Consider the following 55,265-nt stretch of genomic DNA (forward strand, 5'->3'; position numbering starts at 1 on the left):
AACCCGGAAGCTAAGCCTTACAGCGCCGATGGTACTGCAGGGGGGACCCTGTGGGAGAGTAGGACGCCGCCGAACAAAAATTGAGAAAACCCCCGTACCGTTATCGGTACGGGGGTTTTCTGCGTTTCCGGTACCGTGGCCAGCATGACGTACAAGATCCGTTCCATACGTGCCGACGAGTGGGCCGACGTCAAGGAGCTGCGGCTCGATGCGTTGCGGGATCCCGTTGCGCATCTGGCGTTCCTCGAGACCTACGATCAGGCCGCTGCCCTGCCGGACTCCTTCTGGCAGGAGCGGGCCGTCGGGGGCGCTGAAGGTGCGACCGGGGCGCAGCAGATCATCGCCGAGGGGCCGGACGGTGAATGGGTCGGAACTCTGACCGTGCTCATCGAGGAGGCCGGCACTCGGGACTGGACCGGCCTCACGGTCGAGCGGAGGCAGGGGCACATCGTCGGGGTGTTCGTACGGCCCGAATACCGGGGCATCGGGCTGACCGAAGTGCTCTTCGACGCAGGTCTGCAGTGGGCCTGGGAACGCGAAGTGGAGCGGGTGCGGCTCATCGTCCACGAGGACAACGACCGGGCCCGGCGCTTCTACGGCAAGGCCGGATTCCTGCCCACCGGGCTCGTCGTGCCGCTGGGCGAGGACACCGACGAGCGCGAGCTGGAAATGGCTGTCGGGCGCGAGCAGCTGTAGAGGGCTGTCAGAGGGTCACACCGGCAGTTCGTCGTGCGGCCAGCGGGTGCGGCCCTGTTCTCGGGAGCGGAGCAGGGCCAGCGTCGGCAGGCCCCGGTCCGCTCCTGTGGCCAGTAGCTCCGGGAGCTGGGGAAGCGGAGCCACCGCTGCGACGTCGTCCAGGACGAGCGTGAGTGGTGGGTCGAGGCGACCGGAGGATGACCGTTCGGCCATGCGCCGGCCACGCTCGACCACGCTTGAGACGAGGGCCGTCAGAAGGGGCATCGCGCCCGGGTTGGTCCTGGGGTCCTCGATGGATTCCCCCACCGCATAAAGCGTGCCCCCTTCATGGACGAAGGAATCCAAGGTGAGGGCATCTGTTCGGTTTGGAGTGCAGGCCTCGCGGATGTTGACAGTGAAGAGGGCGGAGAGGGCTCGGCTGGTCAACTCCTGCGCCATGTCGCGGCGTTCGGGGTGTGCGGTGAGGGCGGCCTCCAGTTCGCCCGCGGAGCCTGGGGCGGCCTTGGGGTGCGTACGGAGGATGCGGACCGCGTCCTGGACCTGGGTGCCCTGGGACCAGCGGTGGACGTGGCGGATGGTGCGGCCGTCGACGGCGGCGGCGTGCACGTAACTGCGCAGGAGCGTTTCGGCTGTTGCCGACAGGGCCTGGTCCAGCTTGGCCGTTGGGCGGATCGGGGCGAGGAGGGCGGCGGCTCTGGCCGCGGCCGTCTGCTTGTCCTCGCAGCCCGTGGTGGGGGACCAGTGGAGGCGGGCCGGGGTGTCGCAGAGGTGGGCGGGGTCGTAGAGGAGGACGGGGCCCAGTTTGGCCCTGGCGTCCTTGGTGTCCGACCAGACCGCGGGGTTCGAGGTGATGACGAGGGCGGGGCCTTCCGCGTCGCGTACGGCCTGGGTCGCGGTGGTCTGGCGGCTTTCCCTCGGGGCTACGACGAGTGTTTCCCGACCGCCGCCCACTCCGCCCACTCCGGCTACTCCGGCCACGCCACTCACGGTCGTCCGGTCGTCGGTGAACGGTGAGGGGAAGGGGTCGGGCGCAGGTGCCGCTTCCGGGAGGAGTTCCGTCGGCTGCGGTTCGGGGGGTGCTGTTCTCGGTGTCGGGACCTCGTAGTGCGTCGGTGCCGGCTCGGGCGTGGGTCCCTCAAGTGGTGTGCGTTGCTTCAGGCGGCCTGTGCGCCAGCGCGCGAACGTGCCCATCGCGAACACGGTCAGTACGAACAGCACCATCAACTGGCCGATGAACAGCCCCCAGAACAGCCCGTAGCCGGAAAGCTGTGTGTCCGGTGTCTCGGGCCAGGCGCCCGGGATGTCATGCGGTCGGCCGATGAGGTGGCGCATGGCCATGGGGGTGCGGGTGAAGGTGACGCCGGCCGGCCAGCTGCCCTTGGCGAACAGGCCGGCGAGGCCTGTGGCCGACCACACCAGCAGGGTCATGCCGAGGAGGAAGGCGAGTATGCCGAGCAGGAGCCCGTCCGGGATGCCGCCCTGCCCGTCCCGGGGTTCTCTTCGCCGGTCGTCCGGTCTCACCACGTCCTGCCTCCCCTGCTGCTACGCCACCGTCGACTCGGACGGCCCCTCGAAGTCGCTCAGGTGCTGTTCCACGAAGGCTGCCGCGCGTTCCTCCGCCTCCAGCTCGGCGGCGCGCAGGGCGTCGTCTCTCAGGTCGCGCTCGGCGGACGACTCCGTCATGGCGCGGTCGGTGAAGACCAGCGGGCGTTCCGTCTCGGTGATCAGGTGTTTGACGACCTGGACGTTGCCGTTGACGTCCCAGACGGCGATGCCGGGGGTGAGGGTGGGGATGATCTCCACCGCCCAGCGGGGCAGCCCCAGGACGCGGCCCGTGGCCCGCGCTTCGTCGGCTTTCTGGGCGTAGATGGTCCTCGTGGAGGCCATCTTCAGGATGGCCGCGGCTTCCTTCGCCGCCGCGCCGTCGACGACGTCCGACAGGTGGTGGACGACCGCCACGAAGGACAGGCCGAGCCGTCGGCCGAACTTCAGCAGCCGCTGGAACAGCTGGGCCACGAACGGGCTGTTGATGATGTGCCAGGCCTCCTCGACCAGGAAGATGCGCTTCTTCCGGTCGGGGCGGATCCAGGTGTGTTCCAGCCATACGCCGACGATCGCCATCAGGATCGGCATGGCGATGGAGTTGCGGTCGATGTGGGACAGATCGAACACGATGAGGGGTGCGTCGAGGTCGATGCCGACCGTGGTGGGACCGTCGAACATGCCGCGGAGGTCACCGTCGACCAGGCGGTCCAGGACCAGCGCCACGTCCAGGCCCCAGGCCCGTACGTCCTCTATGGCGACGTTCATCGCCTCGGCCGACTCCGGTTCGGGGTGCCGTAGCTGCTCGACGATGTCGGTGAGGACCGGCTGGCGTTCGACGATCGTCTCGTTGACGTAGGCGTGCGCGACCTTGAGGGCGAAGCCGGAGCGCTCGTCCAGGCCGTGGCCCATCGCGACCTCGATGATGGTCCGGAGCAGGGCCAGCTGACCGGTGGTCGTGATCGCCGGGTCCAGGGGGTTGAGGCGGATGCCCATGTCCAGGGCGGCCGTCGGGTCGAGCCGGATGGGGGTTATCCCCAGCTGCTCCGCGATCAGGTTCCATTCGCCGACGCCGTCCTCGCCCTGGGCGTCCAGGACGACGACCTGGCGGTCGCGGAAGCGCAGCTGCCGTAGGACGTAGGTCTTCTCCAGGGCCGACTTGCCGTTGCCGGACTCGCCGAGGACCAGCCAGTGCGGGGCCGGGAGCTGCTGGCCGTACAGCTGGAAGGGGTCGTAGATGTAGCCCTTGCCGGAGTAGACCTCGCGGCCGATGATCACGCCCGAGTCGCCGAGGCCGGGGGCTGCGGTCGGGAGGTAGACCGCCTGGGCCTGGCCTGTCGAGGTGCGCACCGGCAGGCGGGTCGTCTCGACCTTCCCGAAGAGGAAGGCCGTGAAGGCGTCGGTCAGGACGGACAGCGGATCCCGCATCAGAGCTCAGCCCCTACCTTCGGATGCCGGTGGCGAACGGGAGCGTGTTCACGAAGGCGCGATGGTGTTCCCGGTCGCACCACTCCAGCTTCAGGTACGACTTTCCGGCCGAGGCGCGGATGGTCCGCTTGTCGCGGGCGAGGGCCTCGGGGGAGCGGGAGGAGACGGTGATGTAGCCGACCAGGTTCACGCCGGCCGCGCCGCTCGCCAGGTCCTCGCCGCGCTGGTCCAGGCGGTTGTGGGCGGCGACGTCACGGGGGTCGACCGTGCGGTTCATCTTGGCGGCCCGGGAGGCCTCGGCCTCGTCGTTGGTCTTCTCCGTCAGCATGCGTTCGATGGCCACCTCGGTGGGTTCGAGATCCATCGTGACGGCGACCGTGCGGATGACGTCCGGGGTGTGGACGAGGAGCGGGGCCAGGAAGTTGACGCCGACGGGGGTCATCGGCCACTCCTTCACCCAGGCCGTGGCATGGCACCAGGGCGCGCGGGTGGACGACTCCCGGGTCTTGGCCTGGAGGAACGTCGGCTCCATGGCGTCGAGTTCGGCCGGCCAGGCGTTGCGTTTGGTCATCGCCTGGATGTGGTCGATCGGGTGGTCGGGGTCGTACATGGAGTGGATGAGTGAGGCGAGACGGCCCTGCCCGAGCGGCTGGCGTACGCGGATGTCGGCTTCCTGGAGGCGCGAGCAGATGTCCGTGAGCTCGCGGGCCATGACGACCGCGAGACCCGCGTCGCGGTCCACCTTGCGGCCGTTCTGGGGGCGGGCCGCCCGTGCCATCGCCTGTGCCTCGGCCGCGAGGTCGCGGGTGAAGTGCATACAGGCGACGAGGTAGGCGCGGTGCTGCTCACTGCTCGTCGACACCATCGACTGCAGTTGGTCGTACGACTGCTGCAGCCAGCCCAGGGACTTCTCGTCCCCGCGGATGGCGACGTCCTTGGCGTGGGCGTCGGGGTCGGCGGGGAGGGTGCGGGCGAGCATCTGGAGGCGGGTGACGAAGCCGTCGCCGTTGGCGACGTGCTTGAGGAGCGTGCCGAAGCGGTCGACCAGGGCTTCCTGGTCCTCCGAGTCGCGCAGGCCGACGCCGGGGCCTTCGATCTCGATGGCCGCCGTCACTGTGCGGCGGTCCGCGTGGAGCAGTACGGCGATCTCGTCCGGGCCGAAGGGGGCGGCCAGCCAGGTGATGCGGCCGATCCCCGGAGGGGGGCCGATCTCGACCTCGCGTCCGTCGAGCCGGGTGCCGGCCTCGACGACGCCGCTGCGGTAGAGGGTGCCCTGCTTGAGGGTGCGCTTGTAACTGCGGTTGATCTCGAACCACTTGTAGAACGTGCGGTGCTTGTACGGCACGTAGACCACCATCAAGGCGATCAGCGGGAAACCCATCAGCAGCACGATGCGCAGGGAGAGGACGGGGACCAGGAGCCCGCACATCATGCCGAGGAACGCGCCCGCGATGATCAGCGCGATCTCGCCGGACTCGCGGTTCCGGCCGACGATCGCGTTCGGCCGGGCGCGGCCGATGAGATACGTACGGCGGGGCGTGATCGGATGGGACAGGTGGGACTCGGTCGTCAACGCCCTTCACCTCCCGTGCGGTTGGTACTGCTGTTGCGGGTGTTGCTGGCGTGCGGGGTGTTCACCGGGTTCGACGAACGGGGTGCGGGTGCGGCGGAGGGGACGGATCCGCCGCCACCGTTCGAGGGGCGCGTGCTGTGGGCGGCGACTCCGCCCGAGGCCGGGTTGGCAGGGCGGGGGCCGCCGCCCGAGGACGACTGGCCGCCGCCTCCGTTGTCGTTGGCGCGGGCGCTGTGTGTCTTGATGCCCTGCGCGACCATGGTCGCCGGGGAGCTGATGACCGCGGCGGCCTTGCCCTCGGCGCCCTGCATCATGCGGTTGTTGCGGCCGCTGGCGATCTCGTCGCCGAAGCCCGGGACGAACCTGTAGATCATCGCGCTGGCGAAGATGGCGAGCAGGATGATCGCGAGGCCGGAGACGACCGCTGAGAACGAGTCCGGGCCGTTCGCGGAGGACAGGGCGCCGGCCAGGCCCAGCACGATCACGATGATCGGCTTGACGAGGATCACCGCGATCATGATGCCCGCCCAGCGGCGGACGTGGCCCCACAGGTTCTTGTCGACGAGGCCGGCGTAGACGACGGTGCCGAGCAGGGCGCCGACGTAGAGCAGGGCGGCGCGGATGACGAGCTCCAGCCAGAGCACTCCCGCGGCGAGGATGCTGACCAGGGACACCACGATCAGCATGATGGGGCCGCCGCCGATGTGCTCGCCCTTGTTGAGGGCGCCGGAGAACGTGCCGAAGAAGGTGTCCGTCTGGTTGCCGGTGGTCTTGGCGAGGACGTCGGTGACGCCGTCGGTGGCCGATACGACGGTGTAGAGGATCAGGGGTGTGAAGGCGGAGGCGAGCACCGTCAGCCAGAGGAAACCGATCGCCTCCGAGATCGCCGTCGTGAGGGGGACACCTCGGACGGCTCGCTTGGCCACGGCCAGCAGCCAGAGCAGGAGGGTGAGGATCGTGGAGGCCGCGAAGACGACTGCGTACTGCTGAAGGAACTTCTGGTTGGTGAAGTCGACGTTCGCGGTTTCTTTGACGGCCTCGCTGAGCTTGTCGATGGTCCAGGAGGCGGCCTTGGCGCAGCCCTTGGCGAGGGAGGAGAGGGGGTCGAGGGTGGACGTGGGGTCGATGAGGGACGGGGATCCACCGGAGGATCCGCCTCCGGAGTCACCTTCGCAGATCTGCCTGGCCTGGCCTGTCAGGAGGTCGCAGTTGCCGGTGGACTTGGTGGGGCTCGGGGTGGGCGAAGGTGCCGCTGCGGCGTGGGTGGCCAGCAGTACGGCGGCGGTCTGCACGGCGGTGACTGCGGCGGTGACCTTGAGTGTGAGGCGCTGGCTACCGGGCATAAGTGAAGCCTCCGTACTCCTCGACGGCCTTTGCCATTGCGTCAGCGCTGGAGGCCTTGTCGTCGCCGGGAACGGGCGCAGGGCCGTCCTTCTGGGACTGGCTCACGATCTTCCAGTCACCGTTTGTCCACTCGAGGCGCATCGTGGTGGTGAACCAGCTGTTCGTCACGGGGTTGGTCGAGCTTTCCCCGGCGAGTCCGAGGAGGCCGCTGCACCAGACCGCTACGGTCGCGTGGCTGTCAGTGGACTCGGTGACGGTGGTGCCGATCGGGCTCGTTCGCGATACGAACGTGGAGCCCGAGGGGGCTGAGCCGTCCTCGTTCAGGCCGACGGACTTGTCGAGTTCCGGCGTGTAGGCCTTGTCCAGGGCCGACTGGAAGTTCGCGAGTCGGGAAGGTGTGATGACGGCCTGCAGGATGGCGTCCCGCCTGGTCTTGTTGAACATGTCGGCCGAGCCGAGCGCCACCGCGTAGTTCGCCGCAGCGCTCTGCGCCCCCTGCTGGTCGTGCGCGTAGCCGGTGGGAATCCCGCCTGTCGTCGTGCGCACCGCCTTCGTCCCGCTCGCAGCCGTGGACGCGGCGTCCGGCTTGTTGCCCGACCCGCCGGCCGAAGAGGAATCGCCCCCTCCACGGTTCGCGAAGGCGATCGCGGCGATGAGCAGGACCACCACGCCGACCACCGTGATCAGGCTCCGGGACGACGATCTGCCGCCGCGCCGTGCGCCGCCGTACACATCGCCGCCGCTGTCGGGCAGCCGGGTCCGGGTCTGGCCCGTGCCGCCGTAACCGCCGGAGGCCTCGTGCTCGTCTCCGAGACTCATGCCGTGTACGCCCTCTCCAGCTCGTAGACATACGACGGTAGCCGTGCTGGTTCCCGCGCGGGCGCGGTGTGGTGACTCGACATCAGGGAAACGCAACCTCAGCCGGTGGGCACGACGGGCGGGTGGGGGTGGAGGGGACCGGGCGTGCCCGGAGGGGACTGGCGGGCGCCTGCCGTAAAAGGCCTGCTAGACGGCCATGCCGTACACGATGGTGAAGAGCGTGCCCAGCGAACCGATGATGAATACCCCGGTGAGACCGGCGATGATGAGCCCTTTGCCTTGTTCCGCGCTGAAGGTGTCGCGGAGCGCGGTCGCGCCGATGCGCTGCTTGGCGGCGCCCCATACGGCGATGCCGAGGCAGAGGAGAATGGCGACCGCCATCACCACCTCGATCATGACCTTCGCCTCGTTGCCCAGGCTGCCGAAGGGGCCCCAGTCCGGAGCGATCCCGCCGATGATGGTGTTGATGTCTCCCTTGTCGGCCGCAAAGAGCATGTAAGTCACCGCCCCTGGTGGGTAGTTCCGCAGTCCCCTGCGGGGATGCAGAGGTCAGGCTCATTCTCGCCGACAATGCTGCCTTCGGATGTCGACTTGGCGTCATTGCGTGGCGGGTTTCGTACGAATAGCTGTTAGGTCACTCTGTGTATCACGGCAGGTCACGCCGGGCAATGAGGCCTGAGCGGAACCTGTGGTGGGGTTCCGTCGTTGACCCCTCTTACGACCTGAATCGTTCCTGACGGTGGGTCGGGTGAGGGGTCGAGCCGATGTTCTCCGGGTGACGGACGAACGGATAGAAGAGTATCCGGTACGGGGAACGGGCCGCGGCCCGCTCGGTGACGGAGGGTCAGTCGTCATGCAGGTCGTGGCGCAGCTGACGTAGGAGTCGTGGACCCGGACGCCGGCGGCGGGGTCGGCGACGGCCGAGACGTCCGCGATGGTGCGTTGGTGCAGCCGGTGTCGGTCTGCCGGGTCGGCTTGGTGTCGTCGGAGGAGCAGCCGGAGCCGGTGGCCTGTTTCTGTTCCGCTAGCGCGTGGTGCACTTGGGGTAGGTCGAACCCTCGACGCAGTTGTCGTAGGCGCTGTAGCTGACGTCGACCTCCTGCTCGTCGCCGCCCTTCGGGCGGACCATCAGCTCGTACTCGGTGTGGCAGCTGCGGGTCCTCTTCGTGCCCTTCTTCTTCGTCTTGCACTCGTGGTCCGTGTTCTTGCTGACGACGGTGCCGGTGACGTTCTTCGACTTGCTGCTGCAGCCGGCCAGCGGCGCGGTGAGTGCGGCGACGGTGAGCAGGACTGCGAGCGTGCGCTTCATGCGGTTTCCCCCGGGCGTCGTGGAGCGGACGGCGACGTGCTCCGGAAGATGGTGCCCGATGCACTGTCATGTCCGAACAGCGGGGCCGTACGGGAAAACGGGCCACGGCCGGCTGCCGTGACCCGTTTCCCTTTCCGTGCCGCCGAGGAGACCCCACGTTCTCCTCACTCAGGCGGCTCCCCGTGACCCGACGGGGTGGTCCTGCCGTGTACTGCTGTCAGCTCGCCGTGAAGGCGGCGAGGCCCTCGGGGGTGCCCCAGCCGGTCGGGCCGTCGTAGCCCGACTTCGCGGTGCAGAAGTAGCTGGTGGAGCAGGAGCCGTTGCTGCCGCTGGTCACGTCGTTGAGGGCGGAGGTGCCGGCCGCGTTGTACGGGTACTGGGCCGGGTAGTCGCTGCTGCCGGGGGTGCCGGCGAGGGCGTAGACCGACGCGATGAGCGGGGACGAGGCGCTGGTGCCGCCGTAGGTGTTCCAGCCGGTGCCGTCGGAGCCGTAGGTGTCGTAGACGGAGACGCCGGTGGCGGGGTCGGCGACGGCGGAGACGTCACCGATCATGCGCTTGGTGCAGCCGGTGTCGGTCTGCCAGGAGGGCTTCGCGTCGTACGAGGAGCAGCCGGAGCCGGTGCCCTCGGTGCTGCTGGTGTTCCAGACGCTCTCGGTCCAGCCGCGGCTGTTGGAGGACGTGGAGAGCTTGGTGCCGCCGACTGCCGTCACGTACTTCGACGCGGCCGGGTACTCGGCGCCGTAGCCGCTGTCACCGGCGCTCGCGGTGATGGCGACGCCCGGGTGGTTGTAGTACGAGGAGTCGTACGTCGTGTCCGAGGAGGACTCGGAGCCGCCGTAGCTGTTGGAGACGAACTTGGCGCCGAGCTTGACGGCCTCGTTCACCGCGGTGCCCAGGTTGGCGTCGGACGCGGACTTGGCCTCGACGAGGAGGATGTTGCAGTTCGGGCAGGCCGCGCTGACCATGTCGAGATCGAGGGAGATCTCGCCGGCCCAGCCGCTGTCGGCGGTGGGGAGGGAGGTCGTGGAGCCGGTCTGGCTGACCTTGGAGAAGCAGCCGTTGTCCGTGGTGCAGGAGCTCAGGCCGTAGTAGTCGCGGTAGGTGGCCAGGTCCGCCTCGGCGTTCGGGTCGTCGTAGGCGTCGACGATGGCGACGGTCTCGCCGGAGCCGTTCGAGGAGGCGGCGTCGGTGAGGCCGTAGGCGGACTGGATGTCGGACGGGCCGTAACCGGTCGGGTCGTCGGTGGCCGCGTTCGGCTTGATGGTCTTGGGGGCGACGCCCTTGAGAGCGGCCTGCTTCTCCATGAAGGCGGTGGTGCCGCCGGTGACGCGCAGGGCGTTGCACGCGGCGTAACCCTTCTTCGGGGTCGCGCCGCAGGCCTTCGTGTACTGAACGTGCGCTTTGGCGACCTGCGCGGCGATCGCCTTGGTGCTCACCTTGTGGGCGGCAGTCGTGGCCGTGGTGGCGGCGTTGGCCTGGACGGCGCTGCCGAATCCGGCGAGGACCAGTGCTGCGGTGGCCGCGGCGGCCGAGCCGATGCGGCGCCATCTACCGGATATGTGGGGGGAGTTGGGGGTTGTCGTACGCAACGTACAGCCTCCTGGAAGTGGTGGGCAGAGGCCTGCGGTGGGGGGACTGCCGGGGGTTTACGGCAGGGGCGGCGACCCGCGTAGACCATCGCTTGTTGAGTACGCGACAAACAAGGCAGTTTCGGAATTCTGACTTCCGCATTACTGAAGGGGGTTGGGGGATTGCTGCTCAATGGCGCGGCGATGGAGGGGGGATGGGGGTGGCTTGACTTCGCCCACAGCGTTCGGACAGGTCGGAGACAGGTTTACGCGCGTCACGTCCGGCCGTGGTCGGCCCTGTCCGAGTGGGGTGGCGGTCAAGTCTGCGTCATGTGGCATCGGCGTCTGAGAGGGCGGGCGTTGTCCGACGTATGTACCTGGCATGTGGACGGCGACCTCGAAGAAGGGCACCTCAGTGATCCAGCACCGCATCGTCCTCGCTTCGGCCGCAGGTCTCGCCTGCGCGTTCATGCTGGCGGCGTGCGAATCCTCGAACGGCGGCGCCTCCGGTACGAGCGCTGCCGGCGTCGCGTCGACCGCGTCGGCTCCGGCGACCTCGGCGACCGGCGACGGCGGCCCCGCCGGCGGGCAGACGGCCTCGGCCACGACCACGGAGGTGAGGGCCGAGGCCGTGAAGGGCGGAGGCAGCGTGGTCACCGACGGGGCGGGGGCGACCCTCTACCGCTACGACAAGGACCGGCCGAATCCGTCCCGGTGGACGTGTGCGGGTGAGTGCGTGAAGACGTGGATCCCTGTCATCGTGCCGGACTCCGTGCGGACAGTGGGCGTCGAGAAGAGCCTTCTCGGGACGGTCCACCGCGACGGCAGGAAGCAACTCACCCTTGGGGGCTGGCCGTTGTATCGGTATGTGGGCGATACCGGGGCGGGGCAGGTGAACGGGCAGGGGAAGGACGGGCGGTGGTATGCGGTCGCTCCGGGCGGGGGGAAGTCCGATGTGACCGGCTGAGCATCATTTCGCTGCGGCAGGCCGGACCCCTGCGGGCGCCTCCGCCTCGGCCTCGCGTACGCCGCGTAGCACGCCGGACCAGGCGATGACCTGGTCGAGCATGTCGCAGACCGCGACGCGAGGCCTTCCGCCGGGATGAAGGCGCCGGTCGCGAAGGCAGGTATCAGGGCGACGGCGGGCTGCGCGCGGACCGTGGCCACCTGGAGCTCGGCGAGCACGAGCCGCAGCGCCTCGGCGGCTCGTACGCCCGCCGCCCATCCGCCGTAGCTGATGATGCCGGCGGCCTTGTCGTTCCACTCCCGATAGATGTGGTCCAGCGCGTTCTTGAGCGCGCCGGGGAAGGAGTGGTTGTACTCCGGGACGAGGAACAGGAAGCCGTCGAAGTCGTCGATCAGTGCGGACCAGTCGCGGGTGTGCGGGTGCCCGTACTGCTGGTGTGTCGGATTTCCGCCCTCGTCCAGGGTGCCGAGGCCGTGCTGGGCGAGGTCGATCAGCTCATAGTCGGCGCCGCCGTGGGCGCGCGCGGTGTCGAGCACCCAGGAGGCGATCGGCTCGCCCCGGCGTCCGGGGCGCGTGCTGCCGAGGATGATGCCGATGCGGAGTGCCTGCTCACCCGGGAGCTCGACCGTGGTCTGCAGCGGGACTGCGGCATCTCGAAGGCCGAGTTCAGCGTGTTGGTGACGCTGTGGCAGGCCCCCGGTCGCGAGCTGCGCGGCGGCGAGCTCGCCGAGTCGCCCGACTGGGAGAAGAGCCGTGTCTCGCACCAGCTGACGCGCATGGAGAACCGAGGCTTCGTGGAGCGGACCGAGTGCGGGGCCGGTGGCCGCCGTGCCGGGATCGGGCTGACCGGCAAGGGCCGCGGTGTCGTGCAGGGCGCCGTCCTTGTCCATGCCGGAAACATCCGCCGCTACTTCCTTGACTCGCTCACACCTCAGCAGGCCGCGGCCTTGCGGGCCTGGAGCGGGCAGCTGGCCGGCCGCGTCCCGAAGGTGTTGCGGCTGCTCGCGGGCCACGTCGGGGTCGTCGACTTTTCATGTGCCGGGGCGACCCGCCGCACACTCCTTGTCGCACACGGCCTTGTCCAACTCGCGGCGGGAAGCTGTTGGCGGCCGAATGTCAGTCCGGTGGCCTAACGTGATGATATGGGTCCGGAGAGTGACGGGAGGGTGTTGTGACGAAGGCGGAGTCGCCGCACAGGCGAGTGGCGTCGGCATGTGCGGAGCGTGACGCGGAGGCGGGGTCGGCGGCCGCACCGTACGGTGGAAGCGATGCCGAAGCGGTGGAGAGACGGAGGCAGCGAGCCATGTCCGTGTCGCCGGGCGCCCTGCCCCGTCTGCGACCCCGGCCCGGGAATCTGCGCGAGATCGCCGAGGTGATCGAGGGCGGTTCGAGTGGCCGGGCGCAGGTCGTGGTGTCGCCGGTGCGACGCGGGAAGCATGTGGGCGTCGTGTGTGGCGTTTCTCCGCGGGTACCGCAGCCGCAGGGAGGACCGTTCACGGAGAGATCCAAGTGAACGGCAGACCTTTTTCTCACCTTCGTGGGCCACAGTGGCTGCCGATGAAGCGCATCCCACGCATCAGCAGGCGTGTCACCAGTCCCCTGTGCGCGGCCGTCGTGCTCCTTGTGCCGGCGCTCACCTCCGCTTCCCTCGCCAACGCGGACGACGGGCCGGGGCCCCTCGGGGTGACCGTCGTCGCGGCGGACACCGCGCAGTCCAGGAAGGTCGGGGCCCTCTTCGACGCCGACCGAAGATCCTCGCTCGCCGGCGGGCACTTCTGCACCGCCTCCGTCGTGTACAGCCCGCACCGCAATCTCATCGTCACCGCGGCGCACTGCCTCAACGGCAGCAGGGACGGGGACCTCATCTTCGTGCCCGGGTACCGGGGCGGCCGGGCGCCGTACGGGACGTGGACGGTGCGGAAGGTGTTCCTTCCCGACGGGTGGGCCAAGGGCCAGCACGAGGACAGCGACGTCGCCTTCGCCGTCGTCGAGAACAAGGGCGGCAAGGACGTCGAGGACGCCGTCGGCGGGAACCCCTTCGTGGCAGGGATGGGGACCGGGGCCACGGCCGTCACCATCACCGGGTATCCCAGCACCCGTGAAGTGCCCGTCAGCTGCACCAACAGGCCGACCTCGCACAGCCGTACCCAGCAGCGGATCGACTGCCCCGGACTTTCCGGAGGGACCAGCGGCAGTCCTTGGGTCAACGGGGACAAGGCGGTCGTCGGGATCCTGGGCGGGCACGAGAAGGGCGGGAGCACGGACGACATCTCGTACAGCGTGGTGTTCGGCGCGGAAGCGGCCGAGTTGTATCGGGATGCGACCGGCTGACACCCGAGGGGCAAGGCGGATATCGGGCGCCATCTGGCGTGTAACCCCCTTGCTGGGCATACCTGTTGCCCGGAGGTGGGTATGGCCTCGCCGCGTGCGGTTTCTCCTTCTGTGTGATCACCCGGAACTCAGGACGCGCGCCTAGACTGACGTGGGCTATCGGACTCCCGGTGGGTGAGGGGCGGTTGACGGTGCGTAAGGCATGGATCGTGGCGACCGCCGTCATCGGCTCGGCCCTGGCCTTCGTGATGCTGCTCGTCGTCGGGGTGTTCGTCGTCGCCGGGAACCTCATCAACGGAGTGGGCGAGGGGACCAAGGCGCTCGCCAAGGGGGCCGTGCCCGCCGCGTACTCGGCCATCGTGCAGAAGTGGGGCAACCTCTGCCCCGCCCTCAACCCCGCGCTGCTCGCCGCCCAGCTCTACCAGGAGAGCGGGTTCAATCCGAATGCGAAGAGCCCCGCGGCTGCCGAGGGGATAGCGCAGTTCATTCCGGGGACCTGGGCCACGCACGGGGTCGACGGCAATGGGGACGGGGTCAAGAACGTCTGGGACCCGGCGGATGCCATTCCCTCCGCCGCCTCGTACGACTGCCAGCTCGCCTCGTACGTGAAGGACGTACCCGGGAATCTGACCGAAAACATGCTCGCCTCGTACAACGCCGGGTCATACGCGGTGATCAAGTACGGGGGCGTGCCGCCGTACAAGGAGACCCAGAACTACGTCAAGACGATCACGACGCTGGAGCAGAGCTTCGCCGCGCCCGTCACCCGGGTGGATCCCAGCAAGCAGGCCGCGGGAGCCATCTACTACGCGCAGAAGAAGCTCGGGACGCCCTATCTGTGGGGCGGCGACGGGACCGCCGCCGACAACGGGCGTTTTGACTGCTCGGGGCTGACCAAGGCCGCGTACGAGAGTGTCGGGATCACGTTGCCGCGGGTCGCAAACGACCAGTACAACGCAGGGCCGCATCCGAAGCGGGACGAGCTGCTGCCCGGCGATCTCGTGTTCTTCTCCACGGACCCCACCGACTCCCGGGCCATCCACCATGTGGGGATCTATGTGGGTGGCGGGTACATGATCGACGCGCCGAGGACGGGTGCGGTGATCCGGTTCGATCCCATCGACACCTCCGAGTACTTCGGGGCCACGCGAGTCACCGAAGATGGCGCGAAAGCGCTGCCCACCCAGGTGTGAACCGAGCGTGAACCCACCCCCTGAGCTGCGGAGATGAGTCTCTCTTCGATAACGTCTGCGTGATCATTCGGTGGAGTGTGGAACGTAATAACTGGGACCGTGCGTTCCTGTTCTCGTAGTCATCCGACAGTCATCCCGGTGGCTGTCCGCGACGTGATCTACAACCACGGGGGTGGGTAAGCGGGCGTGCGCGAGTGCGCCCGGCAGCAGACGACGAAGGGGCCGCAGCACCATGGCTGGACTCGCCGAATCCGGGTCGGACCCCGACGTCGACCTGCTCTACGACATCAATGGCCTGGCCAAGGACGCGCCGCACTGGTTCGACCGGGCCGTCTCCTTCGTCGGGGAGTACGGGCTGCTGCTGGCCATGGTGCTGCTCGTGGTGTGGTGCTGGTGGTCCGTGCGGCGGCGGGGGGACGAGGACGCCGCCTCGTCCGTGGCCGCGTTGGTGTGGGCGCCGGTCGCTGCCGCGCTGGCGGTGCTGGTGAACGTGCCGATACGGGGGTTCGTCGAGCGGCCTCGCCCCTTCCGTACGCACGACGGGCTCGATGTCCTGGTGTCAGGGAAGACCGACTACTCGTTTGTGAGCGACCACGCGACGATCACCATGGCCATCGCGGTGGGGGTGTTTGTCGCCAGTCGGAAGTTCGGGGTGGTCGGGATCGGACTGGCGCTGCTCGAAGGGTTTTGCCGGGTCTATATGGGTGTGCACTATCCGACTGATGTGGTCGGGGGGTTCGCGCTCGGGACGGCTGTGGCGTTGCTGCTTTCGCCGGTCGCCATGTTGTTGCTGACGCCTGTGGTGAAGGCTGTTGAGGGGTCGGCTTGGGGTGGCTGGCTCGTGCGAAGCCCTGGGCGGGCGGCCCTGGGGCGGGATGCGCTGATCCCGGGGGCCAGGAATGAGGCGGCGGAGGAGCGGGACCTTGCGGCATAGGTCCCGGGAGTAGGGCCGGCGTACGGGTTTCGCTTGCCCGCGCCTGCGCGGTGCCGCTCGCCCTGGGCCGGGAGCCGCCCCAGGGACAGTCGTGCCTCTGGGCCGGGAGCCGCCCCAGAGGCACGACTGCCCCGGCTACGAGGGCGGTTACAGCGACTGGGGGTAGGTGAAGAAGCGGTTCGGGTCGTACTGCTTCTTCACTGCCGTCAGGCGGGTTGCCGCGTCGCCGTAGTACGCCTTGCGCCAGTCCGTCAGTGTCGGGTCCGTGTAGTTCTGGTAGGCCGCGCCGGAGGCGTACGGGCGCATTGCGTCGTGGGCGTTGGTGAGCCAGGTCTGGGCTGCTGAGCCCGTGGTGCCGGCGCGCCACGATGCCAGGTACTGGGCCAGCATCCGGGAGCGGCGGTGGACGAAGGCCGTGGCCGTGGGGGAGACGCGGTTGACCGCGCCGCCCAGGGCCGTGAGCGCGATGCTGCCCGCGCCGCCCGGGACCGAGCTGATGCTCCTCAGCAGGGTCTGGATGCCCGCCGAAGAGATCGAGCGGTCGAAGAAGTCCGAGCGGGCCGTGTAGGTCTCCCGGCCCAGGCTGCCCTCCGGGTTGCGGTTCGGGGTGGAGCCGGGGAGGTGGCACTGGGCCTCGGTGCGGAAGGACGAGCAGCCCGCGTACGCCTCCATCGCCCCCTCGTAGGTGTGCCGCTTGAGCGTTTCGCTGCGGGCCGGTGAGCCGACCGCGGAGACCAGGCGGTCGAGGGCGTTCTGCAGTTCCCCGTAGGTGCCGATCGAGAACGCGGCGACCGAGACGGTGGGCGAGCCGCCGTTCTCCAGATGGCAGGAGGACCAGATCTCGTCGGGCTGGTCGGGGCCCCACTCCTGCCAGGCCTTCAGCACGGCGGCGGCCTTCGACCAGGGCCAGGTCAGGTAGGCCGAGACGGCCTGCGGTGCCGGGTGGGTCCTGAAGTGCAGCTCCGTCACGACGCCGAAGTTGCCGTTGCCCGCGCCCCGCAGGGCCCAGAACAGGTCCTTGTTCTCGCTCGCGTTGGCGGTCAGCTGCTTGCCGTCCGCCGTGATCAGGGTGGCCTGTGTGAGGCTGTCGCAGGTCAGGCCGTACGCCCGGGAGACCACGCCGTGGCCGCCGCCCAGAACCAGGCCCGAGACACCGACCGAGGGGCAGGAGCCCGCGGGTATCGTCACGCCCTTCGCGGTCAGGGCCCGGTAGACGTCGATCAGCTTGGAGCCGGCGCCCACGACGGCCTGGCCGCCGCTCACCCGGATCTGCTTCAGCTTCGAGACGTCGACGATCAGCTTGCCGTTGCCGGAGGACCAACCCGCGTAGGAGTGACCACCGTTGCGGATCGCGACCCGGATGTTGTGGGCGCGGGCGTAGGCAAGCGTCGTCCGTATGTCGTCGGCGTGCGCGACATAGGCCACGGCCGCCGGCTTCAGGCCGTCGAAGCGGGTGTTGTAGAGCTGGTGGGCCGTGGTCCAGGTCGCCTCGCCCGGGCGTATCAGGGCGCCGTCGAGGTCACGGGAGAGCGCGGTCCAGTTCGCGGGGGCGGCTGCGGCGGACTTCGCCCCGATCGCCGTACCGGAGGAAGAGGAGGACGATGAGGTGGTGGTGTCCGCGTCGGCGGACCCGCCCCTGCATGCCGCCGTGGCGACCGTCGCTATCGCGGCCGCGCCGCCCCCGATGAACGTACGACGTTCCATGTTCCGCCTCCCGATTGCTCTCGGGGTACGAGACGGCTCGCCGTCCACACGGGTTCCGGCGGAAGTGTCACTGCTGTGTCACCGTGGAACTGGAGACACAGCGCGGCCGGAACCTGCGTGTGCTCTCCCCGTGAGCATTCCGTGACCTAACCACAACGTCTGCAGGGGTTCACCTTGCGTTCATTTGCGGCCATCGGCGCCTTCACCTGATCTGCCTAATTTCAGCCTTACGCGATGTGGGCTGCCCCTCGGGGAAGGTGCGTCCTCCGTCGCCAGGACTTCAACCCCGCACGCCGCCGATTTTCAGGACGGCGGCTCCTGGAAGGAACTCTTTCAAGTGAAGCTTCAGCGCATGAATCGGCGGGCCGTCGCCCTCGGTGCTCTCGCCGCGTCGAGCGCCCTGGTCCTCACGGCGTGCGGCTCGGACAACACCGGCAGCGGCAGCAGTGGTGGCAGCAGTGCGTCCGCCACGACCGGTGCCAGCAAGATCAAGTGCGACAGCGCCAAGGGTCAGCTGCTGTCCGACGGCTCGTCCGCGCAGAAGAACGCGATCGACGCGTGGGTGGCGCAGTTCTCCCAGGCCTGTGGCGTGCAGATCAACTACAAGGCCGGCGGTTCCGGCGCGGGCGTCACCTCGTTCACGCAGGGTCAGCTGGCCTTCGCCGGTTCCGACTCGGCGCTGAAGCCCGAAGAGGTCACCGCCTCCAAGAAGGTCTGCTCCGGCGGCCAGGGCATCGACCTCCCGATGGTCGGCGGCCCGATCGCGGTCGGCTACAACCTGTCCGGCGTGGACAACCTGGTCCTGGACGCCCCGACCCTTGCGAAGATCTTCGACAGCAAGATCACCAAGTGGAACGACCCGGCGATCGCCGCGCTGAACAAGGGCGTCAAGCTGCCCGACCTCAAGATCCAGGCGTTCCACCGCTCGGACGAGTCCGGCACCACGGACAACTTCACCAAGTACCTCAAGGCCGCGACGCCGTCCAACTGGACGTACTCCGGCGGCAAGGCCTGGCAGGCCAAGGGCGGCCAGTCCGCCGCGCAGTCCTCCGGTGTGGCCGCCCAGGTCAAGCAGACCAACGGCGCCATCGGTTACTTCGAGCTGTCCTACGTCGCCGACGGTGTGAAGGCCGTCAGCATCAACACCGGTGCCAGCGCCCCGGTCGCGCCCAGCAGCGACAGTGCCACCAAGGCCATCGCCGACGCCAAGGTCGTCGGCACGGGCAAGGACCTGTCGCTCAAGCTGAACTACGCGACCAAGGCCGACGGCGCCTACCCGATCACCCTGGTCACGTACGAGATCGCCTGTGACAAGGGCAACAAGGCGGACACCCTCACCGCCACGAAGGCGTTCCTGCGCTACATCGCCTCCGAGGACGGCCAGGGCCTGCTCCCCAACCTGAAGTACGCCCCCATCCCCGCCGACATCATCGCCAAGGTCCGCACCACCATCGAGGGCCTGAGCTGATCTGAGTGCGGTCCGGTCCCGGGCCTCGAACCCGGGACCGGACCGCATCGTCCGGTGCACCGCCGCCACGAGCCGTATGGACCGATACGGCTTCGCAGAGCCGCACCCCGCGTGCGGTTCCGCAGACCGGAGAAACCCGATGGACACATCTACAGAGATAACCGACACGCCACCCCCCGCCCCGCAGCCCTCCGTCGAGCAGAAGCGCGCGGCGCGCGGCGCCACCCGACCCGGTGACCGGATCTTCCTCGGTCTCTCCCGTGGGTCGGGCATCTTCCTGTTGGTGATCATGGCCGCGATCGCGGTCTTCCTCACCTACCGTGCCTCCCTCGCGATCAGCAAGGACCACGGCAACTTCCTCACCACCTTCGACTGGAACACCAGCATCCAGCCGCCGAGCTTCGGCATCGCGGTCCTGGCCTACGGCACGGTGATCTCCTCGATCATCGCCATGGTCCTCGCGGTCCCGGTCGCGGTGGCCATCGCGCTGTTCCTCACGCACTACGCCCCGCGCAGGCTGCGCGGTCCCATCGCCTACGTGATCGACCTGCTCGCCGCCGTGCCGTCCATCGTGTACGGCCTGTGGGGCGCGCTGATCCTCGTACCGCACATGAACGGCCTCTTCGGCTGGCTGAACGACTACCTCGGCTGGACCGGTCTCTTCTCCTGGGACCAGGGCGCCCCGCGCTCGATGCTCACCGTCGGCATCCTGCTCGCGATCATGATCCTGCCGATCATCACCAACGTGAGCCGCGAAGTCTTCCGCCAGGTCCCGCAGATGCACGAGGAGGCGGCTCTCGCCCTCGGTGCCACGCGCTGGGAGGTCATCCGCATGGCGGTGATCCCCTTCGGCCGCTCCGGCGTGATCTCCGCCTCGATGCTCGGCCTCGGCCGTGCGCTCGGCGAGACGATGGCAGTCGCCACCGTGCTCTCCCCGGACTTCCTCATCCACGGCAGCCTGCTCAACCCGGGCGGCGGCACCTTCGCCCAGAACATCGCCAGCAAGTTCGGCGAGGCGGACGAGTTCGGCCGTGACGCGCTGATCGCCTCCGGTCTGGTCCTGTTCGTCATCACCCTGCTGGTCAACGGTGCGGCCCGCATGATCATCGCCCGTCGCGCAGAGTACTCGGGGGCCAACGCATGAGCCACGCAGCAGCCGTCACCGACCAGCGCCCCAGCACCCTGCGCGGCGCCAGCCTGCCGAAGTGGTCGCCGTGGGCGATCGCCGCCGGTTCCGTGGCCGTGTCCGTCGGCATCGGCCTCGCCGCCGGCCTCGACAGCAAGGTCCAGTGGGGCCTGATCGCCGGACTGATCTTCCTCGTCGCCACGTACGGCATCGCCGCGGGCGTCGAGGGCCGCCGTCAGGCCAAGGACCGCATCGCGACCGCTCTGGTCTGGGTCGCCTTTTTGGTCGCCGTCGTCCCGCTGGTCTCCCTGGTGTGGGTGACCGTCTCGCGCGGTGTGAAGGTCCTCGACATCTACTTCCTGACCCACTCGATGGGCATCGTCGCCGACTCCCAGCCGGGCGGTGGTATCTACCACGCCATCATCGGCAGCCTCGAGCAGGTCGGCCTCGCCACGATCATCGCCGCGCCGGTCGGCATTCTCACCGCGGTCTACCTCGTGGAGTACGGCCGCGGTGGTCTGTCCCGTGCCATCACCTTCTTCGTCGACGTGATGACCGGTGTGCCCTCGATCGTCGCGGGCCTGTTCATCCTCAGCCTCATGCTGATCTTCAACATGGAGCCCTTCGGCTTCGCCGGCTCGCTGGCCCTGGCCATCCTGATGATGCCGGTGGTCGTGCGCTCCACGGAGGAGATGCTCAAGCTCGTCCCGAACGAACTGCGCGAGGCGTCCCTGGCGCTCGGCGTCCCGAAGTGGCGCACCATCCTGAAGGTGGTCCTGCCGACCTCGATCGGCGGCATCGTGACCGGCGTCATGCTGGCGATCGCCCGTATCGCCGGTGAGACCGCTCCGGTGCTGCTGCTGGTGTTCGGCAACCGGTTCATCAACAACAACCCCTTCGAGGGTGCACAGCAGTCGCTGCCGCTGTACATCTATCAGCAGTACGCGAACAGCGCAGGCGCGAACGCGGCGTACGACCGAGCCTGGGCGGCGTCACTCACGCTGATCGCTTTCGTGATGATCCTGAACCTGGCGGCCCGCGCGATCGCGCGCTGGAAGGCCCCGAAGACCGGTCGCTGACGCGGCCATACAGCGACCAGTTCCCCCTCGAAAGAAGCAGTGATTTCCATGGCCAAGCGAATTGACGTCAGCGGCCTCAGCGCCTATTACGGCTCCTTCCGGGCCATCGAGGACATCTCGATGACCGTCGAGCCCCGTACCGTCACGGCCTTCATCGGCCCCTCCGGCTGCGGCAAGTCGACGTTCCTGCGCACCCTGAACCGGATGCACGAGGTCACGTCGGGCGGTCGGGTCGAGGGCAAGGTCATGCTCGACGACGAGAACCTGTACGGGCCCGGGGTCGACCCGGTGGCCGTGCGGCGTGAGGTCGGCATGGTCTTCCAGCGTCCCAACCCGTTCCCCACGATGTCGGTGTTCGAGAACGTGGCGGCGGGGCTGAAGCTGAACGGCTCGTACAAGAAGTCCGAGCTCGCGGACATCGTCGAGAAGTCGCTCAAGGGCGCGAACCTCTGGAACGAGGTCAAGGACCGGCTGAACAAGCCCGGTTCGGGTCTGTCCGGTGGTCAGCAGCAGCGTCTGTGCATCGCGCGCGCGATCGCGGTGGAGCCGAAGGTCCTGCTCATGGACGAGCCCTGCTCCGCCCTGGACCCGATCTCCACGCTCGCGATCGAGGACCTGATCGGTGAGCTGAAGGAACGGTTCACGATCGTCATCGTGACGCACAACATGCAGCAGGCTGCGCGTGTCTCGGACCGTACGGCCTTCTTCAACCTGGCGGCGGTCGGGCAGCCCGGCAAGCTGATCGAGATCGACGACACGGAGCGGATCTTCTCCAACCCGTCGGTGCAGGCGACGGAGGACTACATCTCCGGTCGCTTCGGCTGATCCTCCGAGACCCCTCGCGGTGCTGCATGGCGGTGCCACCGCGGGGACGATGAAGGGCCCGCCCCCGGCTCCCGGGGGCGGGCCCGTCGTCGTGCTGTGGGGGCCGCGCCCCTGGGGCTGCCGCCCCCGGACCCCCGCTTCGGCCGTGAAGGGGCCTCGTCCTCAAACGCCGGACGGGCTGGAACACCAAACCCCGCCCGGCGAAAGCCGGCTGGCCCGGCGGAAATCAGACCGCCCCGCGCAAACCAGCCCCTCCGGCGTTTGAGGACGAGGCCGTTCAGGCCGATCGGGGTCCGGGGCGGAGCCCCGGCGGGGGCGAGGGGGCAGCGCCCCCGGGGATGGGACGGGTAGGGCGGCGGGGGCGAGGAAGTGCCTACAGGAACGCCAGGTTCACGAGCCCGAACGCGCCCGCCGCCACCAGGGCGGCCGCCGGCATCGTGATGAACCAGCCCATGACGATGTTCTTGGCGACCCCCCAGCGCACCGCCTTCACCCGCTTCGTCGCCCCGACGCCCATGATGGCCGAGGTGATGACGTGCGTCGTCGAGATGGGCGCCTTGAACAGGTACGCGGTGGTGAACATGATCGACGCACCGGTCGTCTCGGCGGCGAACCCCTGCGGCGGGTCCAGCTCGATGATCTTCCGGCCCAGCGTGCGCATGATGCGCCAGCCGCCCGCGTAGGTCCCGAGGGACAGCATCAGCGCGCAGACGATCTTCACCCAGACCGGGATCGGGTCGGCGTAGGTCTGGTGGCCGGAAATCACCAGTGCCATCACCACGATGCCCATGGTCTTCTGGGCGTCCTGGAGACCGTGACCGAGCGCCATGCCGGCCGCGGACACCGTCTGCGCGATACGGAAGCCGCGCTTGGTCTTGTGCGGATTCGACCGCCTGAAGAGCCACATGATGGCCGTCATCACCAGGTAGCCGACGATCAGGCCGACGATGGGCGACACGAACATCGGGATGACGACCTTGTCGAGCACGCCGTTCCAGAGCACCTCGCTGCCGCCCGCCAGCGCCGCGCCGACGAGGCCGCCGAACAGCGCGTGGGACGACGAGGAGGGCAGGCCGAAGTACCAGGTGGTCAGGTTCCAGACGATCGCGCCGACGAGGGCCGAGAAGAGGATGGCCATCCCCTGCGAGCCCTGCGGTGTCTCGATCAGTCCCTCACTGACCGTCTTGGCCACGGCGTTGCCCAGGAACGCACCCGCCAGGTTCATCACCGCGGCCATCGCCAGCGCCGCCCGCGGGGTCAGTGCCCGGGTCGACACCGACGTCGCGATCGCGTTCGCCGAGTCGTGGAAGCCGTTGGTGTACGTGAAGAAGAGCGCGACCGCGATGGTCACGACCAGAGCCAAGGTGTCCATGGAGGGGTCAGGACTCCTTGACGGCGATGGTCTCCACCGTGTTCGCCACGTGCTCGAACGCGTCCGCCGCTTCCTCCAGTACGTCCACGATCTGCTTGAGCTTCAGCACCTCGATCGCGTCGTACTTGCCGTTGAAGAGGTGCGCGAGCAGCTTGCGGTGGATCTGGTCGGCCTGGTTCTCCAGGCGGTTGACCTCGATCCAGTACTCGGTCAGGTTGTCCAGTGTGCGGAGGTTCGGCATGGCCTCCGCGGTCAGCTCGGCAGCTCGCGCAAGGACCTCGATCTGCTGCTCGACGCCCTTGGGGAGTTCCTCGACGTTGTAGAGGACGACCAGGTCGACGGCCTCCTCCATGAAGTCCATGATGTCGTCGAGGCACGAGGCGAGGGAGTAGATGTCCTCGCGGTCGAAGGGCGTGATGAACGAGGAGTTCAGCTGGTGGAAGATCGCATGCGTGGCGTCGTCACCGGCGTGTTCCGCGGCCCGCATACGCTCTGCGATCTCGGCCCGGGCAGGTGCGTCCGCCCCGAGCAGTTCCATCAGGAGCTTCGAGCCCGTGACGATGTTGTCCGCGGATGCGGCGAACATGTCGTAGAAGCTCGTCTCCCTGGGGGTCAGACGAAAGCGCACGTGGGGTCCTCGGGGTGCTTCGGTTTCGGTCAGGCTGATGCTAGGTGCATCATCCGGCCACGGCTAATGGGCCGTCCCCCAGTGTCGCCCATCGGGCACAGTGGTCGGCACGGGGGCGGTCCGAAGGCCCGGTCCAGGCAGCGGCCAAGAGCCGTATACCCAGCAAAGTTCGATACCATATACCCACCAGGGGTATATGTCCGCATGTCTTACGGGAGGACGCGATGACGACCACCGAGGCCGGCGCGACGGCGCCCTCCGACGACAGCACGCAGAACGTGACGCACGCGACGCACGGCTACCACAAGCAGAAGGACGAGCACCTCAAGCGCCTGCGCCGGATCGAGGGTCAGATCCGCGGCCTGCAGCGGATGGTCGACGAGGACGTCTACTGCATCGACATACTCACCCAGGTGTCCGCCTCCACCAAGGCCCTGCAGTCCTTCGCGCTGCAGCTGCTGGAGGAACACCTGCGGCACTGCGTCGCGGATGCGGCCGTGAGGGGCGGTGACGAGATCGACGCCAAGGTGGACGAGGCGACGAAGGCGATCGCCCGGCTGCTGCGTACCTGAACCCGCCGGTGCGGTGCCTCCGGCTAGTCGCCGGAGGCGTTGCGCTCCTCGGCCACTTTCAGCACCTCGTCGATGCTCTCCAGGCTGAGCCGGTCCTCCGCGGCCGAGGCCGCGATGATCAGCTCTCCGCACAGCTCGATCTCGGCGAGGGCGACGTGGTCCTGAACTGCCGTACCGCCGACCGGAGCCACGTGCATCACCTCATCTCTGCCGTTACCGACTTCCTAGAGTAGGGAGCGGCCTACACACCGCGCATGGCACGGACGGGCTAGTTCTTGACGCCTGTCAATCATCCTCGGGCAGGGCGCGCTACTCGGCGATCTTGCCCGCGTAGATGTCCTTCGAGGCCGGCAGGCTTACGTCGACGGGGGCCCCGAAGTCGTACAGCAGCGTCGTCGAGGCGACCGCGACGGTGCCCTTCTGGAGGCCGTTGACGAAGCTGAACCGGTGCCGGATCTTACGGATGCGGCCCTGGTCGTCGAGGTAGACGTCGAACGGGACCTCGGCCGTGGCGAACCCTTTCGCCGCCGCGGCGAGGGCCTCCCGGACACCTTTCGAGGCGTGCCGCGAGGCCAGGGTGAGGTCGGCGGTGCCGCGGTAGTGCCGCACCTCGACCCCGGCGAACTCGGTCCGGCCGGCATACGTCGCCGTGCGCGTCCCGAGCAGCAACTCGGCCGCGGCATACGGGTCGGTGGCGCCGCCGGTCACCAGGTTGCCGTCGGAGAGGGTGGCCGTGTCGACCCGTACCCACTTGTCGGCCGGCACCCCCGCGCCCCGGTTCTTCATGAACAGGGCGCCGGGCGCGAGGAGTTCGGTGATCGGGCGGTGGTCGGCGGTGCCGGAGGGGTTCTGCGGGAGCTGCACCTTCAGCCGGCCGAGCTGCCGGCGGTAGTTGTAGTCGCCCTCGCCGCGGATGGTGACCCGGGTGCCGCCGATGGCCATCTCCATCGACGTGGTCGCCCGTGAACTGCCCGCTTCCACCAGGGTTTCGGCGGCGCGGTGCAGGGTCTCGACGGGATCCGAGGCGCGCGGGTCCTCGGCGGCGGACCCGGTGCCGGAGCACCCGCCCGCCCCCATGCAGAGACAGACCATGAGCCCTGCCGTGACGACCGTCCCCCTGTGCTGCCGCTCCGCCATCGCCTGCCTACCCCCAGCCGGTACGTCCGTCACGGGCCCCCTGTCGCTCCGGATAACGACGGGTACAGGGGGGCCGTCACGCGCATACCAGGGCTTTACGTGGGGTGGGTAACGTTGTCAGCGTGGCGCAGGAGGAACATCGCACGACGACGGTCGAACAGGGCCGGTTCTGTGTGGCCCGGTGCAGTTGCGGCTGGCGCGGGCCGGCCCGCAGGGCGCGCAGCCAGGCCCGGTCGGACGCCGAGGGGCATGTGCTGCTTCAGGCGTGACGCAGCGTCGTTAGCAGTTCGTCGACCAGGGTGCGGTCCCGGTACTGGGTCAGTCGGCTGCGGGCCGCGGCGGGGGAGAGCCACAGGATGCGGTCCACCTCGGTGGTGGGGGTGAAGGTGCCCGAGACCGCCTCGGCCGCCCAGTAACGGACCTGTTTGGGACGGCCGTTGGCGAAATAGCGCAGCGTGGACAGCTCGGCGCCCGGGTCCGCCGTGTAGCCCGACTCCTCGGCGACCTCGCGCAGGGCGCCCGTCAGGTGGTCCTCGCCCCGCTTCAGCTTGCCCTTGGGATGGGACCAGTCGTCGTACTTCGGCCTGTGGACGAGGCAGATCTCCAGCTCGCCGTCGACCGGTGAGCGTCGCCACAGGACGCAGCCGGATGCCTGGACGATGGTGTCGTTGGTGTCGTTGGTGTGGTTCACGGGTCGGTCACCGCCTCCTTCGACAGGGTTCGGGGCGCTAGGGTCACTGGCTCAGGGCGTGCTCACCGCCTGCTTCTGCCAGGACCGCTGGAAGGCGAAACGGGCCGCCTCCACCTCGTGCCGCTGGTCCGCGTGCAGTACCCCGAGCGCGTACGCCGTCGCTGGGGCGATCCGGGGGGTGCGGGCCGCCGAGGCCGCGGCCGCCGCCGCCTCCGAGGCGTCGCGGTGCCGGTCGAGGGCCTGGCCCGCGGCCAGCAGGCGGAGGTCGACGGGGCCGCCGGTGCCGTACAGGGCCTCGCGGGCGTAGCGGTGCAGGCGCAGCAGCAGGCGGACCTGGTGCCAGGGGGCGTCCTGGGGGTGCGGGGACGGGTCCGGGGAGAGGCCGTGGATCAGGGCCTCCGCGTTGTAGGGGCTGCCCGCGGTGACGAGGGGGAGCGCGGTGATGGCGTCGGTCAGACGCTCCTCGGCGGCGGTGGCGAGGGGGTGGAGGTCGGTGGTGGCGGCGGTGGGGGTGAGGGGGACCTCGCTGGCGAGTACGGCGATTTTGTCTGCGACGGCGTGGAAGCGGGAGGAGCCCAGTGCCTGGAGGGCGGTGCTGTGGGCTCGGGTGCGGGCGAGGGTGAGCTGGCGCTCCAGCAGGGCGCCTGCTTTGGCTGCGCCGACTGTGAGGTTTCCGCGGTCTGTTGTGGGCGGTGGAGGACCGGCGGTGGCTTGTGCCGTTGCGCTCACCCGTTCCGCCCCGGCGGAACGAGTGCCCACAACGGCGCCGATGGCTGAAGATGTGGCCGCCGTTGCAGACTGGGCCGGGAAAGCCGCCGCCCCGGACAGCCGATGCAGTGCCAGCAGCAGGCGTTCCTGCCTTGCCGCGTAGGCGTGTTCCAGGGACAACGTGCCGGACAGCCAGGCCAGTTCGGGCTTCAGGACCTCCGACCACTCCGTTTCCAGAAGGGGGCGGAACGTGTGCAGGCTGCCGCTGATGCGGCGGACCGAGCGGCGCAGGGCACGGGCCGCGTCGACGGGATCCTCCGTGCCGTTGGCGCTCGCACCGCCGGTTTCCCGGTGCAGCCGCAGGGCGCGCAGGAACTCCGTGGCCTGGGCCCTCAGGTAGGCCGCGAGGGCTTCGCCTGTGGGGGAGGGCCCGGCCGTGGGGTCCGTCGGGTCAAGGTGTTGCTGTGCCACGCCGGCGCCTCCGGGCGTCTATGAGCATCTCCTGGACGTTTCGCAGGGGTTGGCCGTCCGCGTCGGTGGCGTGCCGAATCCATTCGCCGTCCGGGCCGAGGTGCCAGGACGCGGTGGTGTCGGACATGCCGGTCTCCAACAGCCGGTTCAGGGCTGCGCGGTGGGCCGGGTCGGTAACCCTGACCAGGGCCTCGATACGGCGGTCGAGGTTGCGGTGCATCATGTCGGCGCTGCCGATCCACACCTCCGGTTCGCCGCCGTTGCCGAAGGCGAAGACCCGGGAGTGTTCGAGGAAGCGGCCGAGGATCGAGCGGACCCGGATGTTCTCCGAAAGGCCCGTGACGCCGGGGCGGATCGCGCAGATGCCGCGGACCCACACGTCGACCGGCACGCCGGCCTGGGACGCTCGGTAGAGCGCGTCGATGAGGGCCTCGTCGACCATGGAGTTGACCTTGATGCGGATGAAGGCCGGACGGCCCGCACGGTGGTGCTGGGCCTCCTTGCTGATCCGCGCGATCAGGCCGTCGCGCAGGGACTTGGGGGCGACGAGGAGCCGGCGGTAGGTCTCGCGGCGTGAGTAGCCGGACAGCCGGTTGAAGAGGTCGGAGAGGTCGGCGCCGACCTGGGGGTCCGCCGTCAGCAGGCCGAGGTCCTCGTAGAGGCGGGCCGTCTTGGGGTGGTAGTTGCCCGTGCCGACGTGGCTGTAGCGCCGTAGCGTGTCGCCTTCCTGACGGACCACCAGGGACAGCTTGCAGTGGGTCTTCAGGCCGACCAGGCCGTAGACGACGTGGCAGCCGGCCTCTTCCAGTTTGCGGGCCCACTTGATGTTGGCGTGCTCGTCGAAGCGGGCCTTGATCTCGACCAGGACGAGGACCTGCTTGCCGGCCTCGGCGGCGTCGATGAGCGCGTTGACTATGGGGGAGTCGCCGGAGGTCCGGTACAGGGTCTGCTTGATCGCGAGGACGTCGTCGTCCTCGGCCGCCTGCTCCAGGAACGCCTGCACCGACGTGGAGAAGGAGTCGTACGGGTGGTGCAGCAGCACGTCCCGGCTGCGCAGCGCGGCGAATATGTCGGGCGCGGACGCCGACTCGACCTCCGCGAGGTCGCGGTGCACGCCGGCGACGAACTTCCGGTACTTCAGCTCGGGACGGTCGAGGCCGGCGACACGGAAGAGGCCCGTGAGGTCCAGGGGGCCGGGGAGCGGGTAGACCTCGGCCTCGCTGATCTTCAGCTCGCGGACCAGCAGGTCCAGGACCTCGCGGTCGATGGACTCCTCGACCTCCAGGCGCACCGGCGGCCCGAAGCGGCGCCGCATGAGTTCCTTCTCCAGGGCCTGGAGGAGGTTCTCGGCGTCGTCCTCCTCGACCTCCAGGTCCTCGTTCCTCGTCAGCCGGAAGGCGTGGCTCTCCAGCACCTCCATGCCCGGGAACAGCTCCTCCAGGTGGGCGGCGATGACGTCCTCGAGGGGGACGTACCGGCCGGGGGAGCTCTCCAGGAAGCGGGACAGCAGCGGCGGGACCTTGACGCGGGCGAAGTGCTTGTGAGCGGTGACCGGGTTGCGTACGACCACGGCCAGGTTCAGGGAGAGGCCCGAGATGTACGGGAAGGGGTGCGCGGGGTCGACCGCGAGGGGGGTGAGCACCGGGAAGATCTGGTGGCGGAAGAGGGTGAACAGACGGGCCTGCTCCTTCTCCGTCAGCTCGCTCCAGCGGACCAGGTGGATGCCCTCCTCCGCGAGGGCGGGTGCGACGTCCTCGTGGTAGCAGGCGGCGTGCCGGGCCATGAGCTCGCGGGAGCGGGCCCAGATCATCTCCAGGACCTCGCGGGGCTGGAGGCCGGAGGCGGAGCGGGTGGCGACACCCGTCGCGATACGGCGCTTGAGACCGGCCACCCGGACCATGAAGAACTCGTCCAGGTTGCTGGCGAAGATCGCGAGGAAGTTGGCGCGCTCCAGCAGGGGGGTGTTCGGGTCCTCGGCGAGTTCGAGGACCCGCTCGTTGAACGCCAGCCAGCTGCGCTCCCGGTCGAGGAAACGGCCCGTCGGCAGCTGGGGCCCGTCGTACGGTGCCTCCTCGTACGCGTCGAGGTCGGCATCGATGTCGGGTTCCAGGTCGGAGACCGCGGCCGACACGGTGTGCGGGCGGTGCGCTGCGATGGAGCCCACGGAGGGCTGTGCGTGCTGGACCTTTGCCTGGGCGGTGTCTGGCTGGCTCATGAACCCATTCTTCCGCGTTCCCAGCGATACGGGCGCGTCGGAAAGCGCGGGCGGGAGTGCCTTTACGGAGTCAGGGCCGGAGCGGAGGGCGTCCCCGTTCCCCGCGGGCCCCTCGGGGGACGGCGAAGGCTGTGGCACGGAGGGCGTCATTGGGCGAGCGTCGCAAGCCTGTCTGAACCGTTGGTTACGGCGACATGGCGTGCGGGATATCTGGGGGCGGCTCCGGGGCGTCCACGTCGGCGGGACCGACGTGGGAACCCACTGGGAGCCGCCCCGAGGATACGTACGTCCATCCCGGCGTGGAAGGACGTACGCGCATCGGATGCCTCACACCGTGCGGCGGCACACAGGCGACCCGCGGGCTCCGGACCCGCGCCTTCCAGCTCGCCACCATCCCGCGGGCTGTCGGCCTGCGAAAGTCGAGCGTTGGTGGCCTGGGGGGTCTGCCGGCCGTAGCCGGTGCGGAACCTTCAGCCCGTCCGGCGTTCGAGGACGAGGCCGTAGGCCGATGGGGGGTCTGGGGGCGCGCCCCCAGGGGGTCACGTCTCCGTGCGGTACATCAGATCCGTCTCGTACGTGGTGAACCCCAGCCGCTCGTACACCGACACCGCGGCCTTGTTGTCACCGTCCACATACAGCATGGCGGTCGGCAGCCCCTGCGCCTCCAGGTGCCGCAGGCCGATCGTGGTCAGGGCCTTGCCCAGCCCGCCGCCCTGCGCCCCCGGCCGCACCCCGAGGACGTACACCTCACCCAGCCGGTCGGCCGCATGGATCTTCGTCCAGTGGAAGCCGACGAGTTCGCCGCCGCGGAAGGCGAGGAAGAAGCCCGCGGGGTCGAACCACGGCTCGTCCTCGCGGTCGTCGAGGTCGCGCTGGGTGAGGGAGCCCTGCTCGGGGTGGTGGGCGAACGCGGCGGCGTTCACCGCGAGCCAGGCGGCGTCGTCCTGGCCGGGGACGAAGGTACGGACGGTCACACCTGACGGCAGCACCGGCTCGGGCAGGTTCAGGTTCGCCAACGGCCGCCGCATCTGCCGCAGTTCACGGAAGAGCGTGAGCCCCAGCACCTGCGCGAGATGCCGCGCCGCGGAGTGCCCGCCGTGCGCCCACACCCGCAGCCGCTTGCCCGAGGCCGCGAGGAGCGCCGAGCCGAGCGCCCGCCCGTGCCCGTGCCCGCGGTGCGCGGGGTGCACGACCAGCTCGGCGGCCGGCGCCTCCACCGGGTCGGTGTCCTCCAGCTGCGCGTACCCCACGAGCTCGTCGCCGACGCTGAGCAGCAGATGGGACACGCCCTCGCGTGCGCCGCCGCGCAGCTGCAGCCGCCCCTGTTCGGACACCGCCTGCTGGCCGTCGTCCTGGGCGGCCGCGGCGAGCAGGGAGAGCACGGCCTCGGTCTGCTCCGGGGAGAGCACGGAGTAGGTCTCGATGGAGCGGTTCCGGCCGGGCCGGACGGTGTCGTCGCTGGTCATGCGTACGAGAGTAAGCCGAGGGGGCCGCAAAGTGAGGGGTGAGGAAGGGGCGAAGAGACCGCATGGCCGCTTCGACCGCGTCTACTCGGTCATGAAGAGCACTCGGGCGGCGGCGTGTGCTTCACGACGCTCGGGCAGGGCACCGGTGACCTGGTGGGCACCGATGATCTGGCGGTGCTGGAGAAGTACCTGACGGCCAACTCATCGGCGGGCAGCCTGATTTCGCCCCCGGCGGCCGACCGGATCACGATCGTGAGCTAGATCGCATACCTGAGGCAGAGGTTGCGGGTGGGGGGCGTGCGCATGGTCGGATGGCTCGATGCGTTCCCCCCACCACATAACGACGCAGCCTGGTACAAACATCAACGACTTTTTCGCGAGTGCCTTTGTCGCGAGCGAGGCCGAGGAAGAGGAAGACGAACCCTGGGCGCCGCCCAACCACCGCCGTAACGGCAGCCGCCGCAGGCGAAAACGCTTCGCGGGCCTGCCGCTCGCGCTGAAGGCGGTGGTGGGCGTCGTCGTCCTCGCCGCCTTCCTCACCCTCGCCGACCGCTGGGCGCTGCTGTACGCCGAGCGCCGGGCGGCCGATGAGCTCAAGGACCGGATGCACCTGAGCGCGGCGCCCGAAGTGGACATCGACGGCTTCCCCTTCCTCACCCAACTCGCCGACGGCCGACTGAAGTCGGTGAAGGTCACCGTGCCGGACGTCGCGGCCGACCGCGTCACGCTGGCCAGGGTGACGGCGACCGCACACGACGTACGGCTGAACGCGCCCGACGGGCCGACCTCCGTGCGGGGCGCGGGGATTCCCCGGCTCGACGGCGACGTACTGCTCTCCTTCGACGACCTGAACCGCGAACTCGGCGCGTCCCAGGTGACGTTCACGGGCCAGGGCCACGACCGGGTGCTGGCGCGCGGCACGATCCCGGTGGCCGGACACGACCTCCGGCTGCGGGCCGACGCCCGTATCGGCCGGGACGGCGAGCACGGCATCGCCACCCAGATCGGCGGAATGCGGCTGGACATCGGGGACCTGGCGACCTACCGGCCGGGCACGCGTGCCTCCCAGGGCCTGCATCTGACCCGCACGTCCGCCGCCCGCCTTGCGCACGAGACGAACAAGGTGAAGGCCCTGTTCGCGGTTCCGGAGGTGGTACGGCGGCTCGGCGTACCCGACTCCGCCGTACGCGCGGCGCTGCGCTCGGACGCCGAGCTGGCGCGGGTGACGGGCTCACCGCGGTTCATCCACCGGGCCATGCGCCTCAACCTGATCGACCTGGCGCTGGAACACCCGGCCCTGCTCAAGCGCCTCGGCTTCGACCCGTCCCTGCTGGACGCCCTGCCCCGGCTCACCCGCCCGGTCCTGGCCGACCGCCTCTCCCTGGGCTTTCGTCTGCCCACCCCGCACCCCGGTGAGCTGCGGCTCCGTGATGTGCGGGTGGAGAAGGACGGGATCAGGGTGCGGATCGAGGGGGCGGGGCTTGCGGTCGGCAGCGCCCGCGGCACCGATGGCGCCCGATAAAAGCTGTGTGAGTGCGGATTCGGTTCCGCAAATGACATATGAATCTCCCACAGGATTCACTCAGCAACCTCTAAGGCGTATTGGCCTTTTCCTGCTTCGGGAATGCCGTAATGTTTTCCATGTCGAAAGCGAACGACGTGAATCGAAGGAGAACATCATGAGCTTCCACAAGATCGTCCCGGTCAAGAAGGCTCACAAGCCCGCCCCGGCCCCCAAGAAGAAGGCCCCCAAGAAGCCCGCGCCGAAGCGCCCTGTCGGCCACAAGTGCTGACGCGGAATTTATCTCGGTAAAACTGAGCGATTCAAAGCAAGTTCAAAGAAATTCACGGCAGGTCACAGCAATTCACAGCCAGAAAGGCAGAATGTCATGAGCTTCCACAAGATCGCCCCGGTGAAGAAGAACGACTGCAAGAAGGGCGCCCCGGCCCCCAGGAAGAAGGCGCCGAAGAAGCCCGCCCCGGCCCCGAGGCGCCGCCCCGTCGGCCACCAGGGCTGAGCCACGCCGCGAGGCGGGGTCACCGGTCAGCGAGCACTTCGCTTGCCCCGGGGGCCCCGCCTCGGCCATGTCCACGTGCCGCGAGCCGTTCAAGGGCCGTGCACGCGAAGGGAGTTGACCATGAGCGAGGTCCGTGAGGCCTTCCGCCGTTTCTGGCCGCTGACCCGCGGCGACCGCAAGTGGCTCGCGGCGATCGTCGCCTGTGTGGTGGTGTCCGCGCTCGCCGAGACCGCCTCGATCCTGCTGTTCGCGGAGCTCACCGACAACGCCCTGAAGGCCGGCTCGCTCTCCGCCTTCTGGGGTCCGGCCGGCGCCTGGCTGGCCGTCGCCGCGCTGGGCGCGCTCGTCGGCTACCTCGGCAACTCGCTCGCCACCTGGACCGCGGAGAGATTCGTGCTGCGGCTGCGGGCGGGCGTCTTCCGGCACGTCCAGGGCCTGCCACCGCACTTCTTCCAGAAGCACCGCCAGGGCGACCTGGTCGAGCGGCTGACCGGTGACGTCGAGGCCATCGAGCAGATGGTGGTGTCAGGCGTCGTCGGCACGGTGTCGGCCGCCTTCTCGGCGGTCTTCTACTCCTGTGCCGCCCTCTACCTGCGCTGGGACCTGGCCCTGGCCACCTTCGTCCTCGCTCCCCTCTTCCTCCTCGCCGCCCGCCGCTTCTCCGGCCGTATCAGGACGGCCTCCCAGGACGAGCGGGTCGCCGACGGCGCGATCACCTCGGTCGTGGAGGAGTCGCTCGGCAACATCGTCCTCACCCAGGCCTACAACCGCCGCCGGGACGAGGAGCAGCGCCTCGACCGCGAGGCCCGCGCCTGGATGACGGCATCGGTCCGCGGGGCCCGCCTCAGCGAGATGTACGAGCAGTTCGTGGAGGTCGTGGAGACCCTCTGTGTCCTGGCGGTCATCGGGCTGGGCGTCTGGGAGATCTCCGCCGGCCGCATGACGCTGGGCCGGCTCCTCGCCTTCGCCGCCTTCATCGGCTACCTCTACCCGCCGGTCCGCAACCTCGGCCGGCTCGGCCTCACCCTCACCGCGGCGACCGCGGGCGCCCAGCGCCTGAACGAGATCCTGGACGCGAAGCCCGCCGTCGACGACCCCGCCGAACCGGTCGCCGAATGGCCGGTGCGCGGCTGGGTCGCCTTCCACGACGTGTCCTTCCGCTACCCCGAGTCCCGCCGCGCCTCCCTGCGCGACGTGACCTTCACGGCGGGCCCCGGCGAACTGGTGATCGTCACCGGCTCCAGCGGCGCCGGCAAGTCGACCCTCTCCAAACTCCTGACCCGCTTCTACGACCCCTCGCAGGGCGCGATCACCCTGGACGGCGTCCCGCTCACGGACGTACCGCTGGAGTTCCTGCGCGAGAACGTGGCCCTGCTGCCCCAGGAGACCCTCGTCCTCAGCGGCACCATCCGCGAGAACATCGCCTGCGGGCGGCCGGGCGCGAGCGACGAGGAGATCGAGCAGGCGGCCCGGGAGGCGGCGGCGCACAACTTCATCACCGCCCTGCCCGAGGGGTACGACACCCACCTGGCACCCGGCACGGCCGCCCTCTCCGGCGGCCAGCTGCAGCGCGTCGCCATTGCCCGCGCGATGCTGCGCGCCGCGCCGGTCCTGGTCCTCGACGAACCGACCGCAGGCCTCGACGCGGTGGCCGCCCGCCAGGTGGTGACACCGCTGCGCAAGCTGATGGCGGGCCGTACGACGATCATGATCACGCACGATCTGAGCCTCGCGCCGGACGCGGACCGGATCCTGGTCGTCGACCGGGGCCGCCTGGTGGAGGCGGGCACCCACCGGGAACTCCTCGCCCGCTCTGGCGCCTACGCCCGGCTCGCCGAGCCGCTGCCGGACGCCGTGGCCGACGTACCGCCGACGCACGACGAGACGATGATCCTCAGGTGGTAGGCCCGACCGTGATCCGCAGGCGGTGGCTCTGAGGGTGCAGCCGAGCCCCCGTACGGTCTGGCCGCCGCCCGGTTCACCCCCGCTTGGGGCCGGTGATCGCCTCGCCGATCACGAAGCCCTTGGCGGGGCCTTCGGGGATGGTGAGCTCTGTGCCGTAGGGGACGCGGTGGATGTCCTCCCAGTCGGCCTTGTCAGGGCGCGGACCCGTGAAGACCGTGACGGCGCCCGCACCGTCGTAGTCGTCGATGATCACGTACACGGGGATGTCGGCGCGTGCGTACTCACGGCGCTTGCGGATGCGGTCGCGGTCCTGGTTGCGCTTGCCGGGGGAGACGACTTCGACGACGAGCTGGACGGCGGAAGCTTCCACCCCCAACCCTTCCTCGTCGGCATGCGGCTCCAGGTCTTCTGGAGCGACGAATGCGTCTGGGATCCACCCTTTGCGCTTGTGGATGACATTGGTGTCCTGGTGGCACGCGTGCTCGCCGCCGTCCAGGAATTTATCCAGTGCTCGCCGCAGGCGGTTCGTGATCTGGGCGTGGGTCAGACGTCCGGTGGGCGACACCTCGATGGCTCCCTCGATGATCTCGGCGCGGTAGCCCTCGGGGAGTTCCATGGCCTTCCAGGCCTGCCATAGGACCTCGTCCAGGTCGGGTCCGTTCAAGGATTCAGCGGGAGCGTGGGACATGGTCTCGGGCCTCTCGTGTGCGAGAGCGGTCAAGGCGGCACCTCCTCCTCAAGTCTGGGCTGGGTGTGCCTGCGGCACAAGCAACGCGATCACCGTAGCCACGGCGATGGGGATGACCTGGGGCGTTGTCGTGGGATCACTCGATCGGGCGATCGGAAGGCGAACGGGGGACCGGCAGGGCTACGGCTGCTGTGCGAGGGAACGCGGCGGGTGGTTGGTCCAGTACCACCGGAGGCCGGCGCCCAGGACGCCGAAGAAGGCCAGCGGCACGCAGACGAACAGCAGGAACACGTGCTCCGGACGCCCGGTGGCGACCAGCCCGATGTCCAGCACGAGCATGGCGAAGAACATGATGAGAGCGCCGTACGCAGCCCATGTCCACGCCTTGCGCCGAGCCGCCCGCCGCAGGATCCGCTCCTCGACCTGAGGCCGCCGTTCCCAGGTGAGGCTGCGATAGGGGGCCGCGGCCAGGCACAGGTCGGAGACTTCCGCGTAGGGGTCGGCCAGCTGCCAGTCGTCGAGGTGCCGGAGCAGGAAGCGGCGGCCTTCGAGGTCATAGAGGTAGGTGAGCCACTGGGGAGGCGTCCGGCCCGAGCCGCGCGGAGCGTGCTCGACCCGGATGTCGTACACCTCGTGCCAGGCCCAGGTACGCGACCGCAGGGTCCCCTGCGCGGTGATACCTGCGGCCGTGACCCGGGTGTGCGCCCGGAACTGCTCCAGGGCGACCCGCAGGACGGTCAACGCCATCAGCGCCAGGAACACCCATGCCGCCCATCCGGTGCGATACGGATCGTCCAAGGTGTGCTCGACCTGGATGAGGGCGTTCAGGCACAACACCCCCACCACGACGAAGTACGGCCCCGGTGGCCAGCGCCGTCTTCGGTACACCCGCTCGATCCCGCCCGTGTCCCCGCCCATACGCCCTCCCCGGCATCCGTGTCCGAGGTGATCGTAGAGCGGGGAGCTGTGGCGTCAGGAGGCGGTCGGCGTCCAGCCGGCCAGCCAGTCCGCGACCTCCTGGTCCGCGGCCTGCGCGTCGGTCAGCTGCGGCCGGTCACTGCTCGCCGCACCCGACCCCGCCCCGGTGTTCTTGTACTCGGCGAAGCGGTCGTCCTTCCAGGAGAAGCCGCTCATGTCGGTCCACGGGGTGGTCCTGACCGCGGCGCTCAGGCTGGTGTTGCGGACCGTGGTCTGCGGGTCGAGGGTCGCGTCGCCGCCCGCGTGCCACGGCCGCCCGAGGTAGAAGGACCGGTCGGAGACATCGCCGTTCACCGTGGAGTTGGCGATCAGGATGCCCTTGCGGTTGGCGGCGGTGCTGGGCGCGGTGACGAACCCTGCCGACGTGCCGTTGTAGCGCTTCTTGAGCGTGATGACGGACTTGTCGATCACCGCGGTGGCCCGCCCGAAGATGAAGTCGACGTTGCCGACGACGTAGGAGTTGCTCATGTAGACGCGCCCGAGCTTCTCCTTCGCCGCCGTGTCCACCAGCAGCGTGTCCTGGTCGCCGCTGACGATGACGCCGTCCAGGAAGACCTTGTCGGAGCTGGTGCGCAGGGCGACCGCCTGCTGCGCGATGTCCTGGTGGGCGGCCTCGTCGAAGTCGTTGGAGATGGTCAGGTTGCGGGCCTGGAAGTCGTCGGCGTCGACGGCGACGGTGGCGCTGCCGCCGGTCCCGTACGTACCCGACCCGTCGGGCTTCTGCGTCCCCGCCGCGTTGTTGTAGACGATCACCGTGTCCTTACGGCTCGCGCCCGTGCCCTGGATGGTGACGTGCGGCTTGTTGGCCGGGACCTTGACCAGCTCGCGGTAGGTCCCCGGCTTGACCGCGATCACGACCCGGGAGGTGTTGTTCGCGGGTACGGCGTTCACGGCCGCCTGCACGGTCGTGTACTGCCCGCTGCCGTCCTTGGCGACGGTGAGGGTGGTGGCAGCGGCGGACGTGGACGTGGTCGTGGCCGTCGTACCGATCGAACTGCGCGGCCCGGCACCGGACTTGAGCAGCGACGGCACGTCGGCGGCGTTGTCGAGCGTGTAGCTGTAGTAGCCCTTGGGGTCCCAGGCGGCGCCCGGCCCGCCGCTCTCGTTCCTCCCGCTCGTCCCGGAGAAGACGCTGCCGCGCTGGACGAGGGTGGCGGTGCTGTCCCTGATCACCGGGTTGTTGATGCCCTGGAAGTAGGAGTTCTCCAGCAGCATGTTCGTCTCGCCGCGCGAGTAGTCGCCGTACGAGGACTTGATGTCGGTCCCCGCGTCGTCCTCCAGGTAGTTGTTGTAGAGGTGCGCGTGGGCGACGTTGTCGGTGGACGGGTTGCGCTGCTCGGTCTCGCGGATCCAGTTGTGGTGGACGGTGATGTTCGCGGTGACGTTGGGGGTCCAGCCGATGCCGAAGGCCTTGTTGTCCTGGCTGAGCTTGTTCCAGGACACGGTCAGGTAGCTGGTGTCCTTACGGCTGTCGATGAGCCCGTCGGCCATGTGCCTGATGTCGTTGTGATCGATCCAGACATGGTGCGCGCCGTCCATCTGGATGCCGTCGAAGTCGTGGTCCTTGTCGTTCCAGGTGCCCTGGTACGTGTCCCGGATGGTGAGGTTCCGGATGATCACGTTGTGGATGCCCTGGCCGAGGAAGAACCCGCCGCCGACGATCTGCCCGGCCGTTCCCGACCCGACGATGGTCTTGTTGCTCTGGACCTTGATCTCTTTCCCGACGGGATCGATGTTGATGGCGGCGGCGACGACGATGACGTAGGGGTCGGAGGCCGTGGCGTACTTCTCGAGATCGGCCTGGGTCTTCACGGTGACGGTCTTGCCGTCACGGCCCCCATAAGTGCCGTTCTGCCCAAGGGCGTTGACGGAGGCGAAGCCGTCGGCGGTGGCGGTCGCCCAGGCGGGGAGGGTGGCGGCGGAGGCCTTGGGCTGGGCGCCGGGGAACAAGCCGTAGGCCAGGGTCCCGGCGGCCGTGAGGGCGAGGGGGACGGTGAAGGCGAGAGCGGTTCTGCGTCGGCGGTGCTGAGCCATGGGGGAATCCGTTCCGTGCGGGGGATGGACAGGACCGGTGATGGGTCGTCACCCCGTGCGGAAAGGTTGCCGCGAACTCGCTCGCCGTCGATGTGAAAGCCGTACGAGTGGATCGTCCTGTCTTCGCTCGAACGGGTGATCTGGAGTCGTCTCCCCAGGGCAGTCCGCGTTCGTGGCGTTCGTGGCGTTCGTGCGGGGTGAGGAGGTACGGGCGTACGAGGTGGGTGTCGAGCTCGAAGGGCCATACGTCGAGGGGATGGTGGGCCGGGGGTGCGGTCAACGGTTGTCCGGTGGCCGGGAGTTGGGCCGGGACTGCTCGGTGCCGTCCCCGTTCGCGACAGCAAGACACCGACGGCCGGCCTGCTGTTCTTCTCGGCCGCGTCATGGTCCCGGTTCGTCGACGGGGTCAAGGGTGAAGGAGGCGGGCGCACGTTCGGGTGACATATGCCAGAAGCCCTGATGTTCGAGGCGTAACCGCCAGCACGCTGGATCTCGTGGCCACCACACGAACGACTGATCCACGAGATGCGAGGCGGCTATGGTCGTAGAGACGAAGCGTCGAAGGAGGGCATCGGTCATGACTGCTCACGCCACGGAAAACGACCAGGTCATCCCGCCCATGCCCGAGCGGACGCCGAAGGCGCTGCGAGCGGCCATCGCCGAGCACGCTCCCGAGCTGCTGCCCGACTTCGACAGGCACTGGAAAAGGGCGATCGCCAGGAGCGCCGACACATTCAGTCTCCCTCCTGTGCCGGCGTTCATGGCCCTCTGGTGGGGCGAGTACGCTCTTGCCCGCGATCCCAAGCTGGACGCGCACGTGCACGATCTCGAAATCCGGGCCTCGGAGTCCACCGACGGCGCCGAGGCCAGGGCCCTTCTCGAAGAGGCTTCGAAGATTCGTCACCGAGTGCAAAAACTGGAGCCCGGCGAGTGACCGACGGGTTTATGGGGCCGCCCTGGCACATGGACTGGACGCTCGATGCCCGCGCTGCCTTCGAGGCAGTGCCCAACCACGTTCGTGAGATCGTCCTGGCCGCACGTGTCGAACTGGTCACGGCGAAGGACCCTTATTTCCGGGGTATTGAGACGGATGGCCGCCTTCCTGATGGAACGCAGGTCATGCCGGTCCGTTCCAGTGATCCGAAGGGTGCTCGTCTGCTCCTCTTCGACGATGAGAACGGCTGGCTCAAGTACACGTTCGTACCTCGCATCGCAGACCCGCAGATCACCGTGGAGGAGTTCTTCTGGCTGGGAGTCGAACCGTCTACGGAACCTCCGGCGGAGCCGTAGCCGCCCCGCTGGCCCACCATCCCCAATATTTGCTAATGAACATGCCAACGGCCCGCCAAACCCGCCACTACCGCATGTAGTGTCCCCCCGCAGCGCCGGACACTGACATGACGTCAACAGGGGAGTGGCCGTGGCAGGCTTCCGCACGCCCGCGCAAGGCGACTTTCACGCCTACGCAAATCTCACGAAACAGCAGGGCGACCATCTGACCAGGCTCGGGCAGTGGAGCAGCAACGAGTGCGCAAAGGTCGACGGCCTCGACGGACTGCTCGTTCTGGCACGCGCGTTCGTCCCTGACATCTCGACTTTCTTCAGCGACAAGTTCGCGCAGTGCCAGCGGGGCATGGGGGTGATCGACGACAAGATCCAGCGTACGAGCGCCGCCTACACCAAGGTCGACCAGGACAACGCGGCGGATCTGCGCAACCTGTACCCGCAGTCCTCCTTCTCCTTCCCGGACATTTCGACACTCCCCGGCGCCTCACACCTCGGCAACTTCACCGACGAGGACGTCGAACTCAAGAAACTCGACGACGCCGACGGGACCACGTCGAAGAGCATCCATACCGCGCTCCTGCTGGCCAGGAACAGCACCGATCTCAAAGCCGCGGAGCACGCCTTCCAGTGGTGCACCGGCCAGAGCCTGGTCGAGCTGATGCTGACGCCCCTTTTCGGCGAGTACGGACGGCTGAGTTATCTGGGCGACGCCTACGACGAGTTGGGCGATGCGGCTTACACGGTGGCCGGAACGCTGCGCAAGGGGTCCTGGCGGCTCGGCAGTGAGTGGTCCGGGGAGACCGCGACGAACTTCGACTCGTACCTGTTCCGCTGGACCATGGGCATCGGCGGTGTCGGTGACGCCGCCAAGATCGCCGGGAAGGCCTTCAAGGACGGCTATCACGTCGTCGTCGGACTCGTCTGGGAGGCGCTCAGCGAGATCGGGAAGCTGATGGACGACGGGATCAAGAAACTCGCCGAGCAGTTCGCGGAGATGATGGCCGGCGACGCCGCCATCGAAGTGGTCGGCCTCGGGCCCGAGGACCCGGTCGCGGACGTCGTGGCGGGCATCTGGACCGCCGACAAGATCTACGACATGTACAAGACCGTCAGGCTCATCATCAACGTGATCGGCATCATCCAGACGATCTTCGAGAAGATCTCCGCTGCGGTGGACGCCATCAAAGAGGGCGTCCAGAAGGCGTTGGACTCCCTGGAGTCGCCGCCCCCGACCATCGGCAGTCTCATCGACGACGTGGAGCAGCGCGGCTTCGAGTTCGAGAAGGGCGGCGGCTGGTCCCCGACCATGGGCGCGTCCCGCATCGCGCTGCTCCCCGCGGCCTGAACGAAGGAATCCGACGGGGAATCCAACGAAGGAATTCAATGAACCAGTTGCTCCAGTCCCTTCAGGAGTTCACGGTCACCGCCGACTACAGCCGGTCGCAGACCACCTGGGAGGTGCGGGAAGCCGGGCAGCATGCGCCCGTGATCCTTATGCACAAGGATTCCCCGTACCACTCCATGCCCGAATACCGGGTGTTCGCCGCGGAGCGCCCGGACGAGACCCTGGGCTTCGTCACCCCGTGGGTGCCGTTCTCGGCCGATCGCAGGCAGGTCGGCGAGGTGCGCTCCCCGGAATGGCACCGGCATACCGGCGCGTGGACCCTGGTCCAGAATGACCTCGGGGAACTGACCGGGCAGCCGAAAGGCCTGAACACCAGACTGCGCCGTGCCCCGGTCATCAACTGGTACCTCAGCCGCCCGAGCGTCGACGCCCTGTTGTCCGCGCAACACCGTTTCTCCGGGCCGCAGTCCGAGGGTTTCGACTTCGCCCGGCGCGCGGGGATCCGGGCCACCTACGAAGTCACGGTCCATGACCCCCGCGTGAACCGGCTGCTGATCCTCGCCTGGGTCCTGCACTTCAACGGGCACCACTCCGCGGATGTGCGCATGACCGCGGTCGACCTGACCACCAACCCGTTCAGTGGCCTCGGGGACGCACGCCGGGCCAAGAAGCGCAGGCAGACCGGACAGAACTGAGCCGAAGGAACCGGAGAGCGACCATGTCTTCCTACAACGCCCGCAATATCCAGGGCACCTACAACGCCTACGGCCCCGGAGACCGCCAGGACCAGGACGACCCCGCTGCCCAGCGGCGCGCGGCCCAACTCGCCCAGCTCGGCGAGGAGTTGGTGGCGGGCCAGACCTGGCGACAGAAGGAGATCGCCGACAGGATCTACCACGAGCTCAAGGGCGGTGCCCATGTCGAGGACATCGAGCCCCTCATCATGAAGCTGCGCCGCACCACCATCGAGGACGCCCGCGACCGCGGCACGGACGGGCGCGGCCGACGCTGAGACTACGGCACCTCCGGCGGAGGCATCGGCGCCCCCGGCAGCCGTACCGTCGCCACCGTGCCGCCGCCCTCCGCGCGGGCCAGCGTGACTTCGCCGCCCGCCTGCTCCACCGTCCGAGCGACTATCGACAGACCCAGGCCCGAGCCCGGCAGCGCACGCGCACTGGGCGAACGCCAGAAGCGGTCGAAGACGTGGGGGAGTTCCTCGGCGGGGATGCCGGGGCCATGGTCCCGGACGGTCAGGATGCCGCTGCCGAGCTGCACCTCGATCGTGCCGCCCTCGGGGCTGAACTTCACCGCGTTGTCGAGGACGTTGACCACCGCGCGCTCCAGGGCGGACGGCTCCGCCCGTACATACCAGGGTTGCAGGTCCGCCGTGATCGTCAGTTCCGGCCCGCGCAGCCGCGCCCGGCGCAGCGCCGCTTCCACGATGTCCTCCAGCGAGACCACCTGGACGCGCTCGCCCCGCTGCCCCTCGGACCGCGACAGCTCCTGGAGGTCGCCGATCAGCGCGGCCAGTTCGGTCATCTGCGCCTTCACGGAGGCGAGGAGCGCCTTGCGGTCGGCCGGGGGGATCGGGCGGCCGGTCTCCTCACTACGGGTGAGGAGTTCGATGTTGGTGCGGAGGGAGGTGAGGGGGGTGCGGAGTTCGTGGCCGGCGTCGGCGATGAGCTGCTGCTGGAGGTCGCGGGAGCTGGCGAGGGACGACGTCATCGAGTTGAAGGAACGGGAGAGTCGGGCGATCTCGTCCTCGCTGTCGTCCTCCACGGGGATACGGATGCTCAGGTCCTCCGTGCGGGCCACGTGTTCGACGGCCTCGGTGAGTCGGTCGACGGGGCGCAGGCCGGCGCGGGCGACTGCGAGGCCTGCGGCGCCGGCGCCGAGGACTCCTACGCCGGAGACGAGGAGGAGGATCAGGGCGAGGTCGTTGAGGGTCTTCTCGGTGTTCTTGAGGGGGACCGCGATGAGCAGTGCGGTGTCGGGGTACAGCTGAGGCGGGCTGCCGGGGCCCTGGGTGACGAGCAGAGGCGTGGTGAACACGCGTACGGCATTTCCATCGGTGTCGGAGCCATTGCGGATGACCCCGTCGAGAAGATTCCCCCTGTCGCTGCCCACTTCCTTGATCACGTTCTTGTCGGCGCTGGTGACCTTGACGGTGCCGGCCGAGGTCGAGGACACGCATGGCGTCCCGTCCGCCTTGACCAGCTGAATGTAGCTGTTCTGCGTCCGCAGGCCGCTGCTGTCGTTCTGGTCGGTTTGGCCGGTCTGGTCGGGTTGGACAGTGTGGGGGCAGGCATCGAGGAGGTCCGCCACCTGGCCGTACCGCTGCGGCTGCGACATCTTCCTGAGGTCGGCGTTGACCTGCTCGTACAGCTTCCCCTGCACGATGAACCAACAGGTCACCGAAACCGCCGCCACCGCAAACGCCACCGCCGCGGCCACCAGCATCGCCAGCCGCGAGCGAATCGGCAGCGTCTGGAAGCGGCGCAGGACCTTCCTCACTCCGCGCCGCCCTGCCGCAGCACGTACCCCACGCCCCGCACGGTGTGCACGAGGCGCGGCTCGCCGCCCGCCTCCGTCTTGCGGCGCAGGTACATGACGTACACGTCAAGGGAGTTCGACGACGGCTCGAAGTCGAAGCCCCACACCGCCTTCAGGATCTGCTCCCGTGTGAGCACCTGACGCGGGTGGGCCATGAACATCTCCAGGAGGGTGAACTCCGTGCGGGTCAGCTCCACCGGGCGCCCGCCCCGCGTCACCTCCCGCGTCGCCAGATCCATCCGCAGGTCGGCGAAGGTCAGCGCCTCGTCCTCCTGGAGGGCCCCGGCGGCCGCCGCGGCGGCGTACGAGCTGCGCCGCAGCAGAGCCCGCACGCGGGCGAACAGCTCGTCCAGCTCGAAGGGCTTGACCAGGTAGTCGTCGGCTCCGGCGTCCAGGCCCGTAACCCGGTCCCCGACCGTGTCGCGCGCCGTCAGCATCAGGATCGGCGTCGTCGTGCCCGCACCCCGCATGCGGCGTGCCGCGGTCAGGCCGTCCATGCGCGGCATCTGGATGTCGAGGACGACCAGGTCGGGCTGGTAGGCCGTCGCCTTCTCCAGGGCGTCGGCGCCGTCGACCGCGACCTCCGTGTCGTAGCCCTCGAAGGCCAGGCTGCGCTGGAGTGCTTCGCGTACGGCCGGCTCGTCGTCGACGATCAGGATGCGCTGCGGGTCACGGTCGCCATCGGCGGGGCTCATGGGCTTCGGATTCCTCGGGTGCGGTGGGACGACAGGAGCTGAGGGAGCTGGCACTGCTGAACGCCTTCAGCCTCGCATGTTTCCCTGCGGGCACGTGAAGAGCAGGAGCAGCGGCAGGATCAGCCGCGCATCGCCCCGATCCGGTTCAGCGGCACCTTGCGGCGGTGCGGGCGGGCGGCCGAGGTGTGCAGGCCCATCATCTGCGGGGCCACCTCCGGCGCCCGCGTCGTCGGCGCGTGCAGTTCGTACGCCACCGTGAGGGCCAGGGCGAGGCCGGCCGCGTCGGTGCCGGCGACGGTGTGGGAAACCTGCTGGATCATGACGTACTCCCTGCTGGTGAGGTGGTGGGTTCAGCTGCCGCCGGCCCGCAGCGTGGCCAGGTCGGACTTGACGGTGTTGATCGGGATGGCGAAGCCGAGGCCGACGCTGCCGGCGTCCGACGAACCCGAGGACGACTGCGAACTGGCCGAGTACATCGCGGAGTTGATGCCGATGATGTTGCCCCCGGCGTCGATCAGCGCGCCGCCGGAGTTGCCCGGGTTGAGGGACGCGTCGGTCTGGATCGCCTTGTACGTCGTCGTCGACGAACCCGTGTCGCCGTTGAACTGCCGGCCGCCGAAGGAGAACGGCCACTGGCCGTCACCGCCGCCCTGGCCCTGCTGGCTCTGGCCCTGGCTCTCGTCGGTCGAGACGGTGACGTCGCGGTTCAGGGCCGAGACGATGCCGCTGGTGACCGTGCCGCTCAGGCCCTCGGGGGAGCCGATCGCCACGACCGTGTCGCCGACCTGCACACCGGAGGAGTTGCCGAGGGCGGCCGGCCTCAGGCCGGAGGCACCCTCCATCTTGATCAGGGCCAGGTCCTTCTTGCTGTCGGTGCCGACGACCTTCGCGGTGTACGACTTCCCGCTGCTGGTCGTCACCTTGATCGACGAGGCACCGGAGATGACGTGGTTGTTGGTGACGATCTCGCCGCCGCTGGTGATGATCACGCCGGAGCCGGTCGACGAGCCGTTGCTCAGGGTGGCGCTGACCTCGACCACGCTCGGGCTGACGGCCGCCGCGATGGTGGCGACGTCGCCCTTCTTGCTGGACGGCACCACATTGGTGCTGGTGCTGCTGGTGGCTGCGGTGTCGTTGCCGGTCAGCTCCTGGAAGGCGTACGCGGTGCCGCCGCCGATCGCCGCGGCGACTACCGCCACGGCGGCCAGCAGGGCAAAGGGACCCCGGGCCCGCTTCTTCGGCGCCGGAGCGGCCGGCTCGACCGTGACCTGCTGCACCGGCGGCTGTGCCGGCGGGGGCGGCCACTCGGGGTTCACAGGGGAGGAGGCGTGCTGCGGGGCGCCCTGGTACGGGTTCCCGTAGCTGTCATAGCTCTCGTACTCGCCGCTGCGGCGGAAGCTCTCGGTCATGACAACGAGCTTGAACCGTGACCATGAGAGCTTCCTGAGTGTCGGCTGAGAAGCCCGGCAGAACCTTGTTTGCCCGATATAAAGACGCTTCTCGCAGCCAGGCGGCGCTTCTCAGCCAAGCTTCACGCAAGCGCCCCGTCAGGGGCGCGGGGCTGTATCGACAGGCGGCGCCGCCGCGTGGGCGCGACCCGCCACACGCAATCCGCAGACGAATGACGGCCGAACCGGCGGAGCTACTCGCAGCCGCAAGACCCCCGCGCCACCAGGCGCGAAGGAAACGTCTTCAACCGCTCCCGCCGGGCACCGGCCACCCGCAGCCCGTCGTCGAGCACGAGGTCCACGGCCGCGCGGGCCATCGCGGGGCGGTCCGACGCGATCGTGGTCAACGGAGGATCCGCAAGCGCCGCCTCCTTGATGTCGTCGAAGCCGGCCACCGCCAGCTCCCCGGGCACCTCGATGCGCAGCTCGCGGGCGGCCCGCAGCACGCCGATCGCCTGGTCGTCGGTGGAGCAGAAGATCGCGGGCGGCCGCCGCGGCCCGGAGAGGATCTCCAGAGCCACGCGATACGCGTCGTAGCGGTTGTACGGCGCCTCGAAGAGGCGGCCCTCGGTGGAGATCCCGGCCTCGTCCATCGCGCGCCGCCAGCCCTCGACGTGGTCGGAGACCGGGTCGCCGACCGCCGGGGTCTCGGCGGTGCCGCCCATACAGGCGACGTAGTCGTAGCCGTGCTCGATGAGGTGGCGTACGGCGAGCTGGGCGCCGCCCAGGTCGTCGGTGACGACGGCGACGTCGTCGATGGCCTCGGGCCGTTCGTGCAGCAGCACCACCCGGGCGTCCCAGGCCTCGATCTCCGCGGCGGCCTGGTCGTTGAGTGCGTGGGAGACGAGGATCAGCCCCGAGACCCGCATGCCCAGGAAGGCGCGCAGGTAGTGGACCTCGCGCTCGCTGACGTAGTCGGTGTTGCCGACGAGCACCATCTTTCCGCGCTCGGAGGCGGCCTGTTCGACCGCGTGCGCCATCTCCCCGAAGAAGGGTTGGCGTGCGTCCGGGATGATCAGGCCTATGAGGTCGGTGCGCCGGGACGCCATCGCCTGGGCGACCCGGTCCGGCCGGTACCCCAGTTCCTTGATGGCGGCGAGGACACGCTCGCGCGTGGCCGGGGCGACCGGCCGGGGTCCGTTGTTGATGACGTAACTGACGACGGCGGTCGAAGTTCCCGCAAGCCGCGCCACATCATCCCGAGTCACCTTGGCCACGCGCGGAGTCTACGCGGATATACCCGCCCTGGGCAGGGCGAGAAGGAGCTTCCCCCGACACCTTCTGTGCGGAAGCAATGCCCCTTCCCGCGGTCCGCTATGCCTCGGCCGCCACCTCGGCGGCGTCCAGAGCGGCGGTCTCGTCCGCATCCTCCGGCTTTGCCCGGTCTGCCTTGGCCTTGGCTTCGTCGGAGACCCGATCGGCCTTCTCGGGAGTAACGAATCGATAACCGACGTTCCGGACGGTCCCGATCAGCGACTCGTGCTCGGGGCCGAGCTTGGCGCGCAGGCGGCGTACGTGGACGTCGACCGTCCGGGTGCCGCCGAAGTAGTCGTAGCCCCAGACCTCCTGGAGCAGCTGCGCGCGCGTGAAGACGCGGCCCGGGTGCTGTGCGAGGTACTTGAGGAGCTCGAACTCCTTGAAGGTGAGGTCGAGGACCCGCCCCTTGAGCTTCGCGGAGTACGTCGCCTCGTCGACCGACAGGTCGCCGTTGCGGATCTCCATGGGGGAGTCGTCGTTGACGATCTGCTGCCGGCCCATGGCCAGCCGCAGCCGCGCCTCGACCTCCGCCGGGCCGGCGGTGTCGAGGAGCACGTCGTCGATGCCCCAGTCGGCGGTGACGGCCGCGAGGCCGCCCTCGGTGACGACGAGGACGAGTGGACAGCCGGGGCCCGTGGAGCGCAGCAGCTGGCACAGGCTGCGGACCTGGGGCAGGTCACGGCGGCCGTCGACGAGGATGACGTCGGCGCCCGGGGTGTCGACGAGGGCAGGGCCCTCCGCCGGGGCCACTCGCACGTTGTGCAGGAGCAGGCCGAGGGCGGGGAGCACCTCCGTCGACGGCTGGAGGGCATTGGTCAGGAGCAGCAGAGAACTCATACGTCTGGTTCCTCCTCGGTCCCTGCGAGGACGTGTGCGGTGCGGCACTGCGGACTGCTCTGCGATCCCGGGGCCCGTACACCTGCGGTCACCTGAGGTTTCCCGCGTCGTATACAACGCTTCCGAAAGCACAAAAGGACCCGGGGGCTACGTTGCCCGAGTCCTCTGCCCAGCAGAATAGCCCACATGAGGACTGGTCCGGCAGGTCATGTGGCGCGATCCACCGTTCGTCCGAATCCTGAGACGGGCAGAGGGGGGCCTTTCCGTACGTTTCTGCGCACGGACGACGGGGTTGCGATCGATTCCGTATACGACCCGGGTGCGGTCGTATACGACGCCTCCACGCCACCTTCCGTTGTCCCGGTGTTCGTTGTCGCCCACGGGTTCACGGGCGATGTGGACCGGCCGCATGTTCGACGGGTGGCGGAGGCGTTCGCGCAGTACGGGGCCGTGGTCACGTTCTCCTTCCGCGGCCACGGTGCCTCCGGCGGCCGCTCGACGGTCGGCGACCGGGAGGTCCTCGACCTGGCGGCCGCGGTGGAGTGGGCCCGGGGGTTCGGGCACGCGCGCGTGGTGACCGTCGGCTTCTCGATGGGCGGCTCCGTGGTGCTGCGCCACGCGGCGCTGTACGGAAAGGGGCGCGAGGGGCGCACCGAGGCGGCGACGGACGCCGTGGTCTCGGTGAGTGCCCCCGCCCGCTGGTACTACCGGGGCACCGCCCCTATGCGGAAGCTCCACTGGCTGGTAATGCGGCCGGAGGGCCGGCTGGTGGGCCGCTACGGATTCCGTACCCGCATCCACCATCGGGAGTGGGACCCGGTGCCGCTGTCCCCGGTGGAGGCCGTACCCCGGATCGCCCCCACGCCGTTGCTGATCGTGCACGGCGACCGGGACGGCTACTTCCCGCTCGACCACCCGCGCATGCTGGCCGCTGCCGCGGGTGACCGGGGCGAACTCTGGCTGGAGCCCGGCATGGGCCATGCGGAGCACGCGGCCACCGACGACCTGCTGGCCCGTATCGGGCGCTGGGGTGCCGCGCAGGCGGGCTAGCCTGGCCGGGTACACCGCCGATCCGCTACGACCACTGCCCACCACTACTAGAGGAACCGGATGTCAAAGGTCACGGTGCGCTACTGGGCCGCCGCGAAGGCCGCGGCCGGGGTCGCCGAGGAGCCGTACGACGCGGCCACCCTCGCCGAGGCGCTCGACGCCGTGCGCGCGCGACACCCCGGAGAACTCACGCGCGTCCTGCGGCGATGCTCGTTCCTCATCGACGGTGACCCCGTGGGCACCCGCGGGCATGAGACGGTACGGCTGGCCGACGGCGGGACGGTCGAAGTGCTCCCGCCGTTCGCAGGAGGGTGACGATGACCGACCAGCCGTACGAGGGTTCGTACGACCCGTACCAGCAGCAGGCGTGGCCCGGCGAGCAGCCACAGCAGGGCTATCAGCAGCAGGGCTATCAGGGGCAGCAGGGGTACGACGACCCGCACGCCGCCCAGGCTCAGCAGTACCAGCAGTACGCGCAGCAGTGGCAGGGGCAGACCTGGGAGCCGCAGCCGCAGCAGCCCTACGGGGTGACGGGGCAGCCGCTGCCGCAGGAGGGCCAGTTCCAGGGCCAGGCTCCGGCGTGGAACCAGGCGGCGCAGCCGCAGGCACCCGCGCCCGTGTCAGCACCCGACGAGGCCGCCGACGAGGAATCGGATGAGGGCGACTACGGTCCCGCGACCCTCGTCGGCAACTCCCGGATCACGGACGCCCAGCGCGCCCGCGAGGAGGGCCGGTCCCCGATCATCGAGCCGGGCATGCAGCCGGCCGGGCTCACGGCGCTGCTGGGGCTGCTCGTCTCCGGCGCGGCGGCGGTCAACTCGTACGCCCTGCTCGTCCCGCTCATCGCCCTGCAGGCGGTCACCGCGGCGGGCTGGTTCCGGCTGAACGGGATGTGGCCGGCCCGCCAGGGCATCGCGCTGGCGTTCCTGGGCGCGCTGGCCGCGGACGTCGCGCTGCTGGCCGCGGGCCGGGAGAACGCGCCCGCGGCGATCCTGGGCACCCTCGGCGTCTGGGTCCTGCTCACCCTGGTCCTCCAGCTGCGCTCGCACGCGGACCCGGACGAGCGGATGTACGGCCTGATGGCGACCGTCGCCTCGGCGGCGCTGTCCATCGTCGCGGCCGGATACCTGGCGGCCGAGCCGGACGCGGTGACCGTCGGCGCGGCCGCCGCGGCGGTGGCCGTCCTGGCCCGCGCGCTGCCGCTGCCCACTCCGGCGTCGATCGTGGTCTCCCTGCTCGCCGCGGCGGGCGCGGGCATCGCTGCCGGCGGAATGACCGGTTTCGGCGCGAGGGGCGCACTGCTCGGCGCGGGCGCGGCAGCCTGCGCCCTGATCGGCCACCGGGTGGCGAGCTACGACTACCCGTCGAGGTTCGTGCACTTCACGGCGGGCGTCGCCCTGCCGCTGACGGCCGCGGCACCGGTGGTGTTCGTCCTGGGGCGGGCGCTGGCGTAAGTCCAGCCCGTCCGGCGTTTGAGGACGAGGCCCTTCAGGGCCGAAGCAGAGGTCTGGGGGCGGCAGCCCCCAGGTCGCGGTCGCACCGACTCCCGCGACCCCTGTCACAGCTGATCGACAATGGCCCGGTCGAAGCCTCCCGCAGGGTTACTCTCGCGCCAGGACGGCCACCCGGCCGTCGTGACCGTTGTCATCGTCGTCCGGCCAGGTGGGGGAAACACCGAATGCGCGCCCTGCGAATACTTCTGATCGTCGTCGTGGTCCTGGGCGGCCTCTTCGTGATCGCGGACCGCGTCGCGGTCCACTTCGCCGAGAACGAGGCGGCGGACAAGGTGAGGACCACCGAGAACCTCGCCACCACCCCGGACGTGTCCATCAAGGGCTTCCCCTTCCTCACCCAGGCCGCCTCCGGTGAGCTGGACGACGTCCAGATCGGCATCAAGGACTACGAGGCCGACACCGGCACGGGCACCGGCACCAGCGGCACCAGCGGCCCGAAGTCGATCCGCATCGACGACCTGAAGGCCGACATGAAGGGCGTCAGGTTCTCCGGCGACTACAGCTCCGCCACCGCGGCCACCGCGACGGGGACCGCCACGATCGCCTACGACGAGCTCCTCAAGGCGGCCAAGTCCGAGCCGACGCAGCTCTTCCCCGGCATCAAGGCCCAGGTCGTGGGCCTCTCGGACGGCGGCAACGGCAAGATCAAGGTGGACGTCAAGGTCACCGCCGCGGGCGCCACGCAGACGTATCCCGTGCTCAGCTCGGTGACGGTCGACGGCGACACCGTCAAGGTACACGCGGACAACCTGCCCAAACTGGTCGTCGATCTCGCGGACTCCCGTATCCGCTCCATCACCGACTTCCAGCAGGCCATCCACCAGCTGCCGGGCGGTGTGAAGCTGAACAGTGTGCAGGCCGGGCAGAACGGTGTGGAGATCACGGTGAAGGGTTCGAACGTCAGGCTCGCGGGGTAGTACGACGGGCGGTGGACGCGAGGTGTCCGAAAGGCGAGACGCGCCCGTCCGCACCGCAGATGTGATGACCGATACATCCACCCGGAGGTCGTGCGGGCACGCCCCGGGTGTTGATCATTTCTCATATGCCGGACGATCGCGTCTCACGATACGACACGGCGGTGACACGCCCCGCTGTACGTCCCTACGATCGAGCCCATGAAGCGACAGGCGGACCTCACGAAGCGGCGGGCAGTCGACCTGTGCCGCGTCGCCGCCATGCTCTGTCGCCCCTTCTGAGCGGAAGGCGCAGACCTCCGCATCCCCCGCCCTGCTCAGGGCACTCGTGCGCGCCCCGGCCCACCGCCGGAGGCACCCCGCACCCCTTGCACTCGCACGCCCCGCCGCAACTGCCCCGGAGGAGAAAGAGCATGAGCCGCAGCGACGTCCTGGTCGACGCCGACTGGGTCGAGGCCAACCTCGACAACCCGAACATCGCGATCGTGGAGGTGGACGAGGACACGTCCGCCTACGAGAAGAACCACATCAAGAACGCGATCCGCATCGACTGGACCAAGGACCTGCAGGACCCGGTCCGCCGCGACTTCATCGACCAGGAGGGCTTCGAGAAGCTCCTGTCGGCGAAGGGCATCGCCAACGACACGCTGGTGGTCCTCTACGGCGGCAACAACAACTGGTTCGCGTCGTACGCGTACTGGTACTTCAAGCTCTACGGCCACGAGAGCGTCAAGCTGCTCGACGGCGGCCGCAAGAAGTGGGAGCTGGACGCCCGCGAGCTGGTCGAGGAGGTCCCGGAGCGCACCGAGACCACCTACACGGCCAAGCCGCAGAACAAGGCGATCCGCGCCTTCCGTGACGACGTGGTGGCGGCCATCGGCTCGCAGAACCTGGTCGACGTCCGTTCGCCCGACGAGTTCTCCGGCAAGCTGCTCGCTCCCGCGCACCTGCCCCAGGAGCAGTCGCAGCGTCCGGGTCACGTCCCGTCCGCGCGCAACATCCCGTGGTCGAAGAACGCCAACGACGACGGCACCTTCAAGTCGGACGACGAGCTCAAGGAGCTCTACGCCGAGGAGCAGGTGGACCTGGCCAAGGACACCATCGCCTACTGCCGCATCGGTGAGCGTTCGGCCCTGACCTGGTTCGTCCTGCACGAGCTGCTCGGTGTCGAGAACGTCAAGAACTACGACGGCTCGTGGACCGAGTACGGCAGCCTCGTCGGCGTCCCGATCGAGCTCGGCGCCAACAAGTAAGAGCTGTAGCAGGTAAGCGCTGTAGCAGGCGCAGCAGTAAGCGAGCAGACCCGCAAATCCCGACCGGCCTTCCTCCGGTCAGACCCCTCTTGGAGAAAGACATGTGTGGAGCGAAGGCCGGCGGCCCGGACGCCTCGACGATCAAGCCCGGTGAGACCACCATCCAGGGCCAGGTGACGAAGGACGGCGAGCCCGTCGTCGGCTACGTCCGCCTGCTGGACTCGACCGGCGAGTTCACCGCGGAGGTCCCCACCTCCGCCACCGGACAGTTCCGCTTCTACGCCGCCGAGGGCACCTGGACCGTCCGCGCCCTCGTCCCCGGCGCCACCGCGGACCGCACGGTCGTCGCCCAGCAGGGCGGCCTCGCGGAGGTCGCGATCGCGGTCTGACAACCTGCCCGCCCAAGGGCCGCACCCTTCGGGGCGCGGCCCTTCGGCATGGACGCCCGTCGCGACATCCACCGCTCCACGACGGGTGTCCGGCGGCCTGTGGCGGCGGTGGGTCCGTGCCGGGGGCGGGTGTGTGAGCCGTCGGCGATCGCGCCGAACCGGTGGGCCGGGGCCTACGCTGGAAGCATGCTGGCACGCCGCCGTCACGTGTATTTCGCCATGATGGGCACCTGCATCACGCTGTTCGTCCTGGCCTGGGGAGTCGTACGCATCTGGTCGGTCCCGGTCGCGGTCGGGATGTGCGTGGTGGCCATGGTCATCCCCCCGGTCGCCGCGATGGTCGCCAACCGCCGGGGCCCGGACGACCGCTGGTGGGACGATCCGTCCGGCGACCCGAAGTCCGACGAGTGGTGGGACGAGCTGGACGGCAAGAAGCGCCCGCGGCCCTAGCGTCTCAGTAGACGAGCGCCTGCGTCTCGTCCCCCAGGGCCTCCTGGACGAACACCTGTGCGCCCGCGATCCGTACGCCCTCGATGACGTCCTTCTCCGTGATGTCCCGGCGGGCCGCGCACTGGGTGCACAGGGTGACCCGACCCGTCGCGAGGACCGAGTCGAGCAGCTCGGGCAGCGGGGCCGCATGCGGGAGCTCGAACTCGGCGGCGCGGCCCGGCAGGGCGAACCACGCGGACTCGCCGGTCAGCCACAGCGAGACGTCGACCCCGCTGGCCACGGCCACCGCCGCCACCGTGAACGCCTGCGAGCACCGCTCGGGCGCATCGGCCCCCGCCGTCACCTTGATCACGAGCTTCTTCGCCATGGCCGAATCGTAATCAACTCCCCGGCCGCTCGGCCGACGCCCGCCCCAGCCGTGCCCGAGTCCCGCTTGGGCGTACCTCACAAGGAGTGCCGGACCCCGGCCGCGTAAGCTGGGGCCCGGCCTTTCGTGTACCGCCCACCTCAGCTCATCAAGGAGCACCCCGTGCTTGAGGCATTCTTCGAAGCCCTGCTGGTCCTGGTCTGCGTCGGCGTCCTCGCCTTCGCCGGGCTGACCGTGAAGAAGCTGTACCAGGGCCAGCGCTGACCCCCATCAAGGTCCCCTCAAGGAACTGCCGACCCATGATCGAGATCCCGTCCGACCTCCACAAGGACCTCGTCCCCCTCGCCTTTCTGCTCGGCAGCTGGGCGGGCGCGGGCGTGCACGACTTCCCCGGTGCCGAGAAGTGCAACTTCGGGCAGGAGGTCACCTTCAGCCACGACGGCCGGGACTTCCTGGAGTACCGGTCCCGCACCTGGGTGCTGGACAACGACGGCAACAAGGTCCGCCCGCTGGAGACCGAACACGGCTTCTGGCGCATCGACGCCGACCGCAGGGTCGAGGTGACGATGGTCCGCGACGACGGCGTCGTCGAGATCTGGTACGGCGAGATGGCCGCGAAGAAGCCGCAGATCGACCTGGTCACGGACGCCGTCGCGCGCACGGCCGCCTCCGGCCCCTACGGCGGCGGCAAGCGCCTGTACGGCTACGTCAAGAGCGACCTCATGTGGGTCGGCGAGAAGCAGACCCCCGAGGTCGAGCTGCGCCCCTACATGTCGGCGCACCTGAAGAAGGTCGTCACCCCGGAGGACGTCGAGCGCTGGGCCAAGGCCCTGCCGGACGACATGCCGGACGACGGCATCGCGTTTTTCAAGTAGTTCTGACAAGTACAAGTAGTTCTAGACTCTTCGGTGTGGTGAGCACCGACTGGAAGAGCGACCTCAGGCAGCGCGGCTACCGGCTGACGCCGCAGCGGCAACTCGTGCTCGAAGCCGTGGACGCCCTTGAGCACGCGACCCCCGACGACATCCTCACTGAAGTGAAGAAGACGGCGTCGGGGGTCAACATTTCCACCGTCTACCGGACGCTGGAGCTGCTGGAGGAGTTGGGACTGGTCA

59 protein-coding genes, 1 rRNA gene and 1 pseudogene (1 of these 61 running past the window's edge) are annotated in these 55,265 nt (G+C 69.1%); 33 read left to right on the top strand and 28 right to left on the bottom strand.

Annotated features, from left to right (window positions below):
* Positions 1–75: ribosomal RNA gene (gene rrf / locus LJ657_RS43205) — 5S ribosomal RNA — on the top strand; the annotation flags it as partial.
* A gap of 69 nt (positions 76–144) precedes the next feature.
* The gene (locus LJ657_RS43210) at positions 145–696 is read left to right on the top strand and encodes a GNAT family N-acetyltransferase (protein WP_232655189.1); all 552 of its coding nucleotides are present in this window, start codon (positions 145–147) and stop codon (positions 694–696) included.
* Positions 697–711: 15 nt separating this feature from the next.
* Here LJ657_RS43210 and LJ657_RS43215 read toward each other — a convergent pair whose 3' ends face one another.
* From LJ657_RS43215 to LJ657_RS43250, 8 genes are all read right to left on the bottom strand, one after another.
* Positions 712–2,217 carry a TraM recognition domain-containing protein gene (locus tag LJ657_RS43215; RefSeq protein WP_232655267.1) on the bottom strand — a complete coding sequence of 502 codons (1,506 nt, stop codon included), beginning with the start codon at positions 2,215–2,217 and terminating at the stop codon, positions 712–714.
* Positions 2,218–2,238: 21 nt separating this feature from the next.
* Entirely contained in the window at positions 2,239–3,666 is a 1,428-nt protein-coding gene (locus LJ657_RS43220) for an ATP-binding protein (RefSeq protein ID WP_232655190.1), read from the bottom strand.
* Between the two features lie 13 nt (positions 3,667–3,679).
* Complete coding sequence (locus LJ657_RS43225; RefSeq protein WP_232655191.1) at positions 3,680–5,239, bottom strand: SCO6880 family protein; 1,560 nt, start codon at positions 5,237–5,239, stop codon at positions 3,680–3,682.
* Positions 5,236–6,582, bottom strand: a complete 1,347-nt coding sequence (locus tag LJ657_RS43230; protein ID WP_232655192.1) for a hypothetical protein — start codon at positions 6,580–6,582, stop codon at positions 5,236–5,238. The genes LJ657_RS43225 and LJ657_RS43230 overlap by 4 nt, the downstream gene beginning before the upstream one ends.
* Positions 6,572–7,402, bottom strand: coding sequence for a DUF8175 domain-containg protein (locus LJ657_RS43235; protein ID WP_232655193.1), 831 nt, complete (start codon positions 7,400–7,402; stop codon positions 6,572–6,574). Before LJ657_RS43235 ends, LJ657_RS43230 begins: the two co-directional genes overlap by 11 nt.
* A gap of 186 nt (positions 7,403–7,588) precedes the next feature.
* Complete coding sequence (locus LJ657_RS43240; RefSeq protein WP_014673544.1) at positions 7,589–7,897, bottom strand: DUF8827 family protein; 309 nt, start codon at positions 7,895–7,897, stop codon at positions 7,589–7,591.
* A 529-nt stretch (positions 7,898–8,426) separates the two neighbouring features.
* Positions 8,427–8,711 carry a DUF2500 domain-containing protein gene (locus LJ657_RS43245; protein ID WP_232655194.1) on the bottom strand — a complete coding sequence of 95 codons (285 nt, stop codon included), beginning with the start codon at positions 8,709–8,711 and terminating at the stop codon, positions 8,427–8,429.
* Positions 8,712–8,928: 217 nt separating this feature from the next.
* Positions 8,929–10,302 carry a S53 family peptidase gene (locus LJ657_RS43250; RefSeq protein WP_232655195.1) on the bottom strand — a complete coding sequence of 458 codons (1,374 nt, stop codon included), beginning with the start codon at positions 10,300–10,302 and terminating at the stop codon, positions 8,929–8,931.
* Positions 10,303–10,750: 448 nt separating this feature from the next.
* Between LJ657_RS43250 and LJ657_RS49240 the strand changes: the two genes are divergently transcribed.
* The gene (locus tag LJ657_RS49240; RefSeq protein WP_372488058.1) at positions 10,751–11,248 is read left to right on the top strand and encodes a hypothetical protein; all 498 of its coding nucleotides are present in this window, start codon (positions 10,751–10,753) and stop codon (positions 11,246–11,248) included.
* Positions 11,249–11,478: 230 nt separating this feature from the next.
* Here LJ657_RS49240 and LJ657_RS49245 read toward each other — a convergent pair.
* Positions 11,479–11,844 (bottom strand): annotated as a pseudogene (locus tag LJ657_RS49245) (NADPH-dependent FMN reductase); the annotation flags it as partial.
* Here LJ657_RS49245 and LJ657_RS43260 point away from each other — a divergent pair.
* From LJ657_RS43260 to LJ657_RS43275, 4 genes are all read left to right on the top strand, one after another.
* Positions 11,761–12,381 (top strand): MarR family winged helix-turn-helix transcriptional regulator, encoded by a 621-nt coding sequence (locus tag LJ657_RS43260; protein ID WP_232655269.1) that lies wholly within the window; start codon positions 11,761–11,763, stop codon positions 12,379–12,381. The pseudogene LJ657_RS49245 and the gene LJ657_RS43260 overlap by 84 nt on opposite strands.
* Before the next feature lie 424 nt (positions 12,382–12,805).
* A complete protein-coding gene (locus LJ657_RS43265) occupies positions 12,806–13,579 on the top strand; it encodes a trypsin-like serine peptidase (RefSeq protein WP_232655196.1) in 774 nt (257 codons plus the stop codon).
* A 185-nt stretch (positions 13,580–13,764) separates the two neighbouring features.
* Positions 13,765–14,772, top strand: coding sequence for a C40 family peptidase (locus LJ657_RS43270; protein ID WP_269787596.1), 1,008 nt, complete (start codon positions 13,765–13,767; stop codon positions 14,770–14,772).
* A 232-nt stretch (positions 14,773–15,004) separates the two neighbouring features.
* Entirely contained in the window at positions 15,005–15,706 is a 702-nt protein-coding gene (locus LJ657_RS43275; RefSeq protein WP_232655198.1) for a phosphatase PAP2 family protein, read from the top strand.
* A 147-nt stretch (positions 15,707–15,853) separates the two neighbouring features.
* Here the strand turns inward: LJ657_RS43275 and LJ657_RS43280 are convergent, their stop codons facing one another.
* On the bottom strand, positions 15,854–17,410 hold the full coding sequence (locus tag LJ657_RS43280; RefSeq protein ID WP_232655199.1) for an FAD-binding oxidoreductase: 1,557 nt from the start codon (positions 17,408–17,410) through the stop codon (positions 15,854–15,856).
* A gap of 337 nt (positions 17,411–17,747) precedes the next feature.
* On the opposite strand from LJ657_RS43280, the gene pstS reads away from it, so the two are divergent.
* The 4 genes from pstS to pstB all read left to right on the top strand — a co-directional run bounded on the left by pstS (position 17,748) and on the right by pstB (position 21,908).
* Positions 17,748–18,878: a phosphate ABC transporter substrate-binding protein PstS gene (pstS, locus tag LJ657_RS43285; RefSeq protein WP_232655200.1), complete on the top strand. Its 1,131-nt coding sequence runs from the start codon at positions 17,748–17,750 to the stop codon at positions 18,876–18,878.
* Positions 18,879–19,017: 139 nt separating this feature from the next.
* Entirely contained in the window at positions 19,018–20,022 is a 1,005-nt protein-coding gene (gene pstC / locus LJ657_RS43290; RefSeq protein WP_232655201.1) for a phosphate ABC transporter permease subunit PstC, read from the top strand.
* The gene (pstA, locus tag LJ657_RS43295; RefSeq protein WP_232655202.1) at positions 20,019–21,083 is read left to right on the top strand and encodes a phosphate ABC transporter permease PstA; all 1,065 of its coding nucleotides are present in this window, start codon (positions 20,019–20,021) and stop codon (positions 21,081–21,083) included. The genes pstC and pstA overlap by 4 nt, the downstream gene beginning before the upstream one ends.
* Positions 21,084–21,131: 48 nt before the next feature.
* Positions 21,132–21,908: a phosphate ABC transporter ATP-binding protein PstB gene (gene pstB / locus LJ657_RS43300; protein ID WP_232655203.1), complete on the top strand. Its 777-nt coding sequence runs from the start codon at positions 21,132–21,134 to the stop codon at positions 21,906–21,908.
* A 373-nt stretch (positions 21,909–22,281) separates the two neighbouring features.
* Here the strand turns inward: pstB and LJ657_RS43305 are convergent, their stop codons facing one another.
* Together LJ657_RS43305 and LJ657_RS43310 are read right to left on the bottom strand one after the other, a co-directional pair.
* The gene (locus LJ657_RS43305; RefSeq protein ID WP_232655204.1) at positions 22,282–23,280 is read right to left on the bottom strand and encodes an inorganic phosphate transporter; all 999 of its coding nucleotides are present in this window, start codon (positions 23,278–23,280) and stop codon (positions 22,282–22,284) included.
* Positions 23,281–23,287: 7 nt separating this feature from the next.
* Positions 23,288–23,908 carry a DUF47 domain-containing protein gene (locus LJ657_RS43310; RefSeq protein WP_232655205.1) on the bottom strand — a complete coding sequence of 207 codons (621 nt, stop codon included), beginning with the start codon at positions 23,906–23,908 and terminating at the stop codon, positions 23,288–23,290.
* 224 nt (positions 23,909–24,132) lie between these two features.
* Between LJ657_RS43310 and LJ657_RS43315 the strand changes: the two genes are divergently transcribed.
* Positions 24,133–24,480, top strand: a complete 348-nt coding sequence (locus tag LJ657_RS43315) for a metal-sensitive transcriptional regulator (protein ID WP_232655206.1) — start codon at positions 24,133–24,135, stop codon at positions 24,478–24,480.
* A 23-nt stretch (positions 24,481–24,503) separates the two neighbouring features.
* Here the strand turns inward: LJ657_RS43315 and LJ657_RS43320 are convergent, their stop codons facing one another.
* Complete coding sequence (locus LJ657_RS43320; protein WP_232655272.1) at positions 24,504–24,671, bottom strand: hypothetical protein; 168 nt, start codon at positions 24,669–24,671, stop codon at positions 24,504–24,506.
* Between the two features lie 118 nt (positions 24,672–24,789).
* Entirely contained in the window at positions 24,790–25,617 is an 828-nt protein-coding gene (locus LJ657_RS43325) for an SCO4651 family lipoprotein (protein WP_232655207.1), read from the bottom strand.
* Positions 25,618–25,739: 122 nt separating this feature from the next.
* Between LJ657_RS43325 and LJ657_RS43330 the strand changes: the two genes are divergently transcribed.
* On the top strand, positions 25,740–25,886 hold the full coding sequence (locus LJ657_RS43330; RefSeq protein WP_232655273.1) for a hypothetical protein: 147 nt from the start codon (positions 25,740–25,742) through the stop codon (positions 25,884–25,886).
* Here the strand turns inward: LJ657_RS43330 and LJ657_RS43335 are convergent.
* The 4 genes from LJ657_RS43335 to mshD form a co-directional block, all read right to left on the bottom strand.
* Positions 25,877–26,308 (bottom strand): NUDIX hydrolase, encoded by a 432-nt coding sequence (locus LJ657_RS43335; RefSeq protein ID WP_232655208.1) that lies wholly within the window; start codon positions 26,306–26,308, stop codon positions 25,877–25,879. The two genes, LJ657_RS43330 and LJ657_RS43335, sit on opposite strands and share 10 nt — an antisense overlap.
* Before the next feature lie 51 nt (positions 26,309–26,359).
* The gene (locus LJ657_RS43340) at positions 26,360–27,487 is read right to left on the bottom strand and encodes a CHAD domain-containing protein (RefSeq protein WP_232655209.1); all 1,128 of its coding nucleotides are present in this window, start codon (positions 27,485–27,487) and stop codon (positions 26,360–26,362) included.
* On the bottom strand, positions 27,468–29,702 hold the full coding sequence (locus LJ657_RS43345) for an RNA degradosome polyphosphate kinase (protein ID WP_232655210.1): 2,235 nt from the start codon (positions 29,700–29,702) through the stop codon (positions 27,468–27,470). The genes LJ657_RS43340 and LJ657_RS43345 overlap by 20 nt, the downstream gene beginning before the upstream one ends.
* A gap of 539 nt (positions 29,703–30,241) precedes the next feature.
* Complete coding sequence (gene mshD, locus LJ657_RS43350; protein WP_232655211.1) at positions 30,242–31,168, bottom strand: mycothiol synthase; 927 nt, start codon at positions 31,166–31,168, stop codon at positions 30,242–30,244.
* Positions 31,169–31,282: 114 nt separating this feature from the next.
* Between mshD and LJ657_RS43355 the strand changes: the two genes are divergently transcribed.
* The 4 genes from LJ657_RS43355 (at position 31,283) to LJ657_RS43365 (ending at position 35,091) form a co-directional block, all read left to right on the top strand.
* Entirely contained in the window at positions 31,283–31,429 is a 147-nt protein-coding gene (locus LJ657_RS43355) for a hypothetical protein (RefSeq protein WP_232655212.1), read from the top strand.
* A gap of 58 nt (positions 31,430–31,487) precedes the next feature.
* Positions 31,488–32,690, top strand: a complete 1,203-nt coding sequence (locus LJ657_RS43360) for an LmeA family phospholipid-binding protein (protein WP_232655213.1) — start codon at positions 31,488–31,490, stop codon at positions 32,688–32,690.
* Positions 32,691–33,057: 367 nt separating this feature from the next.
* Positions 33,058–33,186 carry a hypothetical protein gene (locus tag LJ657_RS48420; protein ID WP_269787598.1) on the top strand — a complete coding sequence of 43 codons (129 nt, stop codon included), beginning with the start codon at positions 33,058–33,060 and terminating at the stop codon, positions 33,184–33,186.
* 120 nt (positions 33,187–33,306) lie between these two features.
* Positions 33,307–35,091, top strand: a complete 1,785-nt coding sequence (locus LJ657_RS43365; RefSeq protein WP_232655214.1) for an ABC transporter ATP-binding protein — start codon at positions 33,307–33,309, stop codon at positions 35,089–35,091.
* A 73-nt stretch (positions 35,092–35,164) separates the two neighbouring features.
* On the opposite strand, the gene LJ657_RS43370 is transcribed toward LJ657_RS43365, so the two are convergent.
* The 3 genes from LJ657_RS43370 to LJ657_RS43380 all read right to left on the bottom strand — a co-directional run bounded on the left by LJ657_RS43370 (position 35,165) and on the right by LJ657_RS43380 (position 38,791).
* Positions 35,165–35,812, bottom strand: a complete 648-nt coding sequence (locus LJ657_RS43370; protein WP_372488057.1) for a Uma2 family endonuclease — start codon at positions 35,810–35,812, stop codon at positions 35,165–35,167.
* Between the two features lie 147 nt (positions 35,813–35,959).
* On the bottom strand, positions 35,960–36,697 hold the full coding sequence (locus tag LJ657_RS43375; protein WP_232655215.1) for a PH domain-containing protein: 738 nt from the start codon (positions 36,695–36,697) through the stop codon (positions 35,960–35,962).
* 54 nt (positions 36,698–36,751) lie between these two features.
* Complete coding sequence (locus LJ657_RS43380) at positions 36,752–38,791, bottom strand: pectinesterase family protein (RefSeq protein WP_232655216.1); 2,040 nt, start codon at positions 38,789–38,791, stop codon at positions 36,752–36,754.
* Between the two features lie 270 nt (positions 38,792–39,061).
* Between LJ657_RS43380 and LJ657_RS43385 the strand changes: the two genes are divergently transcribed.
* From LJ657_RS43385 to LJ657_RS43410, 6 genes are all read left to right on the top strand, one after another.
* On the top strand, positions 39,062–39,232 hold the full coding sequence (locus LJ657_RS43385; protein WP_232655217.1) for a DUF397 domain-containing protein: 171 nt from the start codon (positions 39,062–39,064) through the stop codon (positions 39,230–39,232).
* Between the two features lie 136 nt (positions 39,233–39,368).
* Positions 39,369–39,725 (top strand): DUF6247 family protein, encoded by a 357-nt coding sequence (locus LJ657_RS43390; protein WP_232655218.1) that lies wholly within the window; start codon positions 39,369–39,371, stop codon positions 39,723–39,725.
* Complete coding sequence (locus LJ657_RS43395) at positions 39,722–40,081, top strand: hypothetical protein (RefSeq protein WP_232655219.1); 360 nt, start codon at positions 39,722–39,724, stop codon at positions 40,079–40,081. The genes LJ657_RS43390 and LJ657_RS43395 overlap by 4 nt, the downstream gene beginning before the upstream one ends.
* A gap of 130 nt (positions 40,082–40,211) precedes the next feature.
* The gene (locus LJ657_RS43400) at positions 40,212–41,423 is read left to right on the top strand and encodes a hypothetical protein (RefSeq protein ID WP_232655220.1); all 1,212 of its coding nucleotides are present in this window, start codon (positions 40,212–40,214) and stop codon (positions 41,421–41,423) included.
* A gap of 38 nt (positions 41,424–41,461) precedes the next feature.
* The gene (locus LJ657_RS43405) at positions 41,462–42,118 is read left to right on the top strand and encodes a hypothetical protein (protein WP_232655221.1); all 657 of its coding nucleotides are present in this window, start codon (positions 41,462–41,464) and stop codon (positions 42,116–42,118) included.
* 23 nt (positions 42,119–42,141) lie between these two features.
* Positions 42,142–42,435: a hypothetical protein gene (locus LJ657_RS43410; RefSeq protein ID WP_232655222.1), complete on the top strand. Its 294-nt coding sequence runs from the start codon at positions 42,142–42,144 to the stop codon at positions 42,433–42,435.
* 2 nt (positions 42,436–42,437) lie between these two features.
* On the opposite strand, the gene LJ657_RS43415 is transcribed toward LJ657_RS43410, so the two are convergent.
* The 6 genes from LJ657_RS43415 to LJ657_RS43440 all read right to left on the bottom strand — a co-directional run bounded on the left by LJ657_RS43415 (position 42,438) and on the right by LJ657_RS43440 (position 48,213).
* The gene (locus LJ657_RS43415) at positions 42,438–43,937 is read right to left on the bottom strand and encodes a sensor histidine kinase (RefSeq protein WP_232655223.1); all 1,500 of its coding nucleotides are present in this window, start codon (positions 43,935–43,937) and stop codon (positions 42,438–42,440) included.
* The gene (locus LJ657_RS43420) at positions 43,934–44,671 is read right to left on the bottom strand and encodes a response regulator transcription factor (protein WP_232655224.1); all 738 of its coding nucleotides are present in this window, start codon (positions 44,669–44,671) and stop codon (positions 43,934–43,936) included. Before LJ657_RS43420 ends, LJ657_RS43415 begins: the two co-directional genes overlap by 4 nt.
* 119 nt (positions 44,672–44,790) lie before the next feature.
* Positions 44,791–44,991, bottom strand: a complete 201-nt coding sequence (locus LJ657_RS43425; protein WP_232655225.1) for a hypothetical protein — start codon at positions 44,989–44,991, stop codon at positions 44,791–44,793.
* A gap of 30 nt (positions 44,992–45,021) precedes the next feature.
* Positions 45,022–46,080, bottom strand: a complete 1,059-nt coding sequence (locus LJ657_RS43430; protein WP_232655226.1) for a S1C family serine protease — start codon at positions 46,078–46,080, stop codon at positions 45,022–45,024.
* A 233-nt stretch (positions 46,081–46,313) separates the two neighbouring features.
* The gene (locus tag LJ657_RS43435; RefSeq protein WP_232655227.1) at positions 46,314–47,336 is read right to left on the bottom strand and encodes a LacI family DNA-binding transcriptional regulator; all 1,023 of its coding nucleotides are present in this window, start codon (positions 47,334–47,336) and stop codon (positions 46,314–46,316) included.
* A gap of 97 nt (positions 47,337–47,433) precedes the next feature.
* Positions 47,434–48,213, bottom strand: coding sequence for a winged helix-turn-helix transcriptional regulator (locus LJ657_RS43440; RefSeq protein WP_232655228.1), 780 nt, complete (start codon positions 48,211–48,213; stop codon positions 47,434–47,436).
* A 186-nt stretch (positions 48,214–48,399) separates the two neighbouring features.
* On the opposite strand from LJ657_RS43440, the gene LJ657_RS43445 reads away from it, so the two are divergent.
* The 8 genes from LJ657_RS43445 to LJ657_RS43475 all read left to right on the top strand — a co-directional run bounded on the left by LJ657_RS43445 (position 48,400) and on the right by LJ657_RS43475 (position 53,783).
* Complete coding sequence (locus tag LJ657_RS43445) at positions 48,400–49,263, top strand: alpha/beta hydrolase (RefSeq protein WP_232655229.1); 864 nt, start codon at positions 48,400–48,402, stop codon at positions 49,261–49,263.
* A 60-nt stretch (positions 49,264–49,323) separates the two neighbouring features.
* Positions 49,324–49,578, top strand: coding sequence for a MoaD/ThiS family protein (locus tag LJ657_RS43450; RefSeq protein WP_232655230.1), 255 nt, complete (start codon positions 49,324–49,326; stop codon positions 49,576–49,578).
* A 2-nt stretch (positions 49,579–49,580) separates the two neighbouring features.
* A complete protein-coding gene (locus LJ657_RS43455) occupies positions 49,581–50,717 on the top strand; it encodes a hypothetical protein (RefSeq protein ID WP_232655231.1) in 1,137 nt (378 codons plus the stop codon).
* A 224-nt stretch (positions 50,718–50,941) separates the two neighbouring features.
* Positions 50,942–51,694 (top strand): LmeA family phospholipid-binding protein, encoded by a 753-nt coding sequence (locus LJ657_RS43460; protein WP_232655232.1) that lies wholly within the window; start codon positions 50,942–50,944, stop codon positions 51,692–51,694.
* Positions 51,695–51,892: 198 nt separating this feature from the next.
* Positions 51,893–51,973 carry an Ms5788A family Cys-rich leader peptide gene (locus LJ657_RS49250; RefSeq protein WP_350751515.1) on the top strand — a complete coding sequence of 27 codons (81 nt, stop codon included), beginning with the start codon at positions 51,893–51,895 and terminating at the stop codon, positions 51,971–51,973.
* A gap of 131 nt (positions 51,974–52,104) precedes the next feature.
* A complete protein-coding gene (locus tag LJ657_RS43465) occupies positions 52,105–52,944 on the top strand; it encodes a sulfurtransferase (protein ID WP_232655233.1) in 840 nt (279 codons plus the stop codon).
* Between the two features lie 101 nt (positions 52,945–53,045).
* On the top strand, positions 53,046–53,333 hold the full coding sequence (locus LJ657_RS43470) for a DUF1416 domain-containing protein (protein WP_003991226.1): 288 nt from the start codon (positions 53,046–53,048) through the stop codon (positions 53,331–53,333).
* Positions 53,334–53,519: 186 nt separating this feature from the next.
* Positions 53,520–53,783 (top strand): DUF3099 domain-containing protein, encoded by a 264-nt coding sequence (locus LJ657_RS43475; RefSeq protein ID WP_099929824.1) that lies wholly within the window; start codon positions 53,520–53,522, stop codon positions 53,781–53,783.
* A gap of 4 nt (positions 53,784–53,787) precedes the next feature.
* Here the strand turns inward: LJ657_RS43475 and LJ657_RS43480 are convergent, their stop codons facing one another.
* On the bottom strand, positions 53,788–54,150 hold the full coding sequence (locus LJ657_RS43480) for a DsrE family protein (protein ID WP_232655234.1): 363 nt from the start codon (positions 54,148–54,150) through the stop codon (positions 53,788–53,790).
* 299 nt (positions 54,151–54,449) lie between these two features.
* Here LJ657_RS43480 and LJ657_RS43485 point away from each other — a divergent pair, with 299 nt between their 5' ends.
* Both LJ657_RS43485 and LJ657_RS43490 read left to right on the top strand, forming a co-directional pair.
* On the top strand, positions 54,450–55,025 hold the full coding sequence (locus tag LJ657_RS43485) for a heme-binding beta-barrel domain-containing protein (RefSeq protein WP_232655235.1): 576 nt from the start codon (positions 54,450–54,452) through the stop codon (positions 55,023–55,025).
* 35 nt (positions 55,026–55,060) lie between these two features.
* Positions 55,061–55,265: the start of a Fur family transcriptional regulator gene (locus LJ657_RS43490; protein WP_099929821.1), read on the top strand. It continues 233 nt past the right edge of the window; the window shows 205 of its 438 coding nt (coding positions 1–205); it begins with the start codon at positions 55,061–55,063; the stop codon falls past the right edge of the window.

Origin of the sequence: Streptomyces guryensis, from assembly GCF_021261325.1 — a bacterium.
Taxonomy (GTDB): Bacteria; Actinomycetota; Actinomycetes; order Streptomycetales; family Streptomycetaceae; genus Streptomyces; species Streptomyces guryensis.

Bases quoted from the DNA above. Each gene is read 5' to 3' on its own strand.
- LJ657_RS43210 (WP_232655189.1), top strand. From the start codon at position 145: ATGACGTACAAGATCCGTTCCATACGTGCCGACGAGTGGGCCGACGTC.
- LJ657_RS43220 (WP_232655190.1), bottom strand. From the start codon at position 3,666: ATGCGGGATCCGCTGTCCGTCCTGACCGACGCCTTCACGGCCTTCCTC.
- LJ657_RS43230 (WP_232655192.1), bottom strand. From the start codon at position 6,582: ATGCCCGGTAGCCAGCGCCTCACACTCAAGGTCACCGCCGCAGTCACC.
- LJ657_RS43235 (WP_232655193.1), bottom strand. From the start codon at position 7,402: ATGAGTCTCGGAGACGAGCACGAGGCCTCCGGCGGTTACGGCGGCACG.
- LJ657_RS43240 (WP_014673544.1), bottom strand. From the start codon at position 7,897: ATGCTCTTTGCGGCCGACAAGGGAGACATCAACACCATCATCGGCGGG.
- LJ657_RS43245 (WP_232655194.1), bottom strand. From the start codon at position 8,711: ATGAAGCGCACGCTCGCAGTCCTGCTCACCGTCGCCGCACTCACCGCG.
- LJ657_RS49240 (WP_372488058.1), top strand. From the start codon at position 10,751: ATGCTGGCGGCGTGCGAATCCTCGAACGGCGGCGCCTCCGGTACGAGC.
- LJ657_RS43265 (WP_232655196.1), top strand. From the start codon at position 12,806: ATGAAGCGCATCCCACGCATCAGCAGGCGTGTCACCAGTCCCCTGTGC.
- LJ657_RS43275 (WP_232655198.1), top strand. From the start codon at position 15,005: ATGGCTGGACTCGCCGAATCCGGGTCGGACCCCGACGTCGACCTGCTC.
- LJ657_RS43280 (WP_232655199.1), bottom strand. From the start codon at position 17,410: ATGGAACGTCGTACGTTCATCGGGGGCGGCGCGGCCGCGATAGCGACG.
- pstC (WP_232655201.1), top strand. From the start codon at position 19,018: ATGGACACATCTACAGAGATAACCGACACGCCACCCCCCGCCCCGCAG.
- pstA (WP_232655202.1), top strand. From the start codon at position 20,019: ATGAGCCACGCAGCAGCCGTCACCGACCAGCGCCCCAGCACCCTGCGC.
- pstB (WP_232655203.1), top strand. From the start codon at position 21,132: ATGGCCAAGCGAATTGACGTCAGCGGCCTCAGCGCCTATTACGGCTCC.
- LJ657_RS43305 (WP_232655204.1), bottom strand. From the start codon at position 23,280: ATGGACACCTTGGCTCTGGTCGTGACCATCGCGGTCGCGCTCTTCTTC.
- LJ657_RS43315 (WP_232655206.1), top strand. From the start codon at position 24,133: ATGACGACCACCGAGGCCGGCGCGACGGCGCCCTCCGACGACAGCACG.
- LJ657_RS43325 (WP_232655207.1), bottom strand. From the start codon at position 25,617: ATGGCGGAGCGGCAGCACAGGGGGACGGTCGTCACGGCAGGGCTCATG.
- LJ657_RS43345 (WP_232655210.1), bottom strand. From the start codon at position 29,702: ATGAGCCAGCCAGACACCGCCCAGGCAAAGGTCCAGCACGCACAGCCC.
- mshD (WP_232655211.1), bottom strand. From the start codon at position 31,168: ATGACCAGCGACGACACCGTCCGGCCCGGCCGGAACCGCTCCATCGAG.
- LJ657_RS43360 (WP_232655213.1), top strand. From the start codon at position 31,488: ATGCGTTCCCCCCACCACATAACGACGCAGCCTGGTACAAACATCAAC.
- LJ657_RS48420 (WP_269787598.1), top strand. From the start codon at position 33,058: ATGAGCTTCCACAAGATCGCCCCGGTGAAGAAGAACGACTGCAAGAAG.
- LJ657_RS43365 (WP_232655214.1), top strand. From the start codon at position 33,307: ATGAGCGAGGTCCGTGAGGCCTTCCGCCGTTTCTGGCCGCTGACCCGC.
- LJ657_RS43375 (WP_232655215.1), bottom strand. From the start codon at position 36,697: ATGGGCGGGGACACGGGCGGGATCGAGCGGGTGTACCGAAGACGGCGC.
- LJ657_RS43380 (WP_232655216.1), bottom strand. From the start codon at position 38,791: ATGGCTCAGCACCGCCGACGCAGAACCGCTCTCGCCTTCACCGTCCCC.
- LJ657_RS43390 (WP_232655218.1), top strand. From the start codon at position 39,369: ATGACTGCTCACGCCACGGAAAACGACCAGGTCATCCCGCCCATGCCC.
- LJ657_RS43405 (WP_232655221.1), top strand. From the start codon at position 41,462: ATGAACCAGTTGCTCCAGTCCCTTCAGGAGTTCACGGTCACCGCCGAC.
- LJ657_RS43410 (WP_232655222.1), top strand. From the start codon at position 42,142: ATGTCTTCCTACAACGCCCGCAATATCCAGGGCACCTACAACGCCTAC.
- LJ657_RS43420 (WP_232655224.1), bottom strand. From the start codon at position 44,671: ATGAGCCCCGCCGATGGCGACCGTGACCCGCAGCGCATCCTGATCGTC.
- LJ657_RS43425 (WP_232655225.1), bottom strand. From the start codon at position 44,991: ATGATCCAGCAGGTTTCCCACACCGTCGCCGGCACCGACGCGGCCGGC.
- LJ657_RS43430 (WP_232655226.1), bottom strand. From the start codon at position 46,080: ATGACCGAGAGCTTCCGCCGCAGCGGCGAGTACGAGAGCTATGACAGC.
- LJ657_RS43440 (WP_232655228.1), bottom strand. From the start codon at position 48,213: ATGAGTTCTCTGCTGCTCCTGACCAATGCCCTCCAGCCGTCGACGGAG.
- LJ657_RS43445 (WP_232655229.1), top strand. From the start codon at position 48,400: ATGAGGACTGGTCCGGCAGGTCATGTGGCGCGATCCACCGTTCGTCCG.
- LJ657_RS43450 (WP_232655230.1), top strand. From the start codon at position 49,324: ATGTCAAAGGTCACGGTGCGCTACTGGGCCGCCGCGAAGGCCGCGGCC.
- LJ657_RS43455 (WP_232655231.1), top strand. From the start codon at position 49,581: ATGACCGACCAGCCGTACGAGGGTTCGTACGACCCGTACCAGCAGCAG.
- LJ657_RS43460 (WP_232655232.1), top strand. From the start codon at position 50,942: ATGCGCGCCCTGCGAATACTTCTGATCGTCGTCGTGGTCCTGGGCGGC.
- LJ657_RS49250 (WP_350751515.1), top strand. From the start codon at position 51,893: ATGAAGCGACAGGCGGACCTCACGAAGCGGCGGGCAGTCGACCTGTGC.
- LJ657_RS43465 (WP_232655233.1), top strand. From the start codon at position 52,105: ATGAGCCGCAGCGACGTCCTGGTCGACGCCGACTGGGTCGAGGCCAAC.
- LJ657_RS43470 (WP_003991226.1), top strand. From the start codon at position 53,046: ATGTGTGGAGCGAAGGCCGGCGGCCCGGACGCCTCGACGATCAAGCCC.
- LJ657_RS43475 (WP_099929824.1), top strand. From the start codon at position 53,520: ATGCTGGCACGCCGCCGTCACGTGTATTTCGCCATGATGGGCACCTGC.
- LJ657_RS43480 (WP_232655234.1), bottom strand. From the start codon at position 54,150: ATGGCGAAGAAGCTCGTGATCAAGGTGACGGCGGGGGCCGATGCGCCC.
- LJ657_RS43485 (WP_232655235.1), top strand. From the start codon at position 54,450: ATGATCGAGATCCCGTCCGACCTCCACAAGGACCTCGTCCCCCTCGCC.